Origin of the sequence: Bradyrhizobium sp. SZCCHNR3119 (assembly GCF_032487775.1) — a bacterium.
GTDB lineage: Bacteria > Pseudomonadota > Alphaproteobacteria > Rhizobiales > Xanthobacteraceae > Bradyrhizobium.
Map to the genome: position 1 here is coordinate 1420520 of NZ_JAUEUV010000001.1, position 56180 is coordinate 1476699.

Here is a 56180-nt window from a genome sequence, read left to right on the forward strand (position 1 = left end):
GCTGGCCGAGCAGCGCATGCGCCAGAACAAGAAGTGCCGTCCGGTCGGTCCGGCTGGCTTTCAGGATCGAGGCGGCGATCTGCTCGGCGCGGGCGAACTGCCGCGCGCGCAGCGCGTGGATCGCTTCCTGCAGAGCCTGAGCCTGCAAATTTTTCCGCCGTTCACTCACGCGCTTCTGTCACGACTTGCGGGGACATGTCAGCACTAGCCCGATGGCCGAGGGGTGTCCAGCAACGCGCTCAGCCGAACAATGGCGTTCCCGGAACGAACGCGTCGAAGGCCGCCCAGAACTGCTCGCGATAGCGGTCCTGCTCCTGCAGGATCTCGTGCTTGGCGCCGGCAATGACGAGATGCGAGCCGGCACGCAGATGATAGGCGAACTCCTCGATCGCCGAGGTCGAGACCACGGCATCGTTGGAGGCGGCCAGCATCAGGACCGGCTGGCGGATCTGCGAGGGATAGTGGACGCCGCGGAAAGTGACCATGGCCGAGAAGGCGGCATCGGCCCATGCCACGGTCGGCGACGCGATGCCGAGCGTCGGGTCCTCCTCCAGGATCGCCGCGTTCCGGGCGTAACGCACGGGATCCGAGGTGACGGGATTGCTGACGAACGGCTCGAGCCCGGCCATCCTGTCGTTGCCGCCGGGCACATAGCTGCCGCCCTGCCCGGCGAAGCGCAGCACCTTCAACAAGAGCCGCGCCGGCAACGCGGTGCGCCGGCCCGGCAGGTCGATCATCGGCGCCGACAGCACCATGCGGTCGAACCAGCGCTTGCCCGCATGGGCAAGCCTGAGCAGCACCGTGCCGCCCATCGAATGCGCCAGCGCGAAATGCGGCGGCGGACAATCCGGCAGCACCACCTGCTGGACGAAGGTCTCGACATCGACTTCGTAATCGGCGAACGAGCGCACATAGCCCTTGCGGGGATCGCGCAGGCGGCGCGACGAATGGCCCTGTCCGCGCCAGTCGAGGATCGCCACCGCGAAGCCGCGGTCGCGCAGGTCCCGCACCGTCTCGAAATACTTCTCGATCATCTCGCTGCGGCCGGTGAAGATGCAGACCGTGCCCTTGCGGCCCGAAGGCGCCGCCCAGCGCGCAAAGCGCAGCTCGGCGCCATCAGGGGTCTTGATGGTGCCGGCGACGACGTTTTCCGGGACGGGATTGGCAGGGATCGAGACGAGCGTCATGAGGCGCGATCGAATAGGTCAATGAAGCCGGGAATCAAGGGTGAACGAAGCGAAAAAGAGGGACGGCAAGATCAGCTTGAACGGCGCCGCATAAGACCCATATCAGCAGCGTGCAGGCCGCTACCAGTGCTTTCGGACGACATCCGGAACATCAGGCTGCACGACGCGGCCCGGCCCGATGGCGGGCGGGTCATTCGAAACAGTCGCTCAATTGGAGGACTTTCATGCGTACCTACGATCTCACCCCCTTCTACCGCTCCACCGTCGGCTTCGACCGTCTCTTCAACCTGCTCGACCAGGCCACCTCCGACGGCAGCCCCGGCTACCCGCCCTACAACATCGAGCGCACCGGCGAGAATGCCTACCGCATCACGGTCGCGGTATCCGGCTTCGGCAAGGATGATCTCTCGATCGTCGCCAAGGAAAACACGCTGACCATCAAGGGCGAGAAGGCCGCCAACGAGAACGCCAAGGCCAAGAGCGACGTGCTGTATCGCGGCATCGCCGCGCGCGCCTTCGAGCGCTCGTTCCAGCTCGCCGACCATGTGGTGGTCAAGAATGCCAGCCTCGAGAACGGCCTGCTCCATGTCGACCTCGAGCGCGAGATTCCCGAGGCCAAGAAGCCCCGCAGCATCCCGATCCAGACCGGCGCGCAGCAGCCGGTAATCGAGGGCTCGGCCGACAAGGCCGCCGCATAAGGCGATCCCGAACTATTCTGAATAATGCAACGCCCCGGGCCTCCGGGGCGTTCTTGTTTGCGCCGGTACCTTTTCCCGTTTGTTGCACTGCGATCAAACGACCGTGATGCAGTAATGGCGCACCGCTCCACGACGAAGACGAGAGCGTGACCAGATCGAGCCTCTTTTTCAGTTCCTCATGGAGCAAACCGATGAACCTCCTTCGCACTCTCACGCTTGCCGCCGCTGCATTGATTGCGGCCGGCACCGCCGCCTCTGCCGCACCGGCCGAGCCTGTCAAAGCCAATAATGTCGTGCTGGTGCACGGCGCCTGGGCGGACGGCTCGAGCTGGGCCAAGGTCATTCCCTATCTGCAGGCGGCAGGCCTCAAGGTGACTGCGGTCCAGAATCCGCTCACCTCTCTTGAGGATTCCGCCGCCGCCACCCGCCGCGCGCTGGCGTTGCAGGACGGGCCGACCGTGCTGGTCGGCCATTCCTGGGCCGGCACCGTCGTCAGCGAGGTCGGCACCGATCCCAAGGTCAGCGCACTCGTCTATATCGCCGCGCGGGCGCCGGATGCCGGCGAAGACTTCTTGGCGTTGGCCGGCAAGTTTCCCAATCCGCCGGCACGGGCCGGCATCGTCAACCATGACGGCGAGACCAAGCTGTCGGAGGATGCGTTCCTGAAGTACTTCGCCAATGGCGTCGATGCGACGACGGCGAAGGAGCTCTATGCGGTGCAATGGCCGACCGCCGCCTCGATCTTTGCAGGCCGCACCACGGCAGCGGCCTGGCACGACAAGCCTTCCTTCTATGCAGTCTCAAAGGAAGACAAGACCATCGATCCGGATTTCGAGCGCTTCCTTGCCAAGCGGATGAAGGCCACCACGATCGAACTGGATGCCGGCCACCTGTCGCTGGTCTCGCATCCGAAGGAGGTCGCGGACCTGATCCTGAAGGCAGCGGGACGGGCGGAGTAACAGGCGAGGCCAGTTCCCGGTCGATAAGCGATAGGCCAAGCTCCGGCTTCCTACTCCAGCCCCTGCACCGGCGGCATGGCCTGCGTCGGCAGCACCCGCGGCATAGGCTTCTGCTCTGCCGCAGGCTTCGGCGGCGTAACGGACGCCGTGGTCTGGGGAGCTGGCTTCGGCTCCGCCGCAGGCTGCGGCTGAGTGACGGTGGCCGTGGCCTGCGGCGCCGGCGGGCTCTCGACCGGCTTCGCCTCGGCAGGCTTGGGATTGAGGGCCGCGGTCTGTGCCGCCGGAGCGGCCGGCCTGACCGCGGGTGCGGCCAGCTTCGGCGCGGGTGGAAGCGCAACGCGGCTCGCCACCCGCGGCGACGGCACGGGCGCCGGCGGCATGAGCCGCGGATCGGCCCGGATCACCGTCGGCGGCGGCAGGCTGTCGATCTGGCCGCGCGGCGGCGCATAGCGCATCCGCTCGTAGTCGCCGCCCCACCGGGAGGCCGGAACGAAGCGGACGATGCGCCCGGATACGGCGTCGATCACGAGCTTGCCGTCCTCGCCGTCGCGATCGAGCACGGCGACGACATAGACATGACCACGCTGCCGCGGCGCGCCCAGAGGCGAGAAGCCGTGGTCGCGCAGGATCGCATAGACATCGTGTGCCGGCAGGAACGCCGGAGCGTAGCCGTAGTCCGGCGCATAGCCCTCCGGCCGGTACGGCCGCTGCGGCGGGTAGCGGTCATCGGGCCGATACGCATAATCCGGAGCTGGAGCCGGCCCCGGCGCATAACCGTAGGGCGGCGGGGCCGGAACCGGCGCTGGCGGAAGCGGCTGGTCGGCATAAGGGCCGTCGAAATCCGACACCGCGCGGTAGGACGGCGCCAGCGGCTCGGCCTGCGCTGCGGCTGCTGCGATCAAGGCGGCCGAAACGGCACCAAGGGATAATTTCATGGCTTCACGCTCCTGAATGCCCCTGCACCTCGGAGCTTTACGCGCCTGAGGCGTTGGGGCGGAGACGTTCGGCCCCGATTCTGGCGGTCCTTGGCCGGGGCTACGGCCGGATCACGGCGGCTGATCGCAATCGGTAATGCGATGGCCGGCCCGATTTCACGAAAAGTCCTGCTGGGAAGGCAGGTCCTACTGCGCGCGCCGGGACACTGCGGCCCTTGTATGATAAAGAAAGGTTTGACATGGTGAAGCGTTAGGACAGAATGACTGTCTTAAATTTCGTTGCAAAGAGTGCCTGACCTTTGCAATGATATTGCGGCGCCGAAGGGCGCTGTGACATGACAGGCAGACGTACCAGGCTCGGGCCGTCCGTTGGGACATTCACCCGGACCCCAGCCTGAATTCTGAAAATGCGGCTCGCTGATGAGGACGAGCGTGGGTTCCGGAGAGGGGCCGCGCGACGACCGAGGTGCGCCGGACGGTGGTGGTGGCAAGGCCCAGACCGAAAAAGACGAGGGATGGACATGAGCGGGTCGATGAAGCACGAACAATCGGGTGGCGCAGTGCTGGCGACGGATTCCCGCTTCAAACCGGCCGAGACCACCCACGAAATCCACAAGGAACTTCACACCTGGCGCCCGGAGGCCGAGGGTCTCTATGACCCGGCTCAGGAGAAGGATTCCTGCGGCGTCGGCTTCATCGCCAACATCAAGGGCCAGAAGTCTCACCAGATCGTTGCGGATGCGCTGAGCATCCTGTGCAACCTCGAGCATCGTGGTGCCGTCGGCGCCGACCCGCGCTTCGGCGACGGCGCCGGCATCCTGGTGCAGATCCCGCATGCGTTCTTCTCGCGCAAGGCGACCGAGCTCGGCTTCAAGCTGCCGGCGCCCGGCGAATATGCCATCGGCGCGCTGTTCATGCCGCGCGACGAGGCCTGGCGCAACGTCATCAAGAGCATCATCGCCGACCAGATCGAGGACGAAGGCCTGGTGCTGCTCGGCTGGCGCGACGTGCCCACCGACAACTCCTCGCTGGGCGTCACCGTGAAGCCGACCGAGCCGCGCACCATGCAGGTGTTCATCGGCCGCAACGGCGCCGCCAAGACCGAGGACGAGTTCGAGCGCAAGCTCTACATCCTCCGCAAGTCGATCTCGCAGGCGATCTATCAGCGCCGCGACCGCGGCATGTCGGGCTACTACCCGTGCTCGATGTCGTGCCGGACCGTGATCTACAAGGGCATGTTCCTGGCCGACCAGCTCGGCAAATACTACGCCGATCTGCACGAGCCGGATTTCGAGAGCGCGCTGGCGCTGGTGCATCAGCGTTTCTCGACCAACACCTTCCCGACCTGGTCGCTGGCGCATCCCTACCGCATGATCGCGCACAACGGCGAGATCAACACCCTGCGTGGCAACGTCAACTGGATGGCGGCGCGCCAGGCCTCGGTCTCGTCGGAGCTGTTCGGCAAGGACATCAGCCGGCTCTGGCCGATCTCCTATGAAGGCCAGTCCGATACCGCCTGCTTCGACAACGCGCTCGAATTCCTGGTGCAGGGCGGCTACTCGCTGCCGCACGCGGTCATGATGATGATCCCGGAAGCGTGGGCCGGCAATCCGCTGATGAGCGAGGAGCGCCGCTCGTTCTACGAATATCACGCCGCCATGATGGAGCCGTGGGACGGACCGGCTGCGATCGCCTTTACCGACGGCCGCCAGATCGGCGCCACGCTTGACCGCAACGGCCTGCGTCCGGCGCGCTATCTCGTCACCAAGGACGACCGCATCGTGATGGCGTCCGAAATGGGCGTGTTGAAGATCCCGGAGGACCAGATCGTCACCAAGTGGCGGCTGCAGCCCGGCAAGATGCTGCTGGTCGATCTCGACCAGGGCCGCCTCATTCCGGACGATGAGATCAAGGCGCAGCTCGCGGCCAGCCATCCTTATAAGGAGTGGCTCGCGCGCACCCAGATCCAGGTCGAGAAGCTGCCGGATGCGCCGACCAAGGGCGCGCGCACCAACCTGCCGCTGCTCGATCGGCAGCAGGCGTTCGGCTACACCCAGGAAGACATCAGCATCCTGATGACGCCGATGGCCGCCACCGGCGAAGAGCCCACGGGCTCGATGGGCAATGACACGCCGATCTCGGCGCTGTCGGACAAGCCGAAGCTGCTGTTCACCTATTTCAAGCAGAACTTCGCCCAGGTGACCAATCCGCCGATCGATCCGATCCGCGAGGAGCTGGTGATGAGCCTGGTCTCGATCATCGGACCCAGGCCGAACCTGTTCGACCTCGAGGGCGTTGCCTCGACCAAGCGGCTCGAAGTGCACCAGCCGATCCTGACCGATGCGGACCTGGAGAAGATCCGGTCGATCTCGGAAGTCTCCGACAGCCATTTCGTCTCGCGCACGCTCGACACCACCTTCGATGCCGGCCTGGGCGCGAACGGTTTGGAAGAGATGCTCGACGATCTCTGCGGCCGCGCCGAAGCCGCGGTGCGCGAGGGCGTCAACATCATCATCCTGTCGGACCGCATGGTCTCGGCCGAGCGGATCGCGATCCCCTCGCTGCTCGCCTGCGCCGCCGTGCATCATCATCTGATCCGCACCGGGCTGCGCACCTCGGTGGGCCTGGTGGTCGAATCGGGCGAGCCGCGCGAGGTGCACCACTTCGCCTGCCTCGCCGGCTACGGCGCCGAGGCGATCAACCCCTATCTCGCCTTCGAGACCATCATCGCGCTGAAGGACAAGCTGCCTGGCGCGCTGAGCGACTACGAGGTGGTGAAGCGCTACATCAAGTCGATCGGCAAGGGCCTGCTCAAGGTCATGTCCAAGATGGGCATCTCGACCTATCAATCCTATTGCGGCGCGCAGATCTTCGACGCGGTCGGGCTCAAGGGGGAGTTCGTGCAGAAGTTCTTCGCCGGCACGCATAGCCGCGTCGAAGGCGTGGGGCTCGCCGAGATCGCCGAGGAAACCACGCGCCGTCACACGGACGCTTTCGGCGAGGCGCTGGTCTACAAGAGCGCGCTCGATGTCGGCGGCGAATATGCCTTCCGTAGCCGCGGCGAAGATCACGCCTGGACTGCGGAGTCGGTGTCGACCCTGCAGCATGCGGTGCGCGGCAACTCCAAGGAGCGCTACCAGGCGTTCGCGAAGATCCTCAACGAGCAATCGGAACGGCTCTTGACCTTGCGCGGCCTGTTCCGGATCAAGTCGGCCGAGGACGATAAGCGCAAGCCGGTCCCGCTCGACGAGGTCGAGCCGGCCAAGGAGATCGTCAAGCGCTTTGCCACGGGTGCGATGAGCTTCGGCTCGATCTCGCGCGAGGCGCATACGACGCTGGCGATCGCGATGAACCGGATCGGCGGCAAGTCGAACACCGGCGAAGGCGGCGAGGAAGCCGACCGCTTCAAGCCGCTGCCGAACGGCGATTCCATGCGCTCGGCGATCAAGCAGGTGGCCTCGGGCCGGTTCGGCGTGACGACGGAATATCTCGTCAACTCCGACATGATGCAGATCAAGATGGCTCAAGGAGCGAAGCCCGGCGAAGGTGGCCAGCTCCCCGGCCACAAGGTCGATGCCACCATCGCCAAGGTGCGGCATTCGACGCCGGGCGTCGGCCTGATTTCGCCGCCGCCGCATCACGACATCTATTCGATCGAAGACCTGGCGCAGCTGATCTACGACCTGAAGAACGTCAATCCGGACGGTCAGGTCTCGGTCAAGCTGGTCTCGGAAATCGGCGTCGGCACGGTCGCGGCGGGCGTCGCCAAGGCCCGTGCCGACCATGTGACGATCGCGGGCTTCGAGGGCGGCACCGGTGCCTCGCCGCTGACCTCGATCAAGCATGCCGGCTCGCCCTGGGAGATCGGCCTTGCCGAAACCCACCAGACCCTGGTGCGCGAGCGGCTGCGCAGCCGCATCCTGGTCCAGGTCGACGGCGGCTTCCGCACCGGGCGTGACGTCGTGATCGGCGCGCTGCTCGGTGCCGACGAGTTCGGCTTCGCCACCGCGCCCTTGATCGCGGCCGGCTGCATCATGATGCGCAAGTGCCATCTGAACACCTGCCCGGTCGGCGTCGCGACGCAGGACCCGGTGCTGCGCAAGCGCTTCACCGGCCAGCCCGAGCACGTCATCAACTACTTCTTCTTCGTGGCCGAAGAGGTCCGCGAGATCATGGCGAGCCTCGGCTATCGCTCCTTCAACGAGATGGTCGGCCAGGTGCAGATGCTGGATCAGTCCAAGCTGGTCGCGCATTGGAAGGCCAAGGGCCTCGATTTCTCCAAGCTGTTCGTGAAGCAGAAGGAGCAGCCGGGCCAGAAGATCTATCGTTCGGAAGCGCAGAACCATCACCTGGAGGCCGTGCTCGACCGCAAGCTGATCGAGCAGGCGCGGCCCGCGCTCGATCGCGGCGCACCGGTGAAGATCGAGGCCGAGATCAACAACACCGACCGCTCGGCCGGTGCGATGCTCTCCGGCGCGGTCGCCAAGATCTACGGCCATGCCGGCCTGCCGCATGACACGATCCATGTCAGCCTCAAGGGCACCGCGGGCCAGGCCTTCGGCGCGTGGCTGGCGCACGGCGTCACCTTCGAGCTCGAAGGCGAAGGCAACGACTATGTCGGCAAGGGCCTCTCCGGCGGCCGCATCATCGTCAAGCCGCCGCGGATCTCCGGCATCGTGCCGGAGGAATCGATCATCGTCGGCAACACCGTGATGTACGGCGCGATCTCCGGCGAGTGCTACTTCCGCGGCATCGCCGGCGAGCGCTTCGCCGTACGCAACTCCGGCGCGGTCGCGGTGGTCGAAGGCGCCGGCGACCATTGCTGCGAGTACATGACCGGCGGCATCGTCGTCGTGCTGGGTAAGACCGGGCGCAACTTCGCGGCCGGCATGTCGGGCGGCGTCGCCTACGTGCTGGACGAGGCCGGCGACTTCGACAAGCTCTGCAACATGGCGATGGTCGAGCTCGAACCGGTGCTGTCCGAGGAGATGATCGCCGAGGACACCTACCACCAGATGAGCGATCTCGAGGCGCATGGCCGGGTCGACGTGTTCAAGAACCTGCTCGCCTCCGACGTCGAACGGCTGCATATCTTGATCTCGCGTCACGCCAAGGCGACAGGCTCCAAACGAGCGGCCGAGATCCTTTCGAACTGGAAGGACTATGCGCCGAAGTTCCGGAAGGTGATGCCGGTGGAATACCGCCGCGCGCTGAAGGAAATGGCGGCCAATGCCGACGCCGAGCCGAAGATCGCAATCGGGGCTTGATGCGGGACAAAGCCGCTAGCGTCATTGCGAGCGCAGCGAAGCAATCCATGGCTCCAGACAAAGGCTGGATTGCTTCGTCGCTTCGCTCCTCGCAATGACGGGAATTACTTCGAGATTCCGGGTCTGCGCCGATCGGCGCATCCCGGAATGACGGGACAAGGATCGTAAGGGACGTCGTAGGTTCATGGGCAAGGTCACAGGTTTTCTCGAAATCGAGCGGCACGATCGCAAGTACACGCCCGTGGCCGAGCGTCTGAAACACTTCCACGAATTCGTGGTCCCGCTCTCCGAGAAGGAGCTGCGCGACCAGGCCGCGCGCTGCATGAATTGCGGCATCCCCTATTGCCACGGCACCGGCTCGGCCGCGCCGGGAGCGCCAGGCTGCCCGGTCAACAACCAGATCCCGGATTGGAACGACCTCGTCTACAACGGCAATTGGGAAGAGGCCGCGCGCAACCTGCACTCGACCAACAACTTCCCGGAATTCACCGGCCGCATCTGCCCTGCCCCGTGCGAGGCCTCCTGCACGCTCAACATCGACGACAACCCGGTCACCATCAAGACGATCGAATGCGCGATCGTCGACAAGGCGTTCGAGCAGGGCTGGATCAGGCCGGAGCCGGCGGCGGTGAAGACCGGCAAGAAGATCGCGGTCGTGGGCGCCGGCCCCGCCGGGCTCGCCTGCGCGCAGCAACTGGCGCGCGCCGGCCATGACGTCCACGTCTTCGAGAAGAACGCCAAGGCCGGCGGCCTGCTGCGCTACGGCATTCCCGACTTCAAGATGGAGAAGGGCATCATCGACCGCCGCCTCGCGCAGATGGAAGGCGAAGGCGTCACCTTCCATTACGGCGTCCATGTCGGCGGCAATGGCGGGCTCGATGCCAAGAGCCTGCTGAAGGACTATGATGCCGTGGCGCTGACCGGCGGCGCCGAGGCGCCGCGCGACCTGGCGATCCCCGGCCGCGATCTCTCCGGCATCCACTACGCCATGGACTTCCTGCCGCAGCAGAACCGCCGCGTGGGCAACGAGCCTGTCAACGCCACCGACATCCTCGCCGGCGGCAAGCATGTCGTCGTGATCGGCGGCGGCGATACCGGAAGTGACTGCATCGGCACCTCGCTGCGCCAGGGCGCATTGTCGGTCACGCAGCTCGAGATCATGCCGGCGCCGCCCGAGCACGAGAACAAGCCGCTGACCTGGCCGAACTGGCCCTTGAAGATGCGGACCTCGTCGAGCCAGGCCGAAGGTGCCGCGCGCGAATTCGCGGTGCTCACCCAGAAGTTCGAGGGCGAGAACGGCGCAGTCAAGAAGCTGCATTGCGTGCGCGTCGATGGCCAGTTCAAGCCGATCCCCGGCACCGAGTTCGAGCTCGCCGCCGACCTCGTGCTGCTGGCGATGGGTTTCGTGCATCCGGTGCATGAGGGTCTGCTGAAGACTCTCGGCGTCGATCTCGACCCGCGCGGCAACGTCAAGGCCAACCTCACCGACTATCAGACCTCGGTGCAGAAGGTGTTCTCGGCCGGCGACATGCGCCGCGGCCAATCGCTGGTGGTGTGGGCGATCCGCGAGGGCCGGCTCTGCGCGCAGGCCATCGACACCTTCCTGATGGGCAGGACCGACCTGCCGCGGTGAAGCGGCGGTCAACCTGTTGGTTGCGGCGCTCGCGCCGCACCCGCTTTCGCGGGTGATCTAGCCGGATTTTCCGAAGCAGCGCCGCCTCTCACCCGCACAAGGCAGACTCACGTCGCCAGTGCAGTGCGAATGGCTCGCGCCAAATCGGAGCTGAGATACGGCTTCGGCAACAGCAGCACGCCCGCATCGAGCCGGCCGTGATGCACGATCGCGTTCTCGGTGTAGCCGGAGGTGTAGAGCACTTTCAGGTCCGGCCGCCGTTTCACGGCCTCGGTCGCGAGCTGGCGACCATTCATTCCGCCGGGCATGATCACATCCGTGAACAACAGGTCGATGTGGCCGGCTTCGTCGATGACCGCCAGCGCCTCGCCGGCATTGCCGGCGGCGATGGTGCGATAACCCAGGCGCTCGATCTGGGCCACGACGTAATCGCGGACCAGCACGTCGTCCTCGACGATCAGGATGGTTTCGTCGCCACGCTCGCTTCCCGAACTGGCGGGCTCGACCTCCGGCGCATCGGCCTCCGCATCCTGGGCGGGGGAGGCCTGCGGCAGATACAGCCTCACGGTGGTGCCGTGGCCTTCTTCGCTGTAGATCTTGATGTGCCCGTTGGACTGCCTGACGAAGCCATAGACCATGGACAGGCCGAGCCCTGATCCCTTGCCGAGGCCCTTGGTGGTGAAGAAGGGATCGAACACCTTGTCGAGCAAGGGACGCGGGATGCCCTCTCCCGTGTCGCTCACCGCGATCATGACGTAATTGCCGGGCCGGACCTCGCTATTGCGGCTGGCATAGTCGGCGTCGAGCACGACGTTCTTGGTCTCCAAGATCAGCTTGCCGCCATTGGGCATGGCGTCACGCGCGTTCAAGGCGAGGTTCAGGATCGCGGTCGAGAGCTGGCTCGGATCGATCAGCGCCGGCGCGGCATCGTGCGCCAGCATCGATTCGATTTCGATCTGCACGCCGAGCGTCGGGCGCAGCAGGCCCGCGACATCCACGACCAGGGCGTTGATGTCCGTGCTGCGCGGCTGCAGCGGCTGCTGGCGGGCGAACGCCAGCAGATGCCGGGTCAGGTCCGCGCCCCTCGCCGCGGCGGCGCCGATCATGGAGGTGATCTGGGCCAGCAGCGGCCGATCCTTGACGCCGTCGCTGAGCATTTCGATCGAGCCGGTGATCACGGTCAGGATGTTGTTGAAGTCGTGCGCGACGCCGCCGGTGAGCTGGCCGATCGCTTCCATCTTCTGCGCCTGCCGCACCTGAGCCTCGGTCGCCTCCATCTCCTGAAAGCGCCGGACCATGGCCTCGGCGTTGCGGCGCTGCCGGGTCTCCTCCTCGAGCGCCGCATAGGCCTGCAGAAGCTGCACACGCGTCGGCATCACCAGGAGATGCGGCAGTCCCAGCAGCAGCCCGGTCCCGAGCACGGCGGAGATCAGCGCCAGGACCACTTTGATGGCTACAGCCAGGCCATCGACCGGCACCCACAGCCCAGCGATCGAAAGCGCACAGCTCACGGCGCCGACCGCGGCGAGCCCGCCGAGTGCCCCGATCAGGCTGACGAAGATTCGCAACATGTCGCCGTGCCGGCGCAGCAGGAAAACCGCGACTGCAATCGCCATCGCAAGCGATCCACAGGCGAGCACGGCCTCGGAAACCACATTCAACCAGAGCAATCCCGGCTGCCACGGCAAGCAGGCCTCGTGCGGGGTGAGCGTCGACATGTCCAGAACATCTCCAGGCCATAGCCACCCCGGCACCGGCTCCGCGCCGAGTCGGAATGGTCAGACGGATCATTCAGGTTCCTGCTTACCGCGCAAGCGCACAACGCCTGGATCAGGAGTGATCGTGGGGAAGGCTCCGGTCCCGCGGGGAGTGCCCGCCCGCTGGGCAGCCAGCGGGTGCGGCAACGTCCCGGGCTTACGAGCGCAAGCTCAACCCTGCCCCTCGATCCGACCCCAGATCTCGTCCGCTGACACCGGCAGCGTGACGCCGAAGGTCTCCTCGATCACCCGCCCCAGTTCGCCGGCGGTCTCGATCATACGCTCGGAGACCATCTCCCCGTCGCGCGCCTCGATCAACAGCCGCCGGTTGACGAGCTTGTAGCGCGCCTCGCGCGCAAGCCGCTCCATCACCACCATCGAGGTGAACGGCACGCTGGGGTGGGTGGAGGTGTACCAATTGCCCAGTGCATAGTCGGCCGGAAGCTGCGGATGCAGATCGAACACATACATCGTCCGCCAGCCCGCGGGCTGCTTCGCCGCGAGCCAGAACAGGCCGTCATCGGATTGGGTCAGGCGGAACGTCCCCATCGCCGTCGGCTGCACGATGTCAGCCTGAAGCCTCAGCGGCGCATCGAGCAGGCAGGAGCCGAAGCCGGCATCGGCCAGATAAGGCCCGTCGGCGAGATCGACCTTGAGCAGCATGTGCGTGCGCGGGCCGAGCGGAGCATCGGGCTCGAAGCGCCAGCGGACCCGCCCCGACAGGCTGGTGACCGTAAAGCCGACTGCCTCGAGCGCGGCCTGCAGCAGCGCGTTCTGCTCGAAGCAATAACCGCCACGACGGCCATCGACGAGCTTCCGCTGCACCGAGGCGAGATCGAGGTGAACGGGACGACCGAGCAGCGGATCGAGCCCCTCGAACGCGATCGCATCCACATGCGCGGCATGGAGTGCTGCCAACGTTTGCCGATTTGGCTGAAGCGGCCCGCGATAGCCGATGCGGGCGAGATATTTGTCGAGGTGGAATTCGTCAGGCATCGGCCGCGCCTCTGTTTTCTCTCGCTAGAGGGCATAGCATGGTCGCATGCAGTCGTTCCAGATCGCACGAGCTGCAGTCCACCCGCCGGCTGCGCAGGTGCTTTGCCCCATCCTACCCCCATCACCCTGCCTTCTTGCTCCAGCGCTCCGCGAAGTGATGCAGCGGCATGAAGGTTTCCAACAGTTCGCGACCAAGCGGCGTGAGTGCATAGCCGCCTTCGCCGAGCGCGACAAAGCCAGCCTCGCGCAGCTCGGTGATGCGCGTCTGCAGCACGGTTGGCGAGACCTCGTCGCAAGCCGTGCGAAGTGCACGCGAGGTCAGCGCGTCATCACGCAACTCCCACAGGATACGCAAGGACCAGCGCCTGCCCAACAGATCGAGCAGCACCATGATCGGACGGCCCGAGCGGGAGCCACGCACGGCTCGTGATTTGACCGGAGACGACTCGGCTGCAGCCGAGATGGTCCGACGCGATTTTGCCAGACTTGGCTTGTTTGGCCCCGGTTTGGTCGGTGCCGGCATGTCGTGCCCCCTTCGCACAGAAATACGGCTCTTGCCAAACGCTACAAAAAGCGTAGCGTTTCGCTACAATAAATGTAGCACACAGGAGGAGCCGCCGCATGCCCCGCATCCCCCCGCTGGAGCCGCCCTACCCTGCAGACATCCAGGCGCAGTTCGATCGCATCATGCGCGGCGCGCCGCCGCTGATGCTGTTCCGCGTCATGGCCGGCCACCAGCGGGCGTGGGGCAAGTTCGGTGGGGGCAGCTTGCTCGATCGCGGTCCCCTGTCCCTGCGCGAACGCGAGATTGCGATCGACCGGACCTGCGCCCTGAATGGATGCGAATATGAGTGGGGCGTGCATGTCAGCACGTTCGCTGCTGCCGCCGAGCTGACTGCCGAGCAAATTCGCGCAACCGTCCTCGAAGGCAGTCAGGCGGCCTGCTGGTCCGAAGCCGAGCGGGCGTTGCTCCTCGCCGTCGACGCTCTGCACCGGCGTGCGACTCTGGGCGTGGCCGAGTTCGCGACACTACGCGCACATTACAACGAGGATCAGATCCTCGAGATCATCCTGCTCTGCGGATTCTATCGCACCGTGTCGTATCTGGCGAACGCGCTGGACCTGCCGCTGGAGGAAACTGCGGCGCGTTTTCCTGCACGGACCTCATGCGGAGCGTGAGCGAAGCAATCCGGCGCTCAGCCCTAATCTGGATTTGCTTCGGAGCCTAACGCTCCTCGCAATGACGGCTGGAGAGAGATCACGCCACCCCGGCGCGCAGCAGATCGTGCATGTGCAGGATGCCGACCGGCTTGCCTGCCTCGGTGACGATCAGCGTGGTGATCTTCGCGGAGTTGAGGATCTCCAGCGCTTCCGAGGCGAGCGCGTCGCTGCGGACCGTGCGCGGCGTCTGCGTCATGATGTCGTCGACCAGCGCCGTCATCAAATCGGGCCGCATCTTCCGCCGGAGATCGCCGTCGGTGATGATGCCCGCGACGTGGCCGTTTCCATCGGTGATGATGACGCAGCCGAGCCCCTTGTCCGACATCTCCAGCAGCGCGTCCGTCATGACGGTGCCGAGCGGTTTCACCGGCACCGCATCGCCCGAGCGCATCAGATCGGCGATGTGCTTGAGCATCGCCCCTAACTTGCCGCCAGGATGGAAATTGGCGAATTCGAGCGCGGTGAAGCCGCGGCCTTCGAGCAGCGCGATCGCGAGCGCATCGCCGATCGCCGCCTGCATCAGGGTCGAGGTGGTCGGCGCCAGATTGTGCGGACAGGCCTCGCGCACCTTCGGCAGCTCCAGCACGATCCGCGCGGCCTGACCGAGCGAGGAGGCCGCATTCGAGGTCACCGCGATCATCGGGATCGCGAAGCGCTTGGAATAATTGACGAGGTTCTTCATCTCCGACTGCTCGCCGGACCAGGACAGCGCGATGATGACGTCGTCGCCGGTGATCATGCCGAGGTCGCCATGGCCGGCTTCCGCCGCATGCACGAAGAAGGCGGGCGTGCCGGTCGAGGCCAGGGTCGCCGCGATCTTGCGCGCGACATGGCCGGACTTGCCGAGCCCGGTCAGGATGGCGCGGCCCTTGGCCTCGCGGATCAGCGTCGTCGCCGCGGTGAAAGCCGTTCCGAGCGTTCCCCGCAGCGCGGCCGAGATCGCGACGATACCGTTGCTGCCGATCTCCAGGGTGCGCAGCGCCGACTGCACATCGGCATGGTCGGCGGCGGATTCGATCAGGGGATTGGAGCTCGGCATCGACGCATTCCACGACAGACAGATGACGCGGAGGTCTTACCACGGGTCGGGCGGTAAAGGCGGCATCAACAGCCCATTAACCATATTTGTTTTTACTCCCTTCACGGCAGGAATTGCCGACCGGCGCGGGGCCGCGCGGGCCAAATACATGATTTCGTTGGAGTATTTTCATCGTGGGTTGGGGGCCCGACAGCGGCCGGATCAGGCGCCCTTCGTGGTGCGACCGCGCCGCCGCAAGCCTATGGCTCCTGGCCGCCGCGGCCGCGCCTGCCTCGGCGCAGACCACGGATATGCTTCGCCCGGTCCCTGACGGCTTCCTGCTGCCGCAGGATTCACCGCTGCGTCGGATCGCCACAAGCGAACTGCCCGCGCCGGCCGCCCCTGCCCGCGTTGTGCAGTCCCCCGGCGGCGCCGCCGCATCACGGGTCAGCCTGGGGCCGCTGGCCGGCCTGTCGGCCGCGAGCGGGGCGGCGGACTCTGGGTATGATTCGCTGAACCGCACCCGCAGGAAGCCGAAATATTATCCGGCGCAGCCCCGCCCGAAGCCCGCCCTCGGCCCTGGCACGCCGCCGCCCGGCGGCCTCGTCGGCGAGCTCCGCCCGTCCCTGCCGCCGTCTGCCGGTGCCAACAGGCCGCCGCTGCCGCCGGCGATGGCCGGCAGCGTGCCCGGCCAGCCACCCCGGAAGCGGCTCAGGGTCGACGACGATCCATTCGGCGCGGTCGGCGACTATATGGGCCCGTTCCTGGTGAAATCGGCGGTCGAGATCTCCGCCGGCTACGACACCAATCCGGCGCGGCTTGCGAACGCGCGCGGGCTGCCGTTCTGGGTGGTCGCGCCGGAGTTTCTCGCGGTATCGAACTGGGAGCGCCACGCTGTCGTCGCCGATCTGCGCGGCTCCTTCACCGGCTATGGCGGCTCGCTGCCGGCCATCATCGACGGCGGCATCAACCCGGCGCCCACCAATCTCGACCGGCCGGATTTCACCGGCCACGTCGACGGCCGGCTCGACGTCACCGGGGACACCTCGGTCGGCGCGCAGCTGCGGCTGCGGGCTGCGACCGACAATCCCGGCAGCCCGAACATCCAGGCCGGGCTCGCCCGCTATCCGGTCTACACCACGCTGGGCACGACGATTGGCGTCGACCAGCGCTTCAATCGCCTGCAGATTTCGGCCGGCGCCACCATCGACCGCACCAGCTACGAGCAGAGCAAGCTGACCAACGGCGCCATGACCTCGAACGACGACCGCAACTTCAACCAATATGGCGGGGTCGGGCGCGCCTCCTATGAAGTCTCGCCCGGTCTGAAGCCGTTCGTGGAAGTCGAAGGCGACAGCCGCGTGCATGACCTGCCGTACGACCGCTCCTTCTATCGGCGCGACTCGAGCGGCGGCTACGCCAAGGCCGGCAGCTCGTTCGAGCTGACGCGACTTCTGACCGGCGAGGTCTCGATCGGTTACGCCGCGCGCAGCTATGTCGATCCCAGACTGAACCGGCTGCAGGGATTTTTGACCACGGCCTCGCTGGTGTGGTCGGCGACGCCGTTGACGACGGCCAAATTCCTCTCCGACACGCAGCTTGCGGAAACCACCGTGGCCGGCGCCTCCGGCGTCCTCGTGCGCACCTACACCGTCGAGGTCGACCACGATTTCCGCCGCTGGCTCACCGCCATCGGCAAGTTCACCTTCGGCACGCTGGACTATCAGGGCTACGGTCGCAGCGACAAGACCTACTCGACCGAAGGCAACCTGATCTACAAGATGACCCGCAACCTCTGGCTCAAGGGCACGTTACGCTACGATGTGCTGGATTCGAACGTCGCAGGCGCAAGCTCATCCGGCACGGTGGTGATGCTCGGCGTCCGGCTGCAGAATTGAGCTTAAGCGAACGACCGTAGGGTGGGCAAAGCGAAGCGTGCCCACCCTACAAATCGAAGTCGGCTCGCGCCTACGCTCCGGTCACCGTGAGATTGGCGCCGTCGGCCTGCACGATCCGCACGCGGCTGCCGGCCGGCGTATCGGGCCCGGCGACACGCCAGACGGTGTCGTCGACGCGCACCGTGCCGGAGCCGTCGACGATCGGCTTCTCAAGCGTGAAGACGCGGCCGACGAGCGCGGCCGCGCGGCGGTTGAGATAGGGATTATCGCTGGCCGGCCGCGCCGCGCTGCCGGCGAGCCGGCGCCAGACCGGCACTGCGGCTACCGCGAACAGCGCGAACATCAGGATCTGGATCTGCCAGGACGGCGTGAACGCAAACGATACGAACCCGACCAAAAGCGCGGCCAAGCCGAACCAGAACAGGAAGATGCCCGGGGCGAGCAATTCCAGCGCCATCAGGATGACACCGAAGATCAACCAGTTCCAGGTGCCCAGGCTCTCAAACATTTCGGCCATGACGTGACCCTCGCTAGATGCCCGCATCCTATCACGCGCGCGGCGGGAGCGGCGGCGCAGGCGGCGTCGTTCCGGCCGGCGGCACCGAGCCCGTTCGGCGCGCAGCCGCCGCGGCGGAGGCCGCGCTTTCGCCGAAGGTCGCCTTGGCTATCTCGCCGATGCCGGCCAGCGAGCCGAGCATGCTCATCGCTTCCACGGGCAGCATGATGATTTTCTGATTCGGCGAGTCCGCGAGCTGGCCGAACGCCTTGATGTATTTGTCGGCGATGAAATAATTGAGCGCGGCGACATCGCCCTTGGCGATCGCCTCCGACACCATCTGCGTGGCCTTGGCCTCGGCCTCTGCGGAACGTTCGCGCGCTTCCGCATCGAGGAAGGCGGATTGCCTGCGGCCCTCGGCCTGCAGGATCTGGCTCTGCTTGGCGCCTTCGGCGCGCAGGATCTCGGACTGCCGCTGGCCTTCCGCCTGCAGGATGTCGGCGCGCTTGACGCGTTCGGCCTTCATCTGCCGGCCCATCGCCTCGACGAGGTCGGCCGGCGGCACGATGTCCTTGATCTCGATGCGGTTGACCTTGACGCCCCAAGGCGAGACCGCGGCATCGACGACGCGGAGCAGCCGCTCGTTGATCTCGTCGCGATGCGACAGCACCTGGTCGAGGTCCATGGCGCCCATCACCGAGCGGATGTTGGTCATGGTCAGCACGATGATGGATTGCGAGAGGCTGGCGACCTCGTAGCTCGCCTTCGCCGCATCGAACACCTGGAAGAAGGCGACGCCGTCCACCGTCACGGTGGCGTTGTCCTTGGTGATCACCTCCTGCTCGGGAATCTCGATCACCTGCTCCATCATATTCATCTTGCGCCCGATCCGGTCGAAATAGGGCACGATGATGTTCAACCCCGGCGACAGCGTCCGGGTGTATTTGCCGAACCGCTCGACGGTCCAGTCATAGCCCTGCGGCACCGTCTTCACGCCGGCAAACAACGTAAAGATGACCAAGAGCGCCAGCGCAATCGCGAAAATGTCGAAACCGCTCATAAGACCTCCAAGACGAAAGACCCGTCACAAGGATGGGCTTCCGCACAATTCCACAGCAATCAAGACGTAAGGATTGCCGCGTGAATTTGTCTCGGCGGCGGCGGGGCCGGTTCAGCGAACTATTTTCGACATACCGACGTGGTAAAGGCCTTGCAGGCAGCAGCGGTGCTCCTAAGAAGCTACGCCCCGCCGGAGCCGCGGCACGTCACCAAAGCTTCAAATTCGAAGCGATCAACCGCCGCGTCCGAGATCCAGCCTGCTCAGATCCAACCCTGCAGTTCGCGCAGCACCAATTGCCGGATCACGTCCATGCCCGGCTCGCTGTCGTTCAGGCAGGGGATGGCGGAAAACGCCTCGCCGCCATTGTGCTTGAAGATCTCGGCGTTTTCCCCAGCGATCTCCTCCAAGGTCTCGAGGCAGTCGGCGGTAAAGCCCGGCATCACCACGGCGATGCGCTTCACGCCGTCCTTGGCGAGCTTCTCGATGGTCTTGTCGGTATAGGGCTGCAGCCACTCGGCACGGCCAAAGCGCGACTGGAAGGTGAGCAGAAGCTTGGACTCGTCCAGGCCGAGCCGCTTGCGCAACAAGGCGGTGGTGGCGACGCATTGCTCGAGATAGGGGTCGCCCTTGTCCACATATTCCTTCGGCATGCCGTGAAACGAGGACACGATCAACTCGGGCTTGAACGGCAGCGTCGCAAGATGGTCCTCGATCGAGGTCGCGAGCGCCTCAATGTAGAACTCGTCATCATAATAAGGCGGCGTCACCCGCAGGGTCGGCTGCGCCCGCAGGCTCGCGAGCACGCGGAAGACCTCGTCGCAGACGGTTGCCGACGTCGCGGCGGAATATTGCGGATAGAGCGGGACCACCAGGATGCGGTCGCAGCCCTTGGCCATCAAAGCATCGATCCCCGCCTTGATCGATGGATTGCCGTAGCGCATCGCCCAATCGACCACAACGTGTCCGGCATCGGCAATGCTCGCCGCCAGCTTCTCGCTCTGGGCGCGCGTGATCGTCTTCAGCGGCGACTCGTTCTTCTCATTGTTCCAGATGGTCTGGTAATCGCGCGCCTTCCGGCGCGGCCGCGTGTTCAGGATGATGCCGTTGAGAATGAGCTTCCACAGCAGCCCCTGGTCCTCGACCACCCGCGGGTCGGACAAGAACTCTTTCAGGTAGACGCGCACGCCGGCAGCATCGGCGGTGTCGGGCGTGCCGAGATTGACCAAGAGCACACCGACGCGCGATGGATTGGCGGCAGAGAGCGGCCTTGCATTGTCGAGGGAGATGGCAGCGGTCATGGTATCCAGGCTGATGTCGGACGGCTCGTGACGGGCGACTTGTAACAGGCCGCTTGGCGGGGTGCGGCAGCCCTGTCTAGATAATGGTTGTGACGACGATGTCATCAGGCCGGAGGAGCCATGACGATTGCTGAACTCTGCATCTTCGCCAGCGTGATATTGTACCTCTTAACGATCGCCCCGGTGAAATGGATCAGCGCCGGACAATACGACAATGCACGCCCCCGGGACCCCGCTTTCTACCAGAGCGGCATCCGCGAGCGCGCGCTGGGCGCCCATCAGAACGGCATCGAGGCATTCCCGTTCTTCGCCGCCGCCGTGCTGCTGGCCGAGTTCCGCGCAGCGCCGCAGAACCTGATCAACGAGCTCGCGATGCTGTTCCTGATCGTGCGCACGGCCTACGTGCTCACCTATGTCGGCAACCGCCCGGCGCTGCGCTCGATCCTGTGGGTGCTGGGTTTCGCGATCACGGTGGCGATCTTCTTCCTGCCGCTGTTGCGCAACTATCTCCCAATCTGAGTGGAGAGGCCCAGCACCCATAGGATGACGCGGATCACATCGAATGGCTGTTGAGACGGTTAACGGCACGTGCAGGCCACCGATCCGGGAGTGCAGGCTGACGCACCTTTGTTCCGGCTTTGATCTAGGGCGCCACGGCCAATTGATTGGATTCGCCGCCAGAATTTTCTATACGGCGACGGAACTTTGGACCGGTGAAGGCGCCCCGCCAAGGGAAACGCCAAAGGGATTGTGATGACGTCGAACGGCCCGACGCTGGCGACCACGGCCAGCGCCCCCGATAATTTCCAGACCGCCCTGAAATCGACCGTGCGGGCGGCCGCCGATTGGCTGATCGCACATCAGAAGCCGGACGGCCACTGGGTCGGGCGCGCGGAATCCAACGCGTGCATGGAAGCGCAATGGTGCCTCGCGCTGTGGTTCATCGGCCTGGAAGATCACCCGCTGCGTCCGCGCATGGGGCAGGCGCTGCTGCAGACCCAGCGCGGCGACGGCTCCTGGCAGATCTATTTCAACGCGCCGAACGGCGACATCAATGCGACCGTGGAGGCCTATGCCGCCCTCCGCTCGCTCGGCCACCGCGATGATGAGCCGGCATTGCGCCGCGCGCGCGAATGGATCGAGGCCAAGGGCGGCTTGCGCAACGTCCGCGTCTTCACCCGCTATTGGCTGGCGCTGATCGGCGAATGGCCCTGGGAGAAGACCCCGAACCTTCCGCCGGAGGTGATCTGGTTTCCGGTCTGGTTTCCGTTCTCGATCTACAATTTCGCGCAATGGGCGCGCGCAACCCTGATGCCGATCGCGGTCCTTTCGGCGCGGCGGCCGAGCCGGCCGCTACCGCCCGAGAACCGATTGGATGCGTTGTTTCCGCAGGGGCGCGACGCGTTCGACTATGAGCTGCCGACCAAGGTCGGCGCCGGTGGCTGGGACAAGTTCTTCCGCGGCGCCGACAAGGTGCTGCACGCGCTGCAGAACCTCGGCAACAGGCTCAATCTCGGCCTCTTCCGCCCGGCCGCCGTGCGCCACGTGCTGGAATGGATGATCCGCCACCAGGATTTCGACGGCGCGTGGGGCGGCATCCAGCCGCCCTGGATCTACGGCCTGATGGCGCTCCATGTCGAAGGCTATCCGCTCAACCACCCGGTCATCGCCAAGGGCCTCGATGCCCTGAACGACCCGGGCTGGCGCGTCGACATCGGAGAAGCGACCTACATCCAGGCGACCAACAGCCCGGTCTGGGACACCATCCTGACCCTGCTCGCCTTCGACGACGCGGGCGTGATCGGCGATTATCCCGAGGCGATCGAGAAGGCGGTGAATTGGGTGCTGGAGCGCCAGGTGCGCGTGCCCGGCGACTGGTCGGTGAAGCTGCCGCACGTCAAGCCGGGCGGCTGGGCGTTCGAATATGCCAACAACTTCTATCCCGATACGGACGACACGGCGGTGGCGCTGATCGCGCTGGCGCCGCTGCGGCATGATCCGAAGTGGAAGGCCAAGGGCATCGACGAGGCGATCCAGCTCGGCGTCGACTGGCTGATCGGCATGCAGAGCCGAAGCGGCGGCTGGGGCGCCTTCGACAAGGACAACAATCAGCAGATCCTGACCAAGATCCCGTTCTGCGACTTCGGCGAGGCGCTCGATCCGCCGTCGGTCGACGTCACGGCGCACGTCATCGAAGCCTTCGGCAAGCTCGGCCTCTCACGCAACCATCCGACCATGGTGCGCGCGCTCGACTACATCCGTCGCGAGCAGGAGCCGAGCGGACCATGGTTCGGCCGCTGGGGCGTGAACTATGTCTACGGCACCAGCGCCGTGCTGCCGGCACTGGCTGCGATCGGCGAAGACATGAGCCAGCCCTACATCCAGCGCGCCTGCGACTGGCTGGTAGCGCATCAGCAGAACGATGGCGGCTGGGGCGAGAGCTGTGCCTCCTACATGGATCTCGGCGCGGTCGGCCGCGGCACCGCGACCGCGTCGCAGACGGCGTGGGCGCTGATGGCCTTGCTCGCCGCAAACCGCGCGCAGGATCGCGAAGCGATCGAACGCGGCTGCCTGTGGCTGGTCGAGCGGCAGTCCGAAGGCACCTGGGTTGAGCCGGAATTCACCGGCACCGGCTTTCCCGGCTACGGCATCGGCCAGACCATCAAGCTCACCGATCCAGCGCTGCAGCAACGGCTGATGCAAGGCCCGGAGCTGTCACGCGCCTTCATGCTGCGCTACGAGATGTACCGGCACTATTTCCCGCTGATGGCGCTCGGCCGCACCCTGCGGCCGCAGGCGCATGGCAAGGCTCCGGTGCAAGGAGCAGCTGCGGCGCAGCCAGCAACGGCCCCTGCCGGCCAGCAAGGTCCGGAACTATCGCGCGCGTTCATGCTGCGCTGGGACTTGTACCGGCAATACTTTCCGGTCGCCGCGCTCGGCCGCGCGTTGCGGAGAGGGAACGCACAGCCCTAGCGACAGTGCGCGACCGACGTCCGCTCCTCTGCGTCAGAAACAGGTGGTGCGCTCGGCAGCGATGTAGCCGAGCAGCAGCCCGGTGCCGAACAGCAGCACGAGACCGGCGGCGCCGAATTCGAGCCCGCGCATGATCAGCACGCCGCCGCCCTCGCGCGCCTGGCTCAGCCGCTGCGCCACTCCCCGCGCCGAGACGGCAACCAGCGCGATGGTCGCGACCGTCACGGCGGTCCCGAGCCCCATCACGAAGGTTGCGGCGATGCCCGCCCAGAACAGGCCCTGCGCTAGCGCGAAGACCAATACCAGGATCGCTCCGGAGCAGGGCCTCACCCCGGCAGCGAACACCGCCTGAATACCCCGCTGCCAGCCGCCCGGGCCGGCAAGCTCGCTCGGCTCCGGCCCGTGCGAATGACCGCAATGGGCGTCATGGACGTGTGCGGGGCCGTGATCGTGGTCGTGATGGTGGTGATCATGATCGCCATGGTGATGATGCTCGCGATAATGATGGCCATGATCATGATCGTGCGCGTGGTCGTGAGCCGCATGCGCGTGGACGTGTTCGTGGCCGGCCAGAGCCAGCGCCGGTCGCTGGGGCTGCAGCGTCCGCAGCAGCGCAACGCCCTTGGTCCAGACCAGCCGCGCCCCGAGCAGCGCGATCAGCGCGTAGCTGCCGATCTCCACTGCCTTCTCGGCGCTGCACATCGTCGCCGCGGTGGCGTTGAGCAGCCAGGCGCAGATGCCGACGATGACGACCGCGACCAGCGACTGCATCAGGGCCGAAGCAAATGACAGCAGGATGCCGCGGCGCGCGGTCTCCTGGTTGGCGACCAGATAGGAGGCGATCACCGCCTTGCCGTGGCCGGGACCGGCCGCGTGAAAGATGCCGTACGCGAACGAGATCGCCAGCAGCAGCCACACCGCCGAGCCGTCGGACTTGGCGGCGCGGATGGTCGACGACATCTGGCGATAGAACTCCGATTGCTTGGCCAGGAGCCAGCCGACGATGCCGCCTGCCTGGGGCTCGGCCGGCGCGCCGAACGGCGATTTGGCAAGCAGCACATGCGAGGCGGCATCTGCGGCGGCCAGCGCGGCAAGGATCGCAGCGCAGATCAGGAGCGGACGAACGGCGTTGGGGCGAGCTTGCAGCATCATGGGCATTCCACCGAGATCTTGTTGGCAAAGTTCATTCCGAAATTGGCGTTCGCCCCGCCGCTCAGGAATGTCTGTTCGTTCATCGTCTGCGCGACCGCGCCGCCATCGCTCGGCCTAACCAAGCCGAGCTTGCAGCCCGCCGGCGCACTGACCATCCGGACGGGATCCTTGTCCGCCATCTGGAAGTCGATGAAATAGCTCGGATCGAACACCTCGACCGAGAGCTGCTTCGGCTTGACCGGCGCCTTCAGCGGCAGCGTGAAATGCAAGATCAGCTTGGTGTCATTGTATTCGAGAAAATAGTCGACCGGGTCCTCGAACTTCTGTTTCTTGCCGTCCGCCTTCAGGAAGGTGAAATAGGCGTATTCCTTCAGCGACTCGACGTTGGTCTGCGCCAGCGGCGCCAACTCCTCGCGGGTGTAGACCCCGCGCGTCTTGCTCTCGGTGCCCTGCAGGGCATAGCTCGCGAACATGTCGTCGAAGGTCCACGCATGGCGCACGCCGGTGATCGAACCGTCGGGCGCGTAGAGCAGTTCGCTGCTCGCCGTGATCCAGACATGCGGATGCGCCTGCGCGGCGCTGGCGCCCACGACCAGCGCAAGCACGGTGAGAAGAGTGCGGAGCAAGGCCACCACCTCACGCCGCCTTGGGAACATCGAGCAGGCCGCGGCGCCGGAGCAACGCGTCCGGCTCCGGCTCGCGGCCGCGGAAGGCGACATAGGCCGCTTCCGGATCGACCGAGCCGCCGGAGGAATAGACGTTGTCATGGAGCCGCTTGGCGACCGCGGGATCGAAGATGTTGCCCGCCTCCTCGAACGCGCCGAACGCATCGGCATCCATCACCTCCGACCACATGTAGCTGTAATAGCCCGAGGCATAATGGTCTCCGGAGAAGATGTGGCCGAACTGGGTCGGCCGGTGCCGCATCGCGATCTCCGCCGGCATGCCGATTTTTTCGAGTTCGGCCCGCTCGAAGGCTCCCACATCCTTGGCCGCCGAGGCCGGCTGGGTGTGGAATTCGAGATCGACCAGCGCCGAGGCGACGAACTCGACCGTGGCAAAGCCCTGGTTGAACCTACGCGCGGCAAGAAAGCGGTTCAGCAGGTCGTCCGGCAGCGGCTCGCCGGTCTGGTAATGGCGGGCGAAGCGCTGCAACACCTCGGGCCGCTCCTGCCAGTGCTCGTAGAGCTGCGACGGCAGCTCGACGAAGTCGGTGAACACGGACGTGCCGGAGAGCGAGGGATAGGTCACGTTCGACAACAGGCCGTGCAGGCCGTGGCCGAATTCGTGAAACAGCGTGCGCGCCTCGTCCGGCGACAGTAGCGCAGGCTGGCCCTCGGCCCCCCTCGCAAAGTTGCAGACATTGATGATCAGCGGCGCCACCTCGCCGTCGAGCTTCTGCTGGTCGCGCAGCGAGGTCATCCAGGCGCCGGAGCGCTTCGAGGCCCTGGCGAAGTAGTCGCCATAAAACAGCGCCTTGTGCTTGCCGGCGGGATCCCTGATCTCCCAGACCCGGACGTCCGGATGCCAGACCGGAATATCCTTCCGCTCGGCAAAGGTGATGCCGAACAGGCGCGTCGCGCAGTCGAAGGCCGCGGCGATCATGTTGTCCAGCGTCAGATACGGCTTGATCGCATCGTCGTCGAAATTGGCTTTGGCCTGGCGGAGCTTTTCGGCATAGAAGCGCCAGTCCCAGGCTTCGAGCTTGAAGTTGCCGCCCTCTTCCGTGATCAGCTTCTGCAATTCGTCGCGGTCGGCCAGCGCCTTGGCGCGCGCCGGCTTCCACACCCGCTCCAGCAGGCCGCGCACCGCCTCCGGCGTCTTCGCCATGGAGTCCTCCAGGCGATAGGCCGCGTAGTTCGGGAAATCCATGATCTTGGCAGCTTCCTCGCGCAAGCTCAGGATCTCGCCGATGATGGCCTTGTTGTCATTGGCGTTGCCGTTGTTCCCGCGCGCCGTGAACGCTTTGTAAACCTTCTCGCGCAGGTCGCGCCGGGCGGAGCTCTGCAGGAACGGCTCGACCGCCGAGCGCGACAGCGTCACGATCGCCTTGCCCGGCAGACCCCGCTCCTCGGCCGCGGCCTTGGCCGCCGCGATGAACTGCTCGGACAGGCCGGCGCGGTCGTCCTCGGAAAGCTCCAGGAACCAGTCCTGCTCGTCGCCGAGCAGATGATGGCTGAAGGTGGTGCCGAGCTGGGCGAGCCGCTCGTTGATCTCGGCCATCCGCGTCTTGGCCTCTTCGGAAAGGCCGGCGCCGGCACGGCGGAAGCGGGTATAGGTGCGCTCCAAGAGACGGATCTCTTCGCCGGTCAGGTCGAGCGTCTTGCGGTTCTCGTGCAGCCGGGCGACACGGCCGAACAGCACCGCATTCATCTGAATCGGATTCCAGTGCCGCGCCATCCGCAGCGAGACTTCCTTGTCGATCTCCAGGATCTGCGGATTGGAGTGCGCCGAGACCAGATCATAGAACACGGCGGACACCTTGGAGAGCAGCTTGCCCGAGCGCTCCAGCGCCGTGATCGTGTTGGCGAAGTCGGGCTCCGCCGGATCATGCGTGATGGCGGCGATCTCCGCGGCATGATCGGCAAAGGCGCGCTCGAAAGCAGGGAGGAAGTGCTCCGGCTTGATCGCGTCGAACGGCGGTGTCTGGTGCGGCGTTTCCCACGCCTTCAGGAGCGGGTTGATCGCGGTCGCGTCGGCGGTGTCTGTCATCGGCAAAGGTCCGTGGTCTCTCGAAATCCAAATCTGGCTCCTCTTACCACGCAAGGCGCCCTTTTTGGGTCATTTCCCCTTGATGCAGCGCAGCTTTTCGGAGAGATTGCGGCCCGCCCACAAGGACCCGATCATGAGCTCAGAGAACCAGACCGCCGCCTCCCGCCAGATCGTCTGGACCAGCGTCATCACCGTGCTCTCGGCTGCGATCCTGATCGGCGCCGAAGTGTTCGGGGCGGCCTTCGCCGGCGGTTGGGCGCTTTCGATTCTGTTCGGGCTCGGCGACACCGGCACCCATGTGCTGCAGGCGCTGCTGTTCGCGCTCGGCGTCTTCGTGATGGTGGCCTTCATCCGCGGCGCGCAGCGCGTCGAGCCGTTCGTGAAGCGCGCGTAGTCCTGGCGCTGCACGAAAGCACTACGCCACAAGGCTTTCGCGCGTGACAGAGCTTTAAGCTAGCTTAACGTTCGTTCACACAAGCCCGCGCTCCCGCACAAGCTGTGTCCGCCAAGCACACCGTTAGGGAAATCACGCGCGAGACTTCAAAAAAATCTTGCGGTCGAAATTCAAAACGCTTATTTCCCGACTTGCCCAATTTCGCACGTGCCTGTGGTCGTGTGTCAGTCGGTAGGTATCCGGACAAGAGGCCGGACAGCCGCCAAGGGATGAGGAACCGAGGGGCCCTCGGCTTTGTTAGGATCGCGATCGCACCGATCGGGATCAGCACAAACCGAAAGCCCAGCATCTCTCTCAAGAGATGCCGCTGAAGGTGACCTCGCCTCTTGCAACCGTGACTGGCAGCCGGAGGCGAACCGGCGCACCCCGCTCTCAACGGGGGACGCGACTTAAAGCAACGACGGATCGGGCTTTTTTGGTCTCTACCGGCAGTCCAACGCCGGCGCGGGCTACTGAAAAGGCTTGTCCTTCATTGCCAGGTGTGCGGGCGGGAACCCTCCCAACCAATCCACGGCAGCACAATTCGGCTTCGGTCCGAGGTTTTGTCGCCTTTCCATCGGGTGGCAACGCCAAAGCACCGCCGTCGAGAACGTTTGAACGGGTCTCGTCGCTGGGGCCGTTTGGAGGGTGCTATGACCGAACGTATTCGGGAATTCCTGCGCAACCGCCGCGAGGAAGGTCTGGACACCGAGCCCTGTCTCGTTGTCGATCTCGACGTCGTGCGCGACAACTACATGAGCTTCGCCAAGGCGCTGCCGGACAGCCGCGTGTTTTATGCGGTGAAGGCCAATCCGGCCCCCGAAGTGCTGTCGCTGCTGGCCTCGCTCGGCTCCTCGTTCGACACCGCCACCGTCGCCGAGATCGAGATGGCGTTGGCCGCCGGCGCGACGCCTGACCGCATCTCCTACGGCAACACCATCAAGAAAGAGCGCGACATCGCGCGCGCCCATGCGCTCGGCATCCGCCTGTTCGCGGTGGACTGCGCCGCCGAGGTCGAGAAGATCGCCCGCGCCGCGCCGGGCGCCAAGGTGTTCTGCCGCATCCTCTACGACTGCGCCGGCGCCGAGTGGCCGCTGTCGCGCAAGTTCGGCTGCGACCCGGAAATGGCGGTCGAGGTGCTCGATCTGGCCAAGCGGCTGGGTCTCGAGCCCTGCGGCATTTCGTTCCATGTCGGCTCCCAGCAGCGCAAGGTGAAGGCGTGGGACCGCGCGCTGGCGATGGCCTCGACCGTGTTCCGCGACTGCGCCGAACGCGGCATCAACCTGACCATGGTCAACATGGGCGGGGGCTTCCCGACCAAGTACCTGAAGGACGTGCCGCCGGTCGTGCAGTACGGCCGCTCGATCTTCCGTGCGCTGCGCAAGCATTTCGGCAACCAGATCCCGGAGACGATCATCGAGCCGGGCCGCGGCATGGTCGGCAATGCCGGTGTCATCGAGTCGGAAGTGGTGCTGATCTCGAAGAAGAGCGACGAGGACGAACTGCGCTGGGTCTATCTCGACATCGGCAAGTTCGGCGGCCTCGCCGAGACGATGGACGAATCGATCCGCTACGCGATCCGCACCCCGCATGACGGCGCGGACATGGCGCCGTGCGTGCTCGCCGGCCCGACCTGCGATTCGGCCGACGTGCTCTACGAGAAGCTGCCGTATCCGCTGCCGGTGACGCTCTCGATCGGCGACAAGGTGCTGATCGAGGGGACCGGGGCCTATACCTCGACCTACTCGTCGGTGGCCTTCAACGGCATCCCGCCGCTCAAGACCTACCACATCTGAGCGCTCGCATTTCCGAGCCCCGGGTGGGATGAGCCCCCAACCCGACCCTCCCCCGCAAGCGGGAGAGGGAGCGATAGAGCTTCCTTATTGACCTGACATGACGTGCTTGCGCGCGGGCGACAGCCTGCAGCGGCGAGCCGGGACTGATGTGCCATGACTGCTTTTCGGCCGACCACCACTGCGCCTGTTCAAGCCGCCGCTGCGTTCGCGATCCGCAGCGAGCGCGGCTCCGACGTGGCGGCGCGCGAGGCGCTGCTCGATGCCTGCTTTGGCGACAACCGTCATGAGCGCACCTGCCAGCGCCTGCGCGACGGACGCGCGCCCGCCGCAGGCCTTGCCCTGTCGGCGGTTCGCGAGCGCCGGGTGATCGGGACCGTGCGGTTGTGGCACGTCAACGCCGGTGGGCGCGATGCGCTGATGCTGGGCCCGCTGGCCGTCGATCCGGATGCCCGGAGCCTCGGCATCGGGGCCGCGCTGATGGAAGAGGCGCTCGCGATCGCGGCCGCCCGCGGCCATGGCGCGGTGATCCTGCTCGGCGATGCGCCCTACTACGCCCGCTTCGGCTTCTCGGCCGAGAAGACAGTCGAGCTGGAACTGCCGGGCCCGTTCGAGCGCGAGCGCCTGCTCGGCCGCGAGCTCATCGCCGGTGCGCTCGACGGCGCCTGGGGCATGATCGTGCCGACGGGCGCGCAAGAACGCAAATCGCGGCGCAGCCGCAAGGCGGCGCTGGTATCATGCGCGGCGTGACGGCCCGCACAGCGAAGGCGCAGCAGCCCGGAGCGGCCATCGCCGTGCCGGCGCGGCGTCGCGGCACGCTGGTCGCAAGCCTCGTCCTGCTCCTGCTCGCCATCATGATCGTCCGGGACATCGTGGTCCGGCGCTGGACGGGCTCCCCTGCAGCGCCGCCGGACGTCACCCGCCCGCGCTGACGATCTCCCGGCAATCCCGGCTCCGGGGTTGCGTAGGTGCAGCAAAACCCCTTAAACCCCGGCCAAATCCCATATGAGGTTGCCCATGTCCCGTCGCCTGATCTCCACCGGATCGCCCTTCGAGAAGACCTTTGGCTACAGCCGCGCCGTCGTCGACGGCGACTTCGCCTTTGTCGCGGGTACCACCGGCTACGATTACACCACCATGACGATGCCGGCCGATGTCACGAGCCAGTCACGCAACTGCTTCAAGACCATCGAGTCCGCCCTGAAGGAGGGCGGCTTCGAGATGGCCGACGTCGTGCGGGCGACCTACTACATCACCGATCCCAAGGACGCCGACGCCCACTTCGCCGTCTGCGGCGAGGTGTTCGGCGACATCCGCCCTGCGGCCACGCTGCTCGTCGTCGCCGCGCTGCTCAAGCCCGAGATGAAGGTCGAGATCGAAGTCACGGCCAAGCGCCGCAGCGCCTGAACCCGTTCAGTACCCTATCGTTTTCGGAGAACATGATGAGCTCGCAGATCCACGCGAAGATCACCGGTCCCATCGTCATGATCGGCTTCGGCTCGATCGGCAAGGGCACCCTGCCCTTGATCGAGCGGCACTTCGCCTATGACAAGAACCGCTTCGTGATCATCGATCCGCATGACAATGGCGAGCTCGCCAAGCAGCACGGCGTCCGCTTCATCCAGCAGGCGGTGACCCGCGAGAATTATCGCGAACTGCTGGTGCCGCTGCTCACCGAGGGCGGCGGCCAGGGCTTCTGCGTCAATCTCTCGGTCGACACGTCTTCGGTCGACATCATGACGCTGTGTCGGGAAATCGGCGCGCTCTACGTCGACACCGTGGTCGAGCCCTGGGCCGGGTTCTATTTCGACAAGAACATGGGGGTCGAGCAGCGCTCCAACTACGCACTGCGCGAGACGTTGCTGGCGGCACGCCGCAAGAACCCGGGCGGCACCACCGCCGTCTCCACCTGCGGCGCCAATCCCGGCATGGTGTCCTGGTTCGTCAAGCAGGCGCTGCTCGACATCGCCCGCGACACCAAGACCGAGATCGTCGAGCCGAAGAGCCGCGAGGGCTGGGCGCAACTCGCGCAGAAGCTCGGGGTCAAGGGCATCCATATCGCCGAACGCGACACCCAGCGTTCCAAGAACCCGAAGCCGATGGACGTGTTCGTCAACACCTGGTCGGTCGAAGGCTTCGTATCCGAAGGCATGCAGCCGGCGGAGCTCGGCTGGGGCACCAACGAAAAATGGATGCCGGACAATGGCCGCACGCACTCGGAAGGCTGTGGTGCCGCGATCTATCTGCTGCAGCCCGGCGCCAATACCCGCGTGCGCTCCTGGTGCCCGACGCCGGGCGCGCAATACGGCTTCCTGGTGACACACAACGAGTCGATCTCGATCGCCGACTATTTCACCGTGCGCGACGGCGACAAGGTGGTGTACCGCCCGACCTGCCACTACGCCTATCACCCCGCCAACGACGCAGTGCTGTCGCTGCACGAGATCTTCGGCGCCACCGGCAAGATGCAGGAGAAGTGGCACATCCTGGATGAGCACGAGATCGTCGACGGCATCGACGAGCTCGGCGTGCTGGTCTACGGCCACGCCAAGAACGCCTACTGGTACGGCTCGCAGCTGTCGATCGAGGAGACGCGCAAGCTCGCGCCCTATCAAAACGCGACCGGCCTGCAGGTCTCCTCAGCCGTGCTCGCCGGCATGGTGTGGGCGCTGGAGAACCCGAACGCCGGCATCGTCGAGGCCGACGAGCTGGATTTCCGCCGCTGCCTCGAAATCCAGATGCCGTATCTCGGCCCGGTCAAGGGCTTCTACACCGACTGGACGCCGCTGACCGATCGCCCGGGCCTGTTCCCGGAAGACATCGACACCAACGATCCCTGGCAGTTCCGGAATATTTTGGTGCGGTGATTCCAACGCCGTCGTTCCAGGGCGAGGCGTAAGCGTCGAACCCGGAACCTCGAGCTGAGGGAAACGACGCAAAACAACGTCGAGATTCCGGGTTCGCGTCTTCGACGCGCCCCGGAATGACGGTGAGAGCTACTTCTTCTCGATCGGCGGGGCGACCTTCTCGGCCGGGGCTGGTGGCAGCGCGGGCTTGGCGCCTTCCTTCTGAGCTGCGGGATCGGGGCGCGCGGGCTCGGGCGCCGGCGTGGTCGGGCGGGTGCCACCCGGCTTCGATTCGGCCGGCGGCGATGGGGAGGGCTCCGGCGAGGCTGACGGCGTCGCCTGCGCCACTTCGCCCAGGTGGGTCGCGCGGATATCCGCCAGCGACAGCACCGCGATCAGCGCACCGACGGCAAACAGCCCGGCCCCGAGCAGCAGTTCCCTGCGCAACCTTTGTTTGCTGTTCGCTAACATCATGGTCACACCCGCCAATCGATATTGCCGGGAACAACGAGCGGCGCTGGACGCGGTTCCCGGGGGAGCCGCGCCTACGACTTGTCTCAGACCTTCAGCAGCCCCGCCGCGCCGGCTTCATCAGAGAAGGCCAGCCAGGTTCCGGCGGCATTCCAGGCCAGCGCCACCACCGGCGGCGTGCCGTTGCGGCGCACCAGGATCTCGGCACCGTCATGCATCCGTACCATCAGAACGGTGCCATCCTCATAGCCGGCGGCGAGGATGTCCTGCTTCGGATGGCAGGCCACTGCGGTCACCTTGGCCTGCAGCGGCGCCAGCATGGCCGGCTCCTTGCCCATCGGGCCATCCTTGCCGACGAAGGGCCACATGATCACCATGTCGGCGCCGGAGGTCGCCAGGAAGCGGCCGCCCGCCCCCCACGCCATCGACCTCACCCGCGAGGGATAGCCGGTCATGCGCATGTGCTTGCCGTCGGCGAGCCGCCAGCCGTGCAGCGCCGGCTCATGCATTGCGGTGACCAGGAACTTGTTATCCGGGCTGAAGCTGACGGCGAGATGGGAGCCGGCCCAGGCGAGAAATTCCGGCGTCCCCGCCATGTTGGGAAACCACAGGGTGGCGCCGTTGTAATGGGCGATCGCGAGCCGCAGCCCCTTGGGCGCGAACGCAAGTCCGCCGACGGTCGAGGGCACTTCGAGCGACTTCTCCTCGCCCTTGGGCGAGCGGACGAAGGCGGTCTTGCCGACCGACCAGGCCACGCTGCCATCCGTATGCACGGCGACATTATCGATCCAGCGCCGCTTCGGATCGGTCGCGAGCGCGGTCACTGCGCCCTTGCCGTCGACTGCAACGACTTTGCCGTCGTCGCTGCCGATCACGATCCGCGAGCCGTCGGACACGGCCGACAGAATGCCGCCGCCGACCACCTCGACCTTCGTCATCGCGCCTTCGGGATCGACAAAGGCCACGCTCTCCTCGGTGCCGACGAAGACAGCGCGATCGCCGAGATAATGCACGGCGGTCACGTTCATGCCGAGTTCGACCGGCTTCACCCGGTCGGTCACCGAAACGATGGATGCGGCCTCGCCGCCTGGCTCGAACGAACTCATCACGTCACGATGCAGCGCTCGAAACCTTCGCGAATGGCCTGTTCCGGCAATTCGCGGCCGATGAAGACGACGCGGCTTTCACGCGGCTCGCCCTCCTTCCATCTCCGCTGGTGATCACCCTCCAGCATCATGTGGACGCCCTGGAACACGTAGCGATCATCATCGTCCTGGAACGACAGGATGCCCTTGGAGCGCAGGATCTTGCCGCCCTCCGTCTGCACCAGGTTCTGCAGCCACGGCATGAACTTCATCGGATCGAGCGGCTTGTCGGTCCGCAGCGACAGCGACTGCATCTCCTCGTCGTGATAGTGCCTCAAGCCATGGCCGTGATCATGGCCGTGATGATGGTGATGGCCATGGTCATGATCGTGGTGATGATGGTCGTGGTCGTGATCGTCGCCGGCTTCCAGGAAGTCGGGCTCGATTTCGAGGATGCGGTCGAGATCGAAGGCGCCGCGCTCGAGCACGTCCGCTATCGCGATCTGACAGCGCTCGGTGCGATGCAGCTTGGCGTAGGGATTGATGCCGCGGATGCGCGCCTCGACCTCGGAGAGTTCTCCCCCGGAGACGAGGTCGGTCTTGTTCAGCACGATCACGTCGGCGAAGGCGATCTGGTTCTTGGCCTCCGGTGCATCCTTCAGCCGATCCGACAGCCATTTGGCGTCGGCCACCGTGACGACCGCGTCGAGCCGGGCATTCTTCTGCACGTCTTCGTCGACGAAGAAGGTCTGCGCCACCGGGGCCGGATCGGCGAGGCCGGTGGTCTCGACGATGATCGCATCGAACTTGCCCTTGCGCCGCATCAGGCCCTCGATGATGCGCACGAGATCGCCGCGCACCGTGCAGCAGATGCAGCCATTGTTCATCTCGAAGACTTCTTCGTCGGCGCCGACGATCAGGTCGTTGTCGATGCCGATCTCGCCGAATTCGTTGACGATGACGGCGTATTTCTTGCCATGGTCCTCGGAGAGAATGCGGTTCAGCAGCGTGGTCTTGCCGGCACCGAGATAGCCGGTCAATACGGTCACGGGGACTTTCTGGGAGGTCACGTCAGACATATTCGCTCCGGGAAGTAGCTCGCATTCGAAATCGATTTGCCGCGCTGAACATAGGCCGCCGGCCTAGCGGCCGAGCGCGCTGGTCAAGGCCTTTATATTGTGCCTGACCATCGCAATGTAAGTGGGTGCCGGGCCGTTTTCCTCGCTGAGGGCATCTGAGTACAGGGTGCCGCCGACCTTGGCGCCGGTTTCGGCGGCGATCCGGCTGATCAGCCGATCGTCATTGAAGTTCTCCAGAAAGACCGCGGGGATCTGTGCGCGCTTGATCTGCGCGATGATGCCGGCGAGGTCGCGCGCGCTCGGCTCGGTCTCGGTGGATACACCGAGCGGAGCGATGAACTCCACACCGTAAGCGTCGGCGAAATAGCCGAAGGCGTCGTGGGTCGAGATCACCTTGCGCCGCTCGGGAGGGATCTTCTCGATCTCGGCGCGGACCTCGCGGTCCAAACCGTCGAGCTCGGCCAGATAGCGATCGGCGTTCCGCTTGAACGTGTCGGCGTCGGCGGCATCGGCCGCGACCAGCGCATCGCGGATATCAGTCACATAGATCATCGCATTTTTGACCGACTGCCAGGCGTGCGGATCAGCATCGGCGCCGCGCTTCCGGGGCGTGATCCCTTGGGTCACCGTCACGATCCGGGCCTTGGCTCCGGAGGCCTGCAAGAGACGCGGCAGCCAGCCCTCCAGGCCGAGACCGTTGACGACCAAGAGCCGCGCCTCGGCCACATCCTTCGCATCATGCGGCGTCGGCGTGTAGACATGGACATCGCTGTCAGGCCCAACCAGCGTGGTGACATTGACCTTGTCGCCACCCACCTGCCGGACGAAATCGCCGAGGATCGAGAAGCTCGCGACGACATTAAGCCGCGCATCCGCATGTGCATGCGCCGAGACGAGACCGAACAACGCAACACTGAGGACTAAGCAGAAACGTCGCATGGCAAGGCTCATCAGGCTTCGAGATGGCGCCCGGGAAACAGCTGTGGGAGCACGCCGCCGACGCGCCCGAACAGCACCGAGGCGAGATAGATCAGCGCGGCGACCAGAATGATCGCCGGGCCGGAAGGAATCCGGGTCTGGAACGACAGCACCAGCCCGACATAGCCGGAGACGATCGCGGCCGCGACGGCGATGCAGATCATCGGCGTGATATCGCGCGACCAGAACCGGGCGATGCCCGCGGGCAGGATCATCAGCCCGACCGCAAGCAGGGTGCCGAGCGCCTGGAAGCCGTTGACGAGATTGACCACGATCAGCCCGAGAAAGACCAGATGCGCAGGTGCGCCGGCCCGGCTCACCGTGCGCAGGAACAGGGGATCCACGCTCTCGATCATCAGCGGGCGGTAGATCACCGCCAGCACGAGCAGCGTGAGCGTGGCGTTGCTGGCGACCATCAGCAGTGTCGGATCATCCATCGCCAGGATGTTGCCGAATAGCACGTGCAGCAGGTCGATATTAGTGCCCTTCACCGAGACGATGGTGACACCGATCGCAAGCGAGGCGAGATAGAAGGTCGCGAGCGAAGCGTCCTCCTTCAGCCCGGTCGAGCGTGACACGAGGCCCGAGAGCAGCGCCACCGTGAAGCCGGCGATCAGGCCGCCCGTCGTCATCGCGAACAAATTGAGGCCGGAGAGCAGAAAGCCGATGGCCGCGCCCGGCAGGATCGCATGCGCCATGGCGTCACCCATCAGGCTCATCCGGCGCAGCATCAAAAACACGCCGATCGGCCCCGAGCCGAGCGCCAAGGCGATCACCGCCGCCAGCGCGCGGCGCATGAACGCGAAGTCTGAGAACGGCGTGATCAGGACGTCGGTGATCATCATGCCGCCTGTGACGGAAGCTGGTCGGGCACGCAGGCCCTCGCTTTCTCGTCGAACGCTTCGCACATCCGCCGTGCCGTCGCGAGATTGTCGGCGTTCAGCACGTCTGCCGTGGGCCCCCAGGCGACCGGCTCGCGCGCGAGCAGGAGCGTTTGCGGAAAGTGCCCGCGGACCATGTCGAGGTCGTGCAGCGCCGCCACCACCGTGCGCCCCTCCTGGTACCAGCGCTCGACCAGCCGCAACAGGTCGGTCGAGGTGCTGGTGTCCATCGCATTGAACGGTTCGTCCAGCACGATCATCCGCGCATCCTGCAGCAGCACGCGCGCGAACAGCAGGCGCTGCATCTGGCCGCCCGACAGCGTGCCGATGCCGCGGGTCTCGAAGCCGGTGAGGCCGACGGCAGCGATCGCCTGTGCGATCCGCGCCCGGGCCGCCTTGCCGATGCCGCCGAATGGACCCACGGAGCGCCACAAGCCGGTGCTGGCGAAATCGAACACCGAGATCGGGAAAGTGCGGTCGATATCGGCGATCTGCGGCAGATAGGCGATGCTCCGCCGGTCCAGGCCGCCGGTGCTGATGGCGCCCGCCAACGGCTTGAGCAGGCCGACGATGCCGCGGAACAGCGTCGACTTGCCGGCCCCATTGGGACCGACCACGGCCAGCAGGCTGCCCGCAGCGACGTCGCCGGAAAGGTGATGCACGGCGGGATGCCGGTCGTAGCCGAGCGTCACATCGCGAAATTGCAGCTGCATGGTCATCGGCGTCAGCGCATCGCAAGCCAGACGATCACCCACAGCCCGGCGCTCGCCGCCAGGGCCGCGGCGAGCCGCGCGGTGGCCGGCATCCGCAGGATCGACCACGGCGCGGCCTGCGCCGGATGCGGCATGGCCGGCCCGTGGCTGTGCGCATGCGGGTGGGGATGGGCGTGGGTATGAAGATCGTGTGACACCATAGACTAACGTTATATTATAACGTTACAGCTGTCCACGGCAGCGGCTGCCCGCCCCGGGCGAGGCCAGGCCTCAAGTGAGGTACCGCACCAGCGCGAGCGCTCCGAACAATCCGGCGATCGACAGCCCGACCGATCCCAGCACATAGAGGGCGGCGAGCCCCACGGCCCCACGCTCGTACAGGAGCGCGGTATCGAGCGAAAAGGCGGAGAAGGTGGTGTAGCCACCGAGAATGCCGGTCATCAGGAACAGCCGCCAGTGCTGGGTCGCCCCGCCCTTGAAGGCGAGATAGCCGGCGATCAGGCCCATCACGATCGAGCCCGTGACGTTGATGATGAGCGTGCCGAACGGAAAGGCCGTGCCGAGCGCCTTGGCGCTCGCCATGTTCACCGCGTGTCGAATTGAGGCGCCCATCCCGCCCCCGAAAAACACCAGCACGTAACCCAACAACTGCTTCACCTGAACCTCATCCCCGCAACGTCATTCGCACACACGGCATGCCACCAAAGGCGGTCAACAGAGAAAAAAATTGCCGCAATCCTGCGCCTCTGACAAGAACCGCCCCCAACAAAAAGGGCGGCTGACCGAAGCCGCCGCCCTCTTCGCGCACCATAGCGGCGCGGATCAGATCGTCTTGCCGTAGAGCTCGTCGACATAATCCCAGTTGATGAGGCTTTCGACGAAGGCCTTCAGGTAGTCCGGACGGCGGTTGCGATAATCGATGTAATAGGAATGCTCCCAGACGTCGCAGCCGAGGATCGGGGTGGCGCCATGCACCAGCGGATTCTCGCCGTTCGGGGTCTTGGAAATTTCCAGCTTGCCGTTCTTGACCTGGAGCCAGCACCAGCCCGAGCCGAATTGGCCGACGCCGGCCGCGGCGAAATCCGCCTTGAATTTCTCGAAGCCGCCAAGATCTTCGTTGATCTTCTTCTCGAGGCGGCCCGGCAATTTGCTGCCGCCGCCATCCTTCTTCATCCACTGCCAGAAGTGGATGTGGTTGTAGTGCTGGCCGGCATTGTTGAACACGGCAGGATTCTTGCCGAACGAGCCCTTCACGATCTCCTCGAGGGACTTCCCTTCGAATTCGGTCCCCTTGATCGCATTGTTGCCGTTGGTCACATAGGCTTGGTGATGCTTGTCATGGTGATATTCGAGCGTCTCCTTCGACATATAGGGGCCAAGGGCTTCATAGTCGTAAGGGAGCGGGGGAAGAGTAAAGGTCATGGGGTGGTTTCCGCAACTTGTGGGAAGACGGGGATTTAACGGGACCTCCTTATAGAAGGTTCCAGGAGTGTAAAACACTGTGATTTTGGAAAAAGCGAGCCGCTTTGATGAGCATCGAGATCGAGGTCCTCAATGGCGCCGCCTCTTGGGAGCTGGTTCACCCTCTCTATCAAGCGGTCTGGCCGCCTGAGGTCGTCGCCACATTACCCTGGGCAGGTATCAGCTTTGCCCATGCCGATCTCCGCGTCCTGGTGCAGGACGAGGCCGGCGACGTGGTCTGCCACGTCGGCCTCTATCGCCGCGTCGTGACCTGGAATGGCCAGAAGATCAATGTCGGCGGCATCGGCGGTGTGATGACGCGCGAGGACGTGCGCAATCGCGGGCTTGCCACGATTGCGCTGAACGCCGCGATCCAGACTTTCAGGCATGAGGATTCCGTGAACTTCGCGATCCTGTTCTGCGAGCCGTATCGTGCACCGTTTTACATGGCGCGCGGCTTCATGCCGTTCGAAGGCGACGTCTATGTCGAGCAGCCGGACAAAGGACGCGTGCGCTTCGACGCGATTGGACCTCACGTTCACGATCTCAAGCGCACCGCGCCGACACGCGGCACGATCGATCTCTGCGGCCTGCCATGGTGAGCACCGGCGAAAGAGCACCGCAAGATGCCGACAGCGAAATGCGCAACTCATCGTGATGCGGCGGCATTGGACAAACAGCCGCGGCCGGTTGCATCGACGCAATTTGCTGTTATGGACATCGTCCTGATCCGGGGGGTATCATGATTGCGAAATTGAATATTCTTGCTCTTGCGCTCGCGGCGTTGATGGGAGCCGCGCATCCGGCCTTGGCGGCCGACGATCCGACCGGGACCTGGCTGACGCAAGCGGGCGACGCAAAGATCAAGGTCAGCAAATGTGGCGCCAACCTGTGCGGCAATGTGGTCTGGCTCAAGCAGCCGATCGATCCGGGCACCGCCAAGCCCGCCGTCGACGACAAGAATCCGGATCGCGAGCTGCGCCAGCGTCCGATCATGGGGCTGCAATTGTTCATCGGCGTGCACCCGGACGGGGCCAACCGATGGTCAGGCAAGATCTACAATGCCGATGATGGCCAGAGCTACGAAAGCCACATCTCCGTCGCCGGCCCCGAAGCGCTCAAGGTCGAAGGCTGCGTCGGCGCACTCTGCGGCGGCGAGACCTGGACGCGCGCGCACTAAGTGCGGTCAAGCTGTGACCGCCGCCTTCAGCGCGGTCGCAGCCGACGCATAACCACCGCGCGCGCCGTCGATGAAGTGCACATGATCGGGGCGCAGTGCCGAGGGCGTAAAGCAGGTCATCATCGCGGCATCCTGCCGATGCAGTCCGTAGCGCACGATACCGCGTGAAGCGGCATCCGCCAGGCGGTTGTTCAACGCCTGCGCAAGCTCCTCGGTGCAGTCGAGGATCATGCGCAGCGCGTCGTCATATTTGCGGAAGTCAGAATTCTCGACCAGCTGCTGCTTGTAGAGCTTCGGTACGAAGCCGCCGATCCGGATGCCGAAACGAAAGACCGCATAGACGAACAGCGTTCGTGCGAGCACACGAACCCAGCGCGCGACCAAGGGGCCGCCGCGCGATGCACGGACCTCGTAGCCGAAACCTTGGGGCGGCCATTTCAGCGCCGGCCCACCCGCCGGGACCGGCCTGCCGGAGTCGGGGCTGCGCTCGACCAGCGCGATGATCTCTTCGATCACGTTGCGATAGTCCGACGGATCAGTGCTTTCCGCCGGCAGTACCAGCACCGAGAGGATGAGCCCGCGCGCGGACGGAATTTCCTCGAACCGGCAGGACAGGCCGGAGAGATCCGGCTGCGTGCCGGGGGGCGCCGGCTGCACGGCGAATTCGCCGCGTTTCATCGCCGCCTCCGCCCAGCCGAGCCCGCCGCCGGAGAACATCGCATAGGACAGATTGGCGGACGGACCGTAACGCGCCACCCGCACGTCCAGCCCCTGGGCGCGGATCGCCGCCATCGGCACCAGCGCCACGCGCATGGTCAGTCCCAGATCTTCGCGCACCCAGGTCGCGGTTGCGGCCAGCGTGGCGCGTGCGCGATCGACATCGCCCGGCGCGACTGCGAAGCTCGCGCCATCGCCACCGAACACGAACGGAAATTCCCGTCCACCCAAGCCGTTGGTCACGGCGGCGATGACGGCGGCGCCTGCCATGTTGACAGCCTTGTAGCGCTTGTCGGCAATGGCCTTCGTCGAGTCGACGATATCGGCGACGCCGACCGTCCAATCGTCAGGCAGCGGCCGATATAGCGACGGCTCCATCAGCCGGGCGAAGCCGCGGAAGACCGGAATGGCGGCGTAGAAATCGGCGGCGCTCGTGCTCGACATGGATGGACGATCTGTCTCGGTTGCGACCTCAGAGAGGAGCTACGGCTGCAGCTGTCAAGCCGGTTCACGCCGCATCAGGTCTGAACCCGACATTGGCCAGCAGCAAGGCCGATGGCCGCCGCACGCGCGTTGTCGTCGAAATATCGCTCCGCCCCTGCTAGGCTGAAGGGATGACCCAAACCCCACCTGCCCCACAGCTCTCCGCCCGCGCGCTGCAGATCGCCGATCGCATCAATACCGCGGGTTTCGAGGGCCAGGTGCTGTCCGCGACGCCGCTTGCAGTCGGCATCGGATCGAGCGGCGTGGCTGTGGTGTTTCGCTATGGCGTCGTCGTGTTCATCGGCATGTCGGCGGCCGAGGAGACCGAGTTTCTCGAACGCTTGAGGCCGCGGCTGTTCGGGCTGATCAATCCCCCCGAGGAAGAGACCGCGAAAGTGCAGGTGGCGCGCGAGGCCGAAGAACCGATACCTGTCGGCGGACCGATCGTTGTCAAGGAGTTCTCGCTCGAGCGGCTGCTCGTCGTCGCCGATGCGCTTGCCAAGAGTGTCGTACTCGGGCGCGGCGAGCGCGAGGTCGCCAACGTCTTCGATACGATCGAACCGTTCGCGCGCGAGCTTGCCATGTTCGGACGCAGTTCGCGGAGCGGCACAGCGATGCTGAAGCTGCTCGGCGAGGCCCTCTTGGTGCAGCATCGGGTCTCAGGGCGCGTCGCCGTCGGCGAGAAGCCGGACGTGCTGTGGGATCGGCCGGACCTCGAACGGCTCTATGCGCGGCTGGAGGACGAATACGAGCTGAGCGAGCGCGTCGAGACCCTGAACCGCAAGCTCTCGGTGATCGCGGAGACCGCGACGGCGCTCGCCGACATCATCGACACCAAGCGTTCGCTCCGGCTCGAGATCATCGTGGTGATCCTCATCGCCTGCGAGATCGTCCTCGGCTTTTACGAAATTTACGCCCGCGGCGGACACTGACCGTTTACCTTCGCCAGATCAAAATCTTAGGTTGCATTATTTCGCGGCGCACCTATCATGGTTCCGATACAATGGCGGTCGGGGTCGCCGCATGAACGGTCTCTCCGGGGCATTCCGGCACGCGATGGGGGCAACTGTTATGAGCAGCGGACGCCCGTGGCATTCAGCCATGGTTCACACGACGAATGGAACATTTCGCGCCTGATCGATGACCGGCCCGAGGGGACGGATTCCGGCCTTGCCAGACCAGTTGGGTGAATTTTTGGGTGTGTTTTTGGACGACCAGCCAGTTTCGTCCGGCTCCGATGAGAGACCGACGGCTTCCGGCGAAGTCGTCCCCTGCATCATCGATCATTCCACCCAAGCGCTCAGTCACTCCAGCGCACTGACATTCCAGGTGGCATGACGTACCCCCGGCAATTTGGAGAGCTCGGCGGTGACGCGGTCGAGATCGCCCGGTTCGACCGCGAGCGGCACCAGCAGCGCCGTGATCTCGACATTGTCCGGGGAGCGGTAGGCCACCTCGGTCTCGCGAACCGGGTATTTGGCGGCCTCCAGCCGCTCGTCGATCGCCTCCCGTATCTCAGCGGCCCGCAAGCCGTCCGTGGTCACGACGATCTCGTAATTGGCTTCGGAGTGCTTCTCGGTGAGAGGGATACGGTCGATGGCGTTGACCAACGGCCGCAACAGCGTGTTGCCGGCGAGCACAAAGAGCGTCAACGCCGCCGACTGCGCAATCAAATCGGCGCCGGCGCAGGCGCCAACCGCCGCCGAGGCCCACAAGGTCGCCGCGGTGTTGAGGCCGCGGACATTCATGCCTTCCTTCATGATCGTCCCGGCACCAAGAAAGCCGATCCCCGACACCACATAGGCGATGATCCGCACTGCGCCGTCCGCACCGGTGAGACGGTTGCCGAGATCGACAAAGGCCGCAGCCCCGACCGCCACCAGCACATTGGTGCGCAGGCCCGCGCTGCGCTGCCGATATTGCCGCTCGGCCCCGATCAAGGTCCCGAGCACGAAGGCCGTGAGCAGGCTGACCAGGGTGTCAAGGAAATCAAACAGCTGGAAAGTTTGCAGGAAGCGCATGCCAAGCCCGTTGCCGTCTCACTTGTGATCGTGCCGCAGGTCCCTAACCCTGCCCGGCATGGTGATCAACCAGTTCGCGCCGGCAAGCGACCGGACGGTCGATGCCCGCGCGGAGCTTCATTGATTGGAATCAAATCCCGTTCCGTCAAACCCATCTAGGCTGCCATGTGCAACAGACAGACGACGCCCGTGTTCGACGCGAGAAATGAGCTTCGTCCCGCCGTCCGGCTTGGACACGATGCCGTCAGCGCGGTGAAGCTGTCGCAACAGCTGACCGCGAAAATCGACGCCTGGGCAGAAACGCAGGAGATCACGCGGGCTGATGGTATCCGCCGCCTGCTGGAAATCGGCTTGCAGGCCTCAGCGCCGGCAGCCAGTCCGCGCAAATCCGTCTGCGATTCGATCGCACTCGAGCAGATCGTCGCCCAGCAGCTCGAGCGAATGCTCGCCCCGGATCTGCCGGCAGACGAACGCGAGCGCCGCATCCGGCGGCTGATCGAGGGTCCGCCGGAGTTCTCCAAAGATCGGCTCGACCGGCCGAAATATTCGCGGTGAGCACCGCGCTCAGGCGGCGGTCCGCTCGACCACGGCTTCGTAGATGTCGTCCTCCTGCGCGGTGTGCATCCGCACCAGCGTCTCGATGGCCTCGATCACGCGCTGGGCGTCGCGGACCAGATAGCGATCGATCTTTTCCGACGGAAGGTCCTCGGCGATGCGCGCCAGCAGCCGCGCCAGATGCAGGATCTCCCGATGGGCGCGGCTCATCGCCGAAAGTCCATGGCTCTCCTGTAGCAACGCGGCGAGCCTGGGATAGATCGCGCCTTCATCGTCGCGTTCATGCGCGACCACCTGATCCTGCACCAGGCGATTGGCTTCGGCGATCAGGGCCGGGGCCGACTCGGCAGCCGCCTCGTCCAGCGCGTCGGCGATCGCCCTGAGCCGATCGAGGCCGCGGATCAGCGCCTGGTGGTCGTGCCGAAGCTCGCGCCCGGCCTCGACGGGCATCTGCCCGGAGCTGCTGCGATAAGGCGGCAGCAATGCGCGCAGCGCGTTGAGAATGACGGCGACGTCGATCGCCTCCTGGATGAGCGCGGCCGGCACCGGCCGCAGCCAGCCGAACGCCGCGGCGCCCATGGCCAGGAAGGAGAGGCTCATCCCGATCGCGATGCTTTCCAGCGCGATCCGCCGCGCTCGCTGCGCGACCATGATCGCTTCGCCGACCCGGTCGAGCCGATCGGCGAGGATCACGACGTCGGCAGCCTCCGAGGAGGCGCTGGCGCCACGCGCGCCGAGCGCGACCCCGACATCGGCGGCGGCCAGCGCCGGCGCATCGTTGATGCCGTCGCCGACCATGATGGTCGGATGCAGGCGCTGCTCGGTCCTGACCGCATCGACCTTGTCGGCGGGCACGCGGTCGGCCAGCACGGCATCGAGATCGAGCGCCGCGCCGATCGCCTGCGCGGCCGCGGCACGGTCGCCGGTTACCATCACCATGCGCGCGACGCCGGCTTGCCGGAGCAGGCGAATGGCACGCGGCGTGTCGGGGCGCAATTCGTCGGCCAGCAGGAGTGCGCCCACTGGCCGCCCCTCCACCGCGACAAAGACGACGAGCGCCGAGCGCCAGGATGCGCGCCGGATCGCACGCGCCGCCCAAGGCGCGGGATTTCCGCTTGCCAGGATCAGATCGCGCGAGCCCGCGCTGACCTCGCGGCCCTCGATCATGCCGTGGAGGCCGGAACCCAGGGTCTCCCGCACCTGCTCCGGGACCTTGAGCTTGAAGCCGCGCGCCAGGCCCGCTTCGACAATGGCATGCGCCACGACGTGATGCGAAGCCTGCTCGAGCGAGGCGCCGAGCAGCAGCACGGCATCGGCGTCCTCGCCGGGCGCCGCTTCGACCGACAGCAGGCGCGCGCCGCCAACCGTCAACGTACCCGTCTTGTCGAACAGAACGGTATGCGCACGCGCGAGCGCCTCGAGCTTGCCGCCGCCCTTGACCAGGATGCCACGGCGCGCCGCCTGCGCCACCCCGGCGATGAAGGCGACCGGGGCTGCCAGGATCAATGGGCACGGCGTCGCCGCGACGAGCACCGCAAGGCTGCGGGTCAGATCGCCCGAGGCGAGCCAGGCCAAGGCGGCAATCGCAAGGCTCACCGGCAGGAAGATCAACGCATAGCGATCCGCCATCCGCACGAAAGGCGCCTTCGCGGTCTGTGCCGCGGTGACCAGCTTGACGATCCCGGCATACGTGCTTTCGCCCGCGGTCGCCGTCACCGACAGTTCGAACGTCTCACCCGCGTTCAACGAGCCGGACAGGATCCCCGTGCCGTGCGGCTTGTTGACCGGGATCGGCTCCCCGGTCAGCGCTGACTCGTCGACCACAGCGACCTCGGATTCGATCACGCCATCGACCGGCACGATCTCGCCCGCGCGCACCATCAGGAGATCGCCGATGGCGACATCGGCAATCGGCACATCCTGGATGTGACCGCCGATCCGACGATGCGCCTCGCGCGGGGCCCGGTCGACCAGCGCGCGCAGATCATGTTCGGCGCGCGCAACCGCGATATCCTCCAGCACATTGCCACCGGCGTACATCAGCGCCACGACCGCACCGGCCAGCGGCTGGCGCAGGATGATGGCCGCGCTCATCGAGACCAGAGCGATCGCATCGACGCCGACACGGCCGGCAAGAAAATCCCTGATGATGGAGACGATCAGGCCGATAATCACCGGCACGGTCGCCACTGTAAATGCGACATCCGCGAGGTCCGGCCGCGCGAACGCATGAGCAATGCCGCCGGCAGCGAGCCCGGCCACAGCGATCGCAACGAGACTCCACCGCAGAATACGTTCGAGCATGACCGGCAGGATTCCATGAAGAAGACCTGCACTATCGCTGCCGATCGCAACCCGTCACTTGAGGAAAATCAACGGGAGGGAACGCGAGATTGCGACCCGGACGCAAGCTCCGTCAGGCCGTATTGCCGGCATCGACGGTGAGCACGGTTCCGGTGACGTTGCGGCCGCCCTCGCCGAGCAGATATTCGACCATCGCAGCAACATCGTCAGCGTCGGGCAGCCGCCGCAGCGCGCTGCGGCCGGCGATGCGCTGGCGCTGTGCGTCATCCATGCTCTGCGTCAGCTCTGTTGCGATAAAGCCGGGCGCGACCGCATTCACGGTGATGCCGACCTTGCCGACCTCACGCGCCAGCGACCGGGTGAAGCCGTTGGCGGCCGCCTTGGTCGCACCATAGACCGACAGGCCGTTATATCCGGTCTCGGCGATGATCGAGGAAATGTTGACGATGCGGCCCTCGCCGGCCGCCATCATGTGGCGAACGACGTATTTGGTGAGGATCATCGGCGCCAGCACGTTGAGGCGCACCAGCGCCTCGATCTCGGAATTGTGCATGGTGGCCAGCAATCCCTCGGTCCCGATGCCGGCATTGTTCACCAGGCCATAAAGCGGACCGAACTCGTCGCGCAGCGATTTGACGAAGGCCGGGATCGCGTCGATCGCGCTCAAGTCGCAGGCGCGAAACTGGATACCAGAGCTGGCGGCGCTGAACTCGGCAACCGCCGCACGCAACTCCTCGCTCTCGCGACGCGCCACCGCGATGACGTCGTAACCGGCACCTGCCAGCCGACGCGCGAGGGCAAGGCCGATGCCGCGGCTGCCGCCGGTGACCAGGACGTTACGCATCGGTGCGCGCCAGCTTGCCGGCCGGCGTGACGTCGAGCGCCGGCACGAAGCGGATCATCGCCGGCACCTTGTGCGGCGCGAGGCTTTCACGGCACGCGGCCATAATCTCATCGCGGATCCCCGCCGCGCGGCTCGCGTCACTCTCCTCCGTCAGCACAACGTCGGCGACGACGATGCCGCCGGTGATCGGGCTCTTCCGCGACTTGGCCCGCGACATCCGCACCTCCGGATGACGGTTGATGACGGCTTCGATCTCCTCGGGGTGAACCTTCAAGCCACCGACATTGATGATGCCGTTGCGGCGGCCCACGAAGTAGTACCGGTTGCCGCGCAGCTCCACCATGTCGCCGGTATCGACAAAGCCATCCGCATCGGTGAGTTCGGCCGCATTGCGGCCGATATAGGCATGCGCAGCGCGCTTGGAACGGATGCGCAGCGAGCCGTCGACGACCTTCATGTCGACGCCGCGCGCTTGGCCAGCACCTTCATCCACGAAGCTCGCCGGAAACCCTTCACGCCCGTCATTGACGGCGAAGCCGACCCCCGCCTCGGTGGAAGCATAGGCGTGCCCGATCGAGGCGTGCGGAAACGCTTGAGCCAACGCGTCGAGCACCGCCTGGTCGGCGATCTCGCCGGACAGGCGCACATAGCGCGGCGCGAAGTCTTTGGCGGCGCCGCTCATCAGCAGCTTGCGCCAATGCGACGGCGTGCCGGAGATATGGGTGACGCCGCGTGCTTTCAGCCGAGCGACATGATCGGACAGCGCCTCATCCGGATCGGACAGCACCATCGAGCCGCCGCCGACGATCGCACGCAGGAATATCTGCAGGCCGCCATAGCGGCGGATGTCATAGAAGGTGGCCCAAACCGGCGTTGCGCCCGGCGCCGGACTGTCGCCGATGATCGCGCCGCAGAGACCTTCGAGCGTGTGACCGACGATCTTCGGCACGCCGGAGGTCCCCGACGTCAGCATCAGCCATTCGGTTGCGCGCGTCGATTGCACGGGGCTGTCGGCGGGCTGCGGCAGGCCCACCGTGAGCACACGATCGGAGCCGAATTCCGCAAAGCGCTCCGGCTGATCGGTCACGACCGTATCGATTTCGGCATCGGCGATCACGCTCGCCAGGTGCTCGGGGTTGAGATCGGGCGGGCAGAGCAGCATCCGGCTCGCCACGCCGTCGATCTCGATCATCGCAAAGCCGGCCAGCAGTTGGCCGGAGGTGGCGAGCAGCACCGCGCGCCCATCGAGTTCGCCGCCGCGGCCGCCAATGCAGCTCCGCGCCGCGAGTTCGCCCAGCGACAACGGCTGCCGCGGGTCGGAAATCGTACGCTCCGTCAATCCGGCGCCGAGATGGTCGCGCAGCGCAAAGACCTCACGCGGGGACATTCTCATAGGCCTTGATGAAATCGCCCACGGTGTACGGGAAGATCGCATCTTCGGCGAGCGTGAAGGGATCGACGCCGAGATCATCTTCCAGGCGCGCCACCAGGATCGCGAAGGCAAGCGAATCGAAGCCGGTTTCGTTGAGCGTCAGATCGTCGGTGAGCGGGGGCAGCTCGACCTTCTGCTCCTCGGCAATCTGCTTCATCGCCGCAATGATCTTTAACCTTACTGACATGGATGAACCCGCTTTTGCATCAAAATTGACCGGACGAATCATAGGCGGAAAAGGTGAAGGGAACACGGGACCAGCCCGAGCTTTCATCGCCTTGGTAAATGCATTGCAGCGCTTGCTACTGAAGGTGGCCCTCGCCCGATCTCGTCATAGCCTGATCTCCCCGGCTGCGATCCTCCCATAGGTCGCCGCATCGAGCGGATGGTAATTCCCGGTCGCGGCATTTCTGACAAACAAAGGATCGCGGACGATTCCCGGATCGAAACCGTCGCCCATCAATTGCTGCTTCTTCTGCTTGAAAGTCTCGGTCGCATCGAGCGAAGGGACGATGCGCAAGGCGACCGGCTGGGCATAGGCCGGCAGCCGGCGCGCAAGCTCCACGGCGAAGGCTGAGAGATCGAAATCACCGCCGGTCACCAGTGCGGCCATGCCGGCACGCCCGTCGGCGCCCGGCACGACCACGCCGTAAGTTGCGGCTTCGATCACACCGGGACATTGCAGGATCGCGGCATTGACCTCGCCGGTCGCGACATTTTCGCCTTTCCAACGAAAGGTGTCTCCAACCCGATCGACGAAATAGAAGAAGCCCTGCTCGTCCTGCCGCATCAGGTCGCCGGTGCGAAACCAAGCGTCGCCGTGTGAAAAGACGTCACGCAAGATTTTCTTCTCGGTCTCGCCGGCGTCAGTGTAACCCTCGAAACGGCCGCCGCCGGAATCGGCCGTGCCGATCCGTCCGATCGCCTCGCCTATTTCACCGCGCGCGCAAGGGCTGCAAAGCCCGTCCGCGCCGCGCATCGGTCCACCCGTATCCTGGTCGATCCGGACGATCGCGGCCGGGAAGCGGTGGGCGAGCAGCGACGGCACGCGGCCGATCGAGCCAGGCCGGCCCTCGACATTGTAAAGCGAGAAATTGCCTTCCGTCGCGGCGTAGAATTCGAGCATCTGCGGGATCGCAAAGCGGGCCTGAAAGGCCTCCCAGATGTCGCCCCGCAGGCCGTTGCCGCAGGCGAGCCGCAAACGATGGGCGCGATCGAGCTCCGACGGCAGCGCCTTCAACAGATAGCGGCAGAGCTCGCCGATATACTGAAACAGCGTGCAGTCGTAGCGAACGATGTCGCGCCAGAAATGGCGCGCGGAAAATTTCTCGGTCAGAACGGCACTCGCGCCGGCACGCAGCATGCAGCAAGGCGCGACGATGCCGCCGACCGAGTGATAGAGCGGCAGGCAATCATAGAGCCGGTCCTCCGGCGTGGCGCCGGTAAGTCCTGCGAACCAGCCACCCCAATTGAGGATGCGGCGGTGACTGATGCTGGCGGCCTTCGGCAGACCTGTCGTGCCGGAGGTGTAGATCAGCAATGCGCGGTCGTTGATGGTGGTGCCACGCCGTTCCGCCGCAGATAAGGGCCTATCGTCGATCAGCGCGAGCGCCGCGGCGATGTTTGTCGCGCTACGATGCTCGCCATAGGTCCAGATCGTGGGGGCAGCCGGGATCAGCGGCGCGGCCTCCTGATAGGACTCCGCGAAGTGGTCGGCGAGGATGACGTGCAAGGGCTTGGCGACGTTGATGCAATGCGCAAGCGAGGCGCCGACGAGATTGGTATTGATCAGCGCGACCACAGCGCCGACCCGGCTGATGCCAAGCCATGCCGCCAAATAGTCCGGCCGGCTCGGCACCATCAGGCAGACCGTATCGCCCGGCGCGATGCCGGTTGCGAGCGCCCAGCGTGCATATTGGTTGATGCGCGCCGCAAGCTCGCGATAGCTGAAGCTTTCACCTTCCGATATCAGCGCCGGCCGCTGCGGCGCCGCTTCCGCCCATCCGTCGATGATGTCGGCGAACAGCCGCGCCGGTTCGGCCTCGATGCGCGAGGTCAGCTCGATTGCCTTCAGCCAGGTCTTCGCCGTCGACGGCAGCCCGCCTGACCGCGGCCGTTCCGCCGATCGATCCCAAAGCCCTGAATTCATTGCCGACCACCACCTGTCTCGCCCCGATATAGGCGGCCACGGCCTGCATAGCCGTTAACCGGCAGGGTTAACCCGGAACGATCAGGCCAGACGCGAATGCGACGTCCTTCCTTTACGAAGTTGAGGGAATTCGCGTGTAGGCTGCATATCGGTGAAACATGCCAAAGCAAGGCCGGCATGCGCGATGGAACCTTAACGGAAACCACCAAGGATGTGACGTTTACCAGACGTGCCTGGCTGCGTTCCGCAGCGTGGGCCACCATGGCCGCGAGCCCCGTTGCCGCTGCGCTTCCGGCTTGGGCCCAGCCCTATCCCACCCGGCCGGTCACCTGGGTCATTCCGTTCGCACCCGGCGGAGCCACCGACCAGCTGTCCACCCCCATCAGCAAACTGCTGACGGCGCGTCTCGGCCAACCCTTCACGCTTGAACATCGTCCAGGTGCCGGCGGCAATGTCGCCACCCGAAGCGTGGTCGAGGCCGCGCCGGACGGCTACACGATCCTGGCGACCTCGACCGCCAATCTCATCGGGACCTCGTTCGATCCGTCGCTGCCGTTCGACGTCACGAAAGACCTCGCGGCGGTCGCCGGCATGGCCCGGATGCCGCTGCTGCTGCTGGTCAATAACGATCTGCCGGTGCGCAACCTGGCCGAGTTTGTCGCCTATGCGAAGGGCAATCCCGGCAAGCTCAGCGTCAGCACCGCGGGGCCCGGCACCGTCCAGCATCTGTCGGCAGAACTGTTCCGCAGCAAGGCCGGGATCAAGTGGACGATCGTCCATTATCGCGGCTCCTCTCCCGCGCTGGTCGATGTCGCCTCCGGCCATGTTCACGCCGCTTTCGACAACGCTGCATCCGCCTTGGAGACGGTCAAAGCCGGCAAGCTCCGCGCGATTGCGGTCACGACCCAGACCCGATCGGAGAGGCTGCCAGACCTGCCTCCCATCGCCGACGTGCTGCCTGGCTTCGCAACGTCGGGCTTCTATGGTGTGGCGGTGCCGCGCGATACGCCGCGACCGATCGTCGAGTTGCTGAACCGCGAGATCAATGCGGCACAAGCCGATCCCGCGATCAGGCAACACTACGCCGAATTGGGCGCAATCCCGCTCGCCGGCACTGTCAGCGAATACAACGCCGTCGTCGCTGCGGAATCGGTCCGCTGGCGCAACGTCGTCGCGCTGCTGGATGTCCGCAAGACGGATTAGGCCGTAACGCCCTGCACCACCAACCGGTTGAGCCGGGCCGCGAACGCCGCGGGGTCCTCGGGCAACTCGCCATCCAGAATCTGGGCCTGCTCCAGCAGCAGGAACGACATGTCGTCGACCTTGGCCTTGTCGGCGGCGGCCTTCGCAATGGCGACCACGAGTGGGTGACGCAGATTGATCTCGAGGATCGGCTTGGAGCGTGCACCGCGTGCCTGCTGCGACAGGATGCGCTCCAGCTCACGGTCCGGACCATGGCTGCCGGCGACGAGACAGGAGGCACTGGTGGTAAGCCGGGTCGAGACCTTGACGTCGGTGACGCGATCGCCCAGGCTCGCCTTGATCAGCGCGATGGTCTCGGCCTCATTGGCGGCCGGCTTGGCCTCGTCCTCGGTCTTGTCCTCGGTGAGTGGGATCAAATCGAAATCGATGTCGCCCTGGCTCAGCGACTTCAGCGGCTTGCCGTCATGCTCCAGCCGCGCCGAGGTCCAGAAGGCGTCGACCGGATCGGTCAACAGCAGCACCTCGATGCCGCGCGCTTTCGCTGCCTCCAGCCGCGGATTGGACTTCAGCCGCTCGACGCTGTCGCCGACCAGGAAGTAGATCTCGGTCTGGTTGGGCTTGAGGTCCGCGACGTACTGTTTCAGCGACCGCCGCTCGCCTGTCGTCGTCGTGAAGCGCGAGAGCGAAAGCAGCTTGTCGCGCCGCTCGAAATCTTCATAGAGGCCTTCCTTGATCACGGCTCCGAAGGCGTCCCAGATCTTGTCGAAGTTGTCGGCGTCCTTCTCGGCGAGTTGCTCCAGCTCGCCGATCACGCGGCCGGTGACGGCCTTTCTGATCTGCGCGAGCTGCGGATTGTTCTGCAGCATCTCGCGCGAGATGTTGAGCGGCAGATCCTCGCTGTCGATCACGCCGCGGATGAAGCGCAAATAGGCCGGCAGGATATCCGCCTCGTCGGTGATGAAGACGCGTCGGACGTAGAGCTTCACCTTGCCCTTGCGCGCCGGCTCGAACAGGTCGAACGGCTTGGTCGAGGGCGCAAACAGCAGCACCGCGTAGGAGTAGCGGCCCTCGGCGCGGTAATGCAGCGTCAAGGCCGGTTCGTCGAATGCGTTCGCGATCGACTTGTAGGCCTGCTTGTAGTCGTCGGCCGAGAGTTCCGATTTCGAGCGCTGCCACAGCGCGCTGGCGGAGTTGATCTGGCGCGGCTCGCCCTCCTCCGGCACCAGTTCGATCGGGAACTGGATGTTATCCGAATAGGCGGTGACGATACGCTCGATCTCGTAGGTCTCGAGATATTTCTTGGCGTCCTCCTTCAGATGCAGCACGATCTCGGTGCCGCGGGTGACGCGCTTGGCGTCCGCCTCGGAGGCCGGCGCCACCTCGAACCCGGAGCCGCCGGAGGACGACCAGGTCCAGACCTCATCCGCTCCGGCGCGGCGACTGGTCACGACGATGCGGTCTGCGACCATGAAGGCGGAATAAAACCCGACGCCGAACTGGCCGATCAGGCCGGTGCCGTCCTTGGCCTCAGCCAGTTTCTGCACGAACGCCTTGGTACCGGAACGGGCGATGGTGCCGAGATGGTCGATCAGCTCCTGCCGGTCCATGCCGATGCCGGTGTCGGCGACGGTCAGGGTATCGGCCGCCTTGTTCGGGATGATGCGGATCTTCGGCGCTTCGCCGCCGCCGATCAGTTCCGGCTTGGCGATCGCCTCATAGCGCAGCTTGTCGCAGGCATCGGAGGCATTGGAAATCAGCTCGCGCAGAAAGATCTCGGTCTCCGAGTAGACCGAGTGCACCATCAGATTCAGGAGCTCGGAGACCTCGGCTTGAAATTGGTGGGACACGGTGGCGGTGTCGGTCATCGTCATGCGTCAGCTCAAGGAAATGGTTTTGGAAGGCACCGTCGATATAGCGCGGCGACCACCGGGATCAAGCCTTGGTATCCAGGCAATGCATCCAAGCCGCGATATCCAAGTCCCGACATTCAAGCCTTGACATCCAGGTTTGGCATCCAGGCATTGACATGCGGACTTGGCATCCGGACTTGGCATCCACCCGCTCAGCGAGCCCCCTCCCCGTTCGTACGGCGAATGGTGAGATCGACTGCAACCGCACCGGGCGCCAGCGGGCGGGCTCCGACGGAGTGCCACATGGCGCTGTTGACTGCACCGCGGATGCGCCCGCCCACGCGCGGCCCGCCATGCCGATCGAGAACGCCGTGACCCCGGCGCTGGAGGTGCCGGCCCTCGACCAGCCGGTTGAAACCAATAGCGCCGGCTACAACGACGCCTCACCGAGACCCACCGAGAGAGAAGCCGTTCGACCGCTCCCTCGTCTTCCGACCTGACGACCCGACTGCAGCAGCCATTTTCTTCGATGCCGCGGTCGCTTTGGCCGACGTCCTTTGACCTGGATCAATGACGGGATTGCTCCGCTGCGGGCACTTTGCCTGATCGGCGCCTCGATAGTGACCAGCTACTTAGTTGCATATGCAACAAATAATCCACGGCGCGATCGCTTTCATTGTGACAACATCATAATGTCACGCAACCTTCACTGAAGCGCTTTACGGCTCGCCTCGCACTCCACAACGGCACGGGGATTCGCATGGCGAGCTACTACAGGACCCTGCAAACGCAGCGTTTCGACGACTACCGCTACTATCATCAGAGCCGGATCAATCAGACGCTCCACCTGATCAGCGCGGTGATCTTCCTGGTCACCTATGCCCTCCTGTTCAAGGATCCGGCCATGGCCGGCCTGATCGGATGGCTCGCGATGCTGACACGGCAAACCGGCCACTTCTTCTTCGAGCCGAACGGCTATGACAAAGTGAACGAAGTCACCAACGAGTACAAAGAGACCATCAAGGTCGGCTACAATCAGAAGCGCAAGATTGTGCTCTTGCTGGTCTGGGGCATGGTCCCGGTGATGCTGTTCGTGTTTCCGACCCTGTTCGGCCTGTTCTCCTCGCCCGTGAGCCGGATGGACTTCGTCCGTCATGTCGGCCTGCTCTGGCTTGCGGTCGGGATCGGCGGCAGCCTGTTCCGGACCATCCAGCTGTTCGCGATCAAGGACGTCGGAACGGGACTGACCTGGGCGTTCAAGGTGCTGACCGACCCGTTCCACAATATCGCGCTGTACTGGAAATCGCCTCTCGCACTTGCCCGCGGCGAACTGATCGATCCGACCATCAAGGACGCCTCGCATTGGGGCGCGGTCGATGACGAGATCGAGGCCGAAGAAGCCGCGCACCTGACCTGAGGGCGCGATCCGATCGCCCCGCCGCTGGCAAGCCGGCGGCGGGAGCGGTATCCGGCGAGAGCGACGGCGCCGAAAAGCTCGCTCTACATGGAACAACTCCCGATGTCTGCCGTTGCGGCCTTCAGTGCTGGTGGCATGAGGAGTTCTTCGCCATGTGTGACTACAGCTTGCATACCGTCTCGTCCCGCGATGCCGAAATTTCCGACGTGCTGATGTCCTGCCGCTTTCCGGGCACCGAGACCCGCGGCTTCTGCAGCAAAGAAGACCCTTTGACCGCGGTTTGCCTGCGTCCGGGGACCGAGCTCGCGTTCGACGACGACGTCCGCATCAAGGGCCTGTTCTTCCGGCGCAAGGTCGGTGCGCATCTCGCCCGCTTCCGCAAGGTCGATACCAATAGGCCGACCGAACATCACGACGCGCTGGAATTCTCCAACGGCCGGATCGTCAAGGTCACGGACCTCGCCACCGGCCAGCGCGCCCGCGTGCTGCAACTGCCGGCCGAGCACGCACCCAAGCGCACCGCCAGCCCGGTGACGATCGAGCTGCGGGCAACGCAGCCCTGAAGGCAAACGCCAGCGCACCGGTGTCAGGCGCAGCGCCTCAACGCAACGCCTGACCCGCGGCCGTTGCCCGCCGCAGGCTCGCGGCGCGGTGATCGGGTGGTGGCGCCAGGATAGGGGGACGGCCGCCGCATGCCGACGATCGCCGGTCACGTTTCCGCATCCGAAGCGGCGGCGCCCGTCGCCGGCTGGACCAGCGAGCAGAGACACGTCGTCGCGGCGAGCTTTCTGGGCTGAACGCTGGATGCATTCGACTTCTTCCTGCTCGTCTTCGTGCTGAAGGACATCGCCGCCGAGTTCCGCACCGATATTGCCGATGTCAGCTTTGCCATCCTGCTGACGCTCGCGATGCGACCGATCGGGGCGCTGCTGTTCGGTCGCGCCGCGGACCGTTGGGGCCGCCGTCCGACCCTCATGATCGATGTGCTGTTCTACTCCATCCTCGAATTTACCTCCGGCTTCGCG

General features: G+C 65.3%; 52 protein-coding genes (2 of these 52 running past the window's edge). 22 read left to right on the plus strand and 30 right to left on the minus strand.

The window, feature by feature from the left end; genetic code table 11:
• Positions 1 to 148, minus strand: partial view of a tetratricopeptide repeat protein gene (locus QX034_RS06835; protein WP_315706547.1) — the 5' end (the start) only. The gene continues 674 nt to the left of window position 1, outside the view; the window shows 148 of its 822 coding nt (coding positions 1-148); it begins with the start codon at positions 146 to 148; its stop codon lies beyond the left edge, outside the window.
• 91 nt (positions 149 to 239) lie between these two features.
• A complete protein-coding gene (locus QX034_RS06840; RefSeq protein WP_315706546.1) occupies positions 240 to 1187 on the minus strand; it encodes an alpha/beta hydrolase in 948 nt (315 codons plus the stop codon).
• A 224-nt stretch (positions 1188 to 1411) separates the two neighbouring features.
• On the opposite strand from QX034_RS06840, the gene QX034_RS06845 reads away from it, so the two are divergent.
• Entirely contained in the window at positions 1412 to 1885 is a 474-nt protein-coding gene (locus QX034_RS06845) for an Hsp20 family protein (protein WP_315706545.1), read from the plus strand.
• A gap of 191 nt (positions 1886 to 2076) precedes the next feature.
• On the plus strand, positions 2077 to 2844 hold the full coding sequence (locus tag QX034_RS06850) for an alpha/beta hydrolase (RefSeq protein WP_315706544.1): 768 nt from the start codon (positions 2077 to 2079) through the stop codon (positions 2842 to 2844).
• A gap of 50 nt (positions 2845 to 2894) precedes the next feature.
• Here the strand turns inward: QX034_RS06850 and QX034_RS06855 are convergent, their stop codons facing one another.
• Entirely contained in the window at positions 2895 to 3779 is an 885-nt protein-coding gene (locus QX034_RS06855; RefSeq protein WP_316195114.1) for a hypothetical protein, read from the minus strand.
• Between the two features lie 533 nt (positions 3780 to 4312).
• Between QX034_RS06855 and gltB the strand changes: the two genes are divergently transcribed.
• Both gltB and QX034_RS06865 read left to right on the plus strand, forming a co-directional pair.
• Positions 4313 to 9046, plus strand: coding sequence for a glutamate synthase large subunit (gltB, locus tag QX034_RS06860; protein ID WP_409977549.1), 4734 nt, complete (start codon positions 4313 to 4315; stop codon positions 9044 to 9046).
• A gap of 184 nt (positions 9047 to 9230) precedes the next feature.
• Positions 9231 to 10679, plus strand: a complete 1449-nt coding sequence (locus QX034_RS06865; RefSeq protein ID WP_315706541.1) for a glutamate synthase subunit beta — start codon at positions 9231 to 9233, stop codon at positions 10677 to 10679.
• Between the two features lie 107 nt (positions 10680 to 10786).
• Here the strand turns inward: QX034_RS06865 and QX034_RS06870 are convergent, their stop codons facing one another.
• From QX034_RS06870 to QX034_RS06880, 3 genes are all read right to left on the minus strand, one after another.
• On the minus strand, positions 10787 to 12397 hold the full coding sequence (locus tag QX034_RS06870) for an ATP-binding protein (RefSeq protein WP_315706540.1): 1611 nt from the start codon (positions 12395 to 12397) through the stop codon (positions 10787 to 10789).
• Between the two features lie 210 nt (positions 12398 to 12607).
• Positions 12608 to 13432 (minus strand): arylamine N-acetyltransferase, encoded by an 825-nt coding sequence (locus QX034_RS06875; RefSeq protein WP_315729678.1) that lies wholly within the window; start codon positions 13430 to 13432, stop codon positions 12608 to 12610.
• A 121-nt stretch (positions 13433 to 13553) separates the two neighbouring features.
• Positions 13554 to 13823, minus strand: coding sequence for a helix-turn-helix domain-containing protein (locus tag QX034_RS06880; protein ID WP_315706693.1), 270 nt, complete (start codon positions 13821 to 13823; stop codon positions 13554 to 13556).
• A gap of 230 nt (positions 13824 to 14053) precedes the next feature.
• Here QX034_RS06880 and QX034_RS06885 point away from each other — a divergent pair, with 230 nt between their 5' ends.
• Entirely contained in the window at positions 14054 to 14611 is a 558-nt protein-coding gene (locus QX034_RS06885; protein ID WP_315744303.1) for a carboxymuconolactone decarboxylase family protein, read from the plus strand.
• Positions 14612 to 14690: 79 nt separating this feature from the next.
• Here QX034_RS06885 and QX034_RS06890 read toward each other — a convergent pair whose 3' ends face one another.
• Entirely contained in the window at positions 14691 to 15692 is a 1002-nt protein-coding gene (locus tag QX034_RS06890) for a KpsF/GutQ family sugar-phosphate isomerase (protein WP_315706537.1), read from the minus strand.
• A 173-nt stretch (positions 15693 to 15865) separates the two neighbouring features.
• Here QX034_RS06890 and QX034_RS06895 point away from each other — a divergent pair, with 173 nt between their 5' ends.
• Positions 15866 to 17569, plus strand: coding sequence for an outer membrane beta-barrel protein (locus QX034_RS06895; protein ID WP_409977776.1), 1704 nt, complete (start codon positions 15866 to 15868; stop codon positions 17567 to 17569).
• 70 nt (positions 17570 to 17639) lie between these two features.
• Here QX034_RS06895 and QX034_RS06900 read toward each other — a convergent pair whose 3' ends face one another.
• The 3 genes from QX034_RS06900 to hemH all read right to left on the minus strand — a co-directional run bounded on the left by QX034_RS06900 (position 17640) and on the right by hemH (position 20423).
• Entirely contained in the window at positions 17640 to 18086 is a 447-nt protein-coding gene (locus QX034_RS06900; RefSeq protein ID WP_315729680.1) for an NfeD family protein, read from the minus strand.
• A gap of 31 nt (positions 18087 to 18117) precedes the next feature.
• Positions 18118 to 19125 carry an SPFH domain-containing protein gene (locus tag QX034_RS06905; protein ID WP_315729681.1) on the minus strand — a complete coding sequence of 336 codons (1008 nt, stop codon included), beginning with the start codon at positions 19123 to 19125 and terminating at the stop codon, positions 18118 to 18120.
• A 260-nt stretch (positions 19126 to 19385) separates the two neighbouring features.
• Positions 19386 to 20423, minus strand: coding sequence for a ferrochelatase (hemH, locus tag QX034_RS06910; RefSeq protein ID WP_315706533.1), 1038 nt, complete (start codon positions 20421 to 20423; stop codon positions 19386 to 19388).
• A 120-nt stretch (positions 20424 to 20543) separates the two neighbouring features.
• Between hemH and QX034_RS06915 the strand changes: the two genes are divergently transcribed.
• Together QX034_RS06915 and shc are read left to right on the plus strand one after the other, a co-directional pair.
• Positions 20544 to 20942 (plus strand): MAPEG family protein, encoded by a 399-nt coding sequence (locus tag QX034_RS06915; RefSeq protein WP_315744299.1) that lies wholly within the window; start codon positions 20544 to 20546, stop codon positions 20940 to 20942.
• Positions 20943 to 21176: 234 nt separating this feature from the next.
• Positions 21177 to 23396, plus strand: coding sequence for a squalene--hopene cyclase (shc, locus tag QX034_RS06920; protein ID WP_316195116.1), 2220 nt, complete (start codon positions 21177 to 21179; stop codon positions 23394 to 23396).
• A 33-nt stretch (positions 23397 to 23429) separates the two neighbouring features.
• Here shc and QX034_RS06925 read toward each other — a convergent pair whose 3' ends face one another.
• The 3 genes from QX034_RS06925 to QX034_RS06935 are packed head-to-tail and all read right to left on the minus strand — an operon-like array spanning position 23430 to position 27260.
• Positions 23430 to 24554, minus strand: coding sequence for a nickel/cobalt transporter (locus tag QX034_RS06925; protein WP_409977775.1), 1125 nt, complete (start codon positions 24552 to 24554; stop codon positions 23430 to 23432).
• A complete protein-coding gene (locus tag QX034_RS06930) occupies positions 24545 to 25204 on the minus strand; it encodes a DUF1007 family protein (RefSeq protein ID WP_315706530.1) in 660 nt (219 codons plus the stop codon). The genes QX034_RS06925 and QX034_RS06930 overlap by 10 nt, the downstream gene beginning before the upstream one ends.
• Complete coding sequence (locus tag QX034_RS06935) at positions 25185 to 27260, minus strand: M3 family metallopeptidase (protein ID WP_315706529.1); 2076 nt, start codon at positions 27258 to 27260, stop codon at positions 25185 to 25187. Before QX034_RS06935 ends, QX034_RS06930 begins: the two co-directional genes overlap by 20 nt.
• Positions 27261 to 27393: 133 nt before the next feature.
• Here QX034_RS06935 and QX034_RS06940 point away from each other — a divergent pair, with 133 nt between their 5' ends.
• The 6 genes from QX034_RS06940 to QX034_RS06965 all read left to right on the plus strand — a co-directional run bounded on the left by QX034_RS06940 (position 27394) and on the right by QX034_RS06965 (position 32353).
• Positions 27394 to 27654: a hypothetical protein gene (locus QX034_RS06940; protein WP_315706528.1), complete on the plus strand. Its 261-nt coding sequence runs from the start codon at positions 27394 to 27396 to the stop codon at positions 27652 to 27654.
• Between the two features lie 692 nt (positions 27655 to 28346).
• Positions 28347 to 29489: a type III PLP-dependent enzyme gene (locus QX034_RS06945; RefSeq protein ID WP_315744295.1), complete on the plus strand. Its 1143-nt coding sequence runs from the start codon at positions 28347 to 28349 to the stop codon at positions 29487 to 29489.
• 153 nt (positions 29490 to 29642) lie between these two features.
• Complete coding sequence (locus QX034_RS06950; protein WP_315744293.1) at positions 29643 to 30236, plus strand: N-acetyltransferase; 594 nt, start codon at positions 29643 to 29645, stop codon at positions 30234 to 30236.
• Complete coding sequence (locus tag QX034_RS06955) at positions 30224 to 30418, plus strand: hypothetical protein (RefSeq protein ID WP_315706525.1); 195 nt, start codon at positions 30224 to 30226, stop codon at positions 30416 to 30418. Before QX034_RS06950 ends, QX034_RS06955 begins: the two co-directional genes overlap by 13 nt.
• An 85-nt stretch (positions 30419 to 30503) precedes the next feature.
• Positions 30504 to 30893, plus strand: coding sequence for a RidA family protein (locus QX034_RS06960; RefSeq protein WP_315706524.1), 390 nt, complete (start codon positions 30504 to 30506; stop codon positions 30891 to 30893).
• A gap of 35 nt (positions 30894 to 30928) precedes the next feature.
• Positions 30929 to 32353 (plus strand): homospermidine synthase, encoded by a 1425-nt coding sequence (locus tag QX034_RS06965; RefSeq protein ID WP_315744292.1) that lies wholly within the window; start codon positions 30929 to 30931, stop codon positions 32351 to 32353.
• Between the two features lie 129 nt (positions 32354 to 32482).
• Here the strand turns inward: QX034_RS06965 and QX034_RS06970 are convergent, their stop codons facing one another.
• The 9 genes from QX034_RS06970 to QX034_RS07010 all read right to left on the minus strand — a co-directional run bounded on the left by QX034_RS06970 (position 32483) and on the right by QX034_RS07010 (position 38961).
• Positions 32483 to 32806: a hypothetical protein gene (locus QX034_RS06970; protein WP_315744291.1), complete on the minus strand. Its 324-nt coding sequence runs from the start codon at positions 32804 to 32806 to the stop codon at positions 32483 to 32485.
• An 83-nt stretch (positions 32807 to 32889) separates the two neighbouring features.
• Entirely contained in the window at positions 32890 to 33909 is a 1020-nt protein-coding gene (locus QX034_RS06975) for a WD40 repeat domain-containing protein (protein ID WP_315764738.1), read from the minus strand.
• Entirely contained in the window at positions 33909 to 34967 is a 1059-nt protein-coding gene (locus QX034_RS06980; RefSeq protein WP_315764740.1) for a GTP-binding protein, read from the minus strand. The genes QX034_RS06975 and QX034_RS06980 overlap by 1 nt, the downstream gene beginning before the upstream one ends.
• Positions 34968 to 35030: 63 nt before the next feature.
• On the minus strand, positions 35031 to 35906 hold the full coding sequence (locus QX034_RS06985; RefSeq protein ID WP_315764742.1) for a metal ABC transporter substrate-binding protein: 876 nt from the start codon (positions 35904 to 35906) through the stop codon (positions 35031 to 35033).
• Positions 35907 to 35917: 11 nt separating this feature from the next.
• Complete coding sequence (locus QX034_RS06990) at positions 35918 to 36787, minus strand: metal ABC transporter permease (protein WP_315744289.1); 870 nt, start codon at positions 36785 to 36787, stop codon at positions 35918 to 35920.
• Positions 36787 to 37545, minus strand: coding sequence for an ABC transporter ATP-binding protein (locus QX034_RS06995; protein ID WP_315744335.1), 759 nt, complete (start codon positions 37543 to 37545; stop codon positions 36787 to 36789). The genes QX034_RS06990 and QX034_RS06995 overlap by 1 nt, the downstream gene beginning before the upstream one ends.
• Positions 37546 to 37550: 5 nt before the next feature.
• The gene (locus tag QX034_RS07000) at positions 37551 to 37739 is read right to left on the minus strand and encodes a hypothetical protein (RefSeq protein WP_316224961.1); all 189 of its coding nucleotides are present in this window, start codon (positions 37737 to 37739) and stop codon (positions 37551 to 37553) included.
• 70 nt (positions 37740 to 37809) lie between these two features.
• Positions 37810 to 38196: a fluoride efflux transporter CrcB gene (gene crcB / locus QX034_RS07005; RefSeq protein ID WP_315707262.1), complete on the minus strand. Its 387-nt coding sequence runs from the start codon at positions 38194 to 38196 to the stop codon at positions 37810 to 37812.
• A gap of 165 nt (positions 38197 to 38361) precedes the next feature.
• Positions 38362 to 38961, minus strand: coding sequence for a superoxide dismutase (locus tag QX034_RS07010; protein ID WP_315766880.1), 600 nt, complete (start codon positions 38959 to 38961; stop codon positions 38362 to 38364).
• Between the two features lie 107 nt (positions 38962 to 39068).
• On the opposite strand from QX034_RS07010, the gene QX034_RS07015 reads away from it, so the two are divergent.
• Complete coding sequence (locus QX034_RS07015) at positions 39069 to 39602, plus strand: GNAT family N-acetyltransferase (RefSeq protein ID WP_315744285.1); 534 nt, start codon at positions 39069 to 39071, stop codon at positions 39600 to 39602.
• A gap of 140 nt (positions 39603 to 39742) precedes the next feature.
• Positions 39743 to 40180, plus strand: a complete 438-nt coding sequence (locus QX034_RS07020) for a DUF2147 domain-containing protein (RefSeq protein ID WP_315707265.1) — start codon at positions 39743 to 39745, stop codon at positions 40178 to 40180.
• A 6-nt stretch (positions 40181 to 40186) separates the two neighbouring features.
• Here QX034_RS07020 and QX034_RS07025 read toward each other — a convergent pair whose 3' ends face one another.
• Positions 40187 to 41341: a DUF3095 domain-containing protein gene (locus QX034_RS07025; protein ID WP_315764748.1), complete on the minus strand. Its 1155-nt coding sequence runs from the start codon at positions 41339 to 41341 to the stop codon at positions 40187 to 40189.
• A gap of 170 nt (positions 41342 to 41511) precedes the next feature.
• On the opposite strand from QX034_RS07025, the gene QX034_RS07030 reads away from it, so the two are divergent.
• Positions 41512 to 42312: an RMD1 family protein gene (locus tag QX034_RS07030; RefSeq protein ID WP_315707267.1), complete on the plus strand. Its 801-nt coding sequence runs from the start codon at positions 41512 to 41514 to the stop codon at positions 42310 to 42312.
• A gap of 372 nt (positions 42313 to 42684) precedes the next feature.
• On the opposite strand, the gene QX034_RS07035 is transcribed toward QX034_RS07030, so the two are convergent.
• A complete protein-coding gene (locus QX034_RS07035) occupies positions 42685 to 43401 on the minus strand; it encodes an MgtC/SapB family protein (protein WP_315707268.1) in 717 nt (238 codons plus the stop codon).
• 165 nt (positions 43402 to 43566) lie between these two features.
• On the opposite strand from QX034_RS07035, the gene QX034_RS07040 reads away from it, so the two are divergent.
• On the plus strand, positions 43567 to 43956 hold the full coding sequence (locus tag QX034_RS07040; protein ID WP_409977551.1) for a hypothetical protein: 390 nt from the start codon (positions 43567 to 43569) through the stop codon (positions 43954 to 43956).
• 9 nt (positions 43957 to 43965) lie between these two features.
• Here QX034_RS07040 and QX034_RS07045 read toward each other — a convergent pair whose 3' ends face one another.
• From QX034_RS07045 to QX034_RS07065, 5 genes are all read right to left on the minus strand, one after another.
• Positions 43966 to 46260, minus strand: coding sequence for a heavy metal translocating P-type ATPase (locus tag QX034_RS07045; RefSeq protein ID WP_315707270.1), 2295 nt, complete (start codon positions 46258 to 46260; stop codon positions 43966 to 43968).
• A 112-nt stretch (positions 46261 to 46372) separates the two neighbouring features.
• On the minus strand, positions 46373 to 47104 hold the full coding sequence (locus QX034_RS07050) for an SDR family NAD(P)-dependent oxidoreductase (protein WP_315707271.1): 732 nt from the start codon (positions 47102 to 47104) through the stop codon (positions 46373 to 46375).
• Complete coding sequence (locus QX034_RS07055) at positions 47097 to 48491, minus strand: fatty acid--CoA ligase family protein (protein WP_315744280.1); 1395 nt, start codon at positions 48489 to 48491, stop codon at positions 47097 to 47099. The genes QX034_RS07050 and QX034_RS07055 overlap by 8 nt, the downstream gene beginning before the upstream one ends.
• Positions 48478 to 48723, minus strand: coding sequence for an acyl carrier protein (locus QX034_RS07060; protein ID WP_315707301.1), 246 nt, complete (start codon positions 48721 to 48723; stop codon positions 48478 to 48480). The genes QX034_RS07055 and QX034_RS07060 overlap by 14 nt, the downstream gene beginning before the upstream one ends.
• Before the next feature lie 144 nt (positions 48724 to 48867).
• Positions 48868 to 50685 carry a long-chain-acyl-CoA synthetase gene (locus QX034_RS07065; protein WP_316195120.1) on the minus strand — a complete coding sequence of 606 codons (1818 nt, stop codon included), beginning with the start codon at positions 50683 to 50685 and terminating at the stop codon, positions 48868 to 48870.
• 177 nt (positions 50686 to 50862) lie between these two features.
• Between QX034_RS07065 and QX034_RS07070 the strand changes: the two genes are divergently transcribed.
• Complete coding sequence (locus tag QX034_RS07070; protein WP_315707302.1) at positions 50863 to 51888, plus strand: Bug family tripartite tricarboxylate transporter substrate binding protein; 1026 nt, start codon at positions 50863 to 50865, stop codon at positions 51886 to 51888.
• On the opposite strand, the gene htpG is transcribed toward QX034_RS07070, so the two are convergent.
• Entirely contained in the window at positions 51885 to 53759 is a 1875-nt protein-coding gene (gene htpG, locus QX034_RS07075) for a molecular chaperone HtpG (protein ID WP_315727548.1), read from the minus strand. The two genes, QX034_RS07070 and htpG, sit on opposite strands and share 4 nt — an antisense overlap.
• A gap of 739 nt (positions 53760 to 54498) precedes the next feature.
• Here htpG and QX034_RS07080 point away from each other — a divergent pair.
• From QX034_RS07080 to QX034_RS07090, 3 genes are all read left to right on the plus strand, one after another.
• Positions 54499 to 55155 carry an Mpo1-like protein gene (locus QX034_RS07080; RefSeq protein WP_315727546.1) on the plus strand — a complete coding sequence of 219 codons (657 nt, stop codon included), beginning with the start codon at positions 54499 to 54501 and terminating at the stop codon, positions 55153 to 55155.
• A 152-nt stretch (positions 55156 to 55307) separates the two neighbouring features.
• Positions 55308 to 55718, plus strand: coding sequence for a hypothetical protein (locus QX034_RS07085; RefSeq protein WP_315707276.1), 411 nt, complete (start codon positions 55308 to 55310; stop codon positions 55716 to 55718).
• Positions 55719 to 55955: 237 nt separating this feature from the next.
• Positions 55956 to 56180 carry the 5' end (the start) of an MFS transporter gene (locus QX034_RS07090; RefSeq protein WP_315727966.1) on the plus strand. Its footprint extends 912 nt past the window's final position, so the window shows 225 of its 1137 coding nt (coding positions 1-225); it begins with the start codon at positions 55956 to 55958; the stop codon falls past the right edge of the window.

Excerpts from the sequence above, each read along its gene's own strand:
- QX034_RS07020 (WP_315707265.1), top strand. The coding sequence starts at position 39,743 with ATGATTGCGAAATTGAATATTCTTGCTCTTGCGCTCGCGGCGTTGATG.
- QX034_RS07070 (WP_315707302.1), top strand. The coding sequence starts at position 50,863 with ATGCGCGATGGAACCTTAACGGAAACCACCAAGGATGTGACGTTTACC.
- htpG (WP_315727548.1), bottom strand. The coding sequence starts at position 53,759 with ATGACGATGACCGACACCGCCACCGTGTCCCACCAATTTCAAGCCGAG.
- QX034_RS06945 (WP_315744295.1), top strand. The coding sequence starts at position 28,347 with ATGACCGAACGTATTCGGGAATTCCTGCGCAACCGCCGCGAGGAAGGT.
- QX034_RS06990 (WP_315744289.1), bottom strand. The coding sequence starts at position 36,787 with ATGATCACCGACGTCCTGATCACGCCGTTCTCAGACTTCGCGTTCATG.
- QX034_RS06930 (WP_315706530.1), bottom strand. The coding sequence starts at position 25,204 with ATGTTCCCAAGGCGGCGTGAGGTGGTGGCCTTGCTCCGCACTCTTCTC.
- QX034_RS06870 (WP_315706540.1), bottom strand. The coding sequence starts at position 12,397 with ATGTCGACGCTCACCCCGCACGAGGCCTGCTTGCCGTGGCAGCCGGGA.
- QX034_RS06955 (WP_315706525.1), top strand. The coding sequence starts at position 30,224 with ATGCGCGGCGTGACGGCCCGCACAGCGAAGGCGCAGCAGCCCGGAGCG.
- QX034_RS06995 (WP_315744335.1), bottom strand. The coding sequence starts at position 37,545 with ATGACCATGCAGCTGCAATTTCGCGATGTGACGCTCGGCTACGACCGG.
- QX034_RS06845 (WP_315706545.1), top strand. The coding sequence starts at position 1,412 with ATGCGTACCTACGATCTCACCCCCTTCTACCGCTCCACCGTCGGCTTC.
- QX034_RS06900 (WP_315729680.1), bottom strand. The coding sequence starts at position 18,086 with ATGGCCGAAATGTTTGAGAGCCTGGGCACCTGGAACTGGTTGATCTTC.
- QX034_RS06915 (WP_315744299.1), top strand. The coding sequence starts at position 20,544 with ATGACGATTGCTGAACTCTGCATCTTCGCCAGCGTGATATTGTACCTC.
- QX034_RS06850 (WP_315706544.1), top strand. The coding sequence starts at position 2,077 with ATGAACCTCCTTCGCACTCTCACGCTTGCCGCCGCTGCATTGATTGCG.
- QX034_RS07000 (WP_316224961.1), bottom strand. The coding sequence starts at position 37,739 with ATGGTGTCACACGATCTTCATACCCACGCCCATCCCCACCCGCATGCG.
- QX034_RS06885 (WP_315744303.1), top strand. The coding sequence starts at position 14,054 with ATGCCCCGCATCCCCCCGCTGGAGCCGCCCTACCCTGCAGACATCCAG.
- QX034_RS06960 (WP_315706524.1), top strand. The coding sequence starts at position 30,504 with ATGTCCCGTCGCCTGATCTCCACCGGATCGCCCTTCGAGAAGACCTTT.
- QX034_RS07050 (WP_315707271.1), bottom strand. The coding sequence starts at position 47,104 with ATGCGTAACGTCCTGGTCACCGGCGGCAGCCGCGGCATCGGCCTTGCC.
- QX034_RS06890 (WP_315706537.1), bottom strand. The coding sequence starts at position 15,692 with ATGCCGAGCTCCAATCCCCTGATCGAATCCGCCGCCGACCATGCCGAT.
- hemH (WP_315706533.1), bottom strand. The coding sequence starts at position 20,423 with ATGACCGCTGCCATCTCCCTCGACAATGCAAGGCCGCTCTCTGCCGCC.
- QX034_RS06940 (WP_315706528.1), top strand. The coding sequence starts at position 27,394 with ATGAGCTCAGAGAACCAGACCGCCGCCTCCCGCCAGATCGTCTGGACC.
- QX034_RS06855 (WP_316195114.1), bottom strand. The coding sequence starts at position 3,779 with ATGAAATTATCCCTTGGTGCCGTTTCGGCCGCCTTGATCGCAGCAGCC.
- QX034_RS07045 (WP_315707270.1), bottom strand. The coding sequence starts at position 46,260 with ATGCTCGAACGTATTCTGCGGTGGAGTCTCGTTGCGATCGCTGTGGCC.
- QX034_RS06880 (WP_315706693.1), bottom strand. The coding sequence starts at position 13,823 with ATGGTGCTGCTCGATCTGTTGGGCAGGCGCTGGTCCTTGCGTATCCTG.
- QX034_RS06980 (WP_315764740.1), bottom strand. The coding sequence starts at position 34,967 with ATGTCTGACGTGACCTCCCAGAAAGTCCCCGTGACCGTATTGACCGGC.
- QX034_RS06865 (WP_315706541.1), top strand. The coding sequence starts at position 9,231 with ATGGGCAAGGTCACAGGTTTTCTCGAAATCGAGCGGCACGATCGCAAG.
- QX034_RS07065 (WP_316195120.1), bottom strand. The coding sequence starts at position 50,685 with ATGAATTCAGGGCTTTGGGATCGATCGGCGGAACGGCCGCGGTCAGGC.
- QX034_RS07060 (WP_315707301.1), bottom strand. The coding sequence starts at position 48,723 with ATGTCAGTAAGGTTAAAGATCATTGCGGCGATGAAGCAGATTGCCGAG.
- QX034_RS06925 (WP_409977775.1), bottom strand. The coding sequence starts at position 24,554 with ATGCCCATGATGCTGCAAGCTCGCCCCAACGCCGTTCGTCCGCTCCTG.
- QX034_RS07055 (WP_315744280.1), bottom strand. The coding sequence starts at position 48,491 with ATGTCCCCGCGTGAGGTCTTTGCGCTGCGCGACCATCTCGGCGCCGGA.
- QX034_RS06965 (WP_315744292.1), top strand. The coding sequence starts at position 30,929 with ATGAGCTCGCAGATCCACGCGAAGATCACCGGTCCCATCGTCATGATC.
- QX034_RS07080 (WP_315727546.1), top strand. The coding sequence starts at position 54,499 with ATGGCGAGCTACTACAGGACCCTGCAAACGCAGCGTTTCGACGACTAC.
- QX034_RS06970 (WP_315744291.1), bottom strand. The coding sequence starts at position 32,806 with ATGATGTTAGCGAACAGCAAACAAAGGTTGCGCAGGGAACTGCTGCTC.
- QX034_RS07040 (WP_409977551.1), top strand. The coding sequence starts at position 43,567 with ATGTGCAACAGACAGACGACGCCCGTGTTCGACGCGAGAAATGAGCTT.
- QX034_RS07025 (WP_315764748.1), bottom strand. The coding sequence starts at position 41,341 with ATGTCGAGCACGAGCGCCGCCGATTTCTACGCCGCCATTCCGGTCTTC.
- QX034_RS06840 (WP_315706546.1), bottom strand. The coding sequence starts at position 1,187 with ATGACGCTCGTCTCGATCCCTGCCAATCCCGTCCCGGAAAACGTCGTC.
- QX034_RS07010 (WP_315766880.1), bottom strand. The coding sequence starts at position 38,961 with ATGACCTTTACTCTTCCCCCGCTCCCTTACGACTATGAAGCCCTTGGC.
- gltB (WP_409977549.1), top strand. The coding sequence starts at position 4,313 with ATGAAGCACGAACAATCGGGTGGCGCAGTGCTGGCGACGGATTCCCGC.
- QX034_RS06935 (WP_315706529.1), bottom strand. The coding sequence starts at position 27,260 with ATGACAGACACCGCCGACGCGACCGCGATCAACCCGCTCCTGAAGGCG.
- shc (WP_316195116.1), top strand. The coding sequence starts at position 21,177 with ATGACGTCGAACGGCCCGACGCTGGCGACCACGGCCAGCGCCCCCGAT.
- QX034_RS06975 (WP_315764738.1), bottom strand. The coding sequence starts at position 33,909 with ATGAGTTCGTTCGAGCCAGGCGGCGAGGCCGCATCCATCGTTTCGGTG.
- QX034_RS06950 (WP_315744293.1), top strand. The coding sequence starts at position 29,643 with ATGACTGCTTTTCGGCCGACCACCACTGCGCCTGTTCAAGCCGCCGCT.
- QX034_RS06985 (WP_315764742.1), bottom strand. The coding sequence starts at position 35,906 with ATGCGACGTTTCTGCTTAGTCCTCAGTGTTGCGTTGTTCGGTCTCGTC.
- QX034_RS06875 (WP_315729678.1), bottom strand. The coding sequence starts at position 13,432 with ATGCCTGACGAATTCCACCTCGACAAATATCTCGCCCGCATCGGCTAT.
- QX034_RS07015 (WP_315744285.1), top strand. The coding sequence starts at position 39,069 with ATGAGCATCGAGATCGAGGTCCTCAATGGCGCCGCCTCTTGGGAGCTG.
- QX034_RS07030 (WP_315707267.1), top strand. The coding sequence starts at position 41,512 with ATGACCCAAACCCCACCTGCCCCACAGCTCTCCGCCCGCGCGCTGCAG.
- QX034_RS06905 (WP_315729681.1), bottom strand. The coding sequence starts at position 19,125 with ATGAGCGGTTTCGACATTTTCGCGATTGCGCTGGCGCTCTTGGTCATC.
- QX034_RS07035 (WP_315707268.1), bottom strand. The coding sequence starts at position 43,401 with ATGCGCTTCCTGCAAACTTTCCAGCTGTTTGATTTCCTTGACACCCTG.
- QX034_RS07085 (WP_315707276.1), top strand. The coding sequence starts at position 55,308 with ATGTGTGACTACAGCTTGCATACCGTCTCGTCCCGCGATGCCGAAATT.